Raw genomic sequence first — 57,671 nt, 5'->3', positions numbered from 1 at the left:
ACGGCATAGATTTTGAGAGCATAAACGCTGATTGCGAGAGTTATCTGCAGAACATAGGAAGAAATATGTTCTACACGGTGGCTGCAGGATATATAACGCTTTATCTGGCGGTGGTGTTCCTCATAATTGCAAATACCATAATCGGTGTTCAGTTCCTGATGGGACAGAGAAAGTCCGGCAGAAGGTACAGAACCCTTGTGAAGCTTGGCGCGACATACGAAATGCTCTGCAGCTCAGCAAACAGACAGGTGGGCTGGTATTTTGGAATCCCGGTTGCCGTGGCGGCGGTCAGCAGTATATTCGGTGTGCGTGCTCTGCTCACGGGAATCCTGTCAGAATTCATGCGCGGCAGAGTGAAACAGATACTTATCATAGCTGCGGTTATGATAATCCTGTTGTGTGTGGTAGAATATATCTATATGACAGCGGTGAAACGCTCAAGCAACAGATATCTCATGGCGATGATGACACCGGAAAGGGTTGAGTAAACGGTGAAGTGTGTGATGGTGGTTGAGGACGATGTCCTCATGTGCGATGAACTTCTGGATATGCTGACAAAGGCAGGATACAGGGCAGTTAAGCCAGATGGATTTGACAACATAATAGAACAGATACTGGACATGGCTCCGGATATTCTTCTGCTGGATATCAATCTTCCTGGCAGGAGCGGCTTTGACATATGCCGGGAGATCAAGAGGCGGAGCTCTGTCCCTGTGCTGGTTCTCACATCGAGGGACCAGCTAAAGGACGAGCTCCATGCGCTGGAGCTGGGCGCTGATGAATTCCTCACGAAGCCATGTCGCCGTGAGCGGCTTCTGGCCCGGGTGGCAAATGTGCTCAAGAGGTACGAGGGCAGACAGAACCTGATCGAAGGAGAAGGGTTTCTTCTGGACACTCAGACATACACTCTGTATATAGATGGGAGATCTGCGGTGCTTCCACAGAATCAGGGACGTATATTTGAAACACTTATGACAAACGGAGGAGATGTCGTGTCTAAGGAGAAGCTTTGTGAGGCAGTGTGGGGCACATCGGAGTATATAGATGAAAATGCCCTGCAGGTGAATCTTACAAGACTCAAAAAGACAATGGCGGGACTGGATATAAAGGCAAAGATCATAGCTGTAAGAGGCGTTGGATACAAGCTTGAGTAATTGAGAGAATATGAAAAGATTTGGACTTGTTATAAAACAGAATATTGTCTGGCTTGGTCTGCTGCTTCTGACAGACGTGGCGTTCTGCTTCTTCATGTGGCTTGTGGCACCAGAGGCATTTGTCAGAATAAGGGTGCTGGTTGGCGTGTTCACTGTGATACTGTTCGCGGCGGTGTGCTCGGTGCTGTGTATAAAGGACAGGAAGAAAATAGAGGCGTTCAGGAGATTTGTCGCTGCCCCGGATGAACAGGGCGAGATAGAAATGAGGAGCCTGTGCGGGGCTTCTGAACAGGAATATGTGAGCGTGCTGTCGGAGGAGCTTCACGATCTGAGAGATTCAGTGATGCAGAGTGGCAGACAGCTCAGGGACTATCAGGAGTATGTGGAGAACTGGGCACATGAGATCAAGACCCCCATCTCTCTGCTGACATTTGTGGTGGACAACAGGAGAGATGAGCTGCCTCATAATGTTGTGACGAAGATGGACAATGTGACCAGCCAGATGCAGAACTATGTGGATCAGATGCTCTACTACGCCAGACTGAAAAGCGATTCCAAGGATTATTTCATGGAGAGCATAGATGTGGAAGAATGCGTGGATGAGGTGATAGCTGACTACAGATCACTGCTTGAGGAGAGGGGCATACGGGTCAGAAAATGTCTTGAGAACGGAGCAGTGTACAGTGACCGCAGGGGATTGCAGTTTATACTCGGTCAGCTTGTGAGCAATTCCATGAAATACACAAATGAACAGCCGGAGATATCATTTGACTTCTGGACGGCGGGCAACAAAAGGCTGCTGTCCGTGAGTGACAATGGCATAGGTGTAAAGAGCTGTGACATGCCATACATATTCGAGAAGGGTGTTACGGGTGATTCGGGTGAGAACAGGAAGCATGCAACGGGCATGGGACTGTATCTTGTCAGTGAGATGGCGCATGATCTGGGTATCACAGTGACGGCAAATTCAAAGTGGCAGAATGGATTCGAGATAGTACTTGAATTCCCGGATGTGGAGACAAAGATATAAAAGTGAGGAGGCAGATACAGTGTTGTGCGTATCTGCCTCCTCACTTTTTACCGGGATATTTTATAATAAATTTATGAGTGGCGGTCTGTTAATAATCACTTTGATATTTTATAATGTAAGCATTGGCTGTAATTTAGTTGATGGTGCAAAGTCAGTTTAAGTGGGCTGAGGCTTGACATGCAGCGCCAGCCATTTGCCGAAGGCAAATTTTGCATGGCTGGTGTTCAATGGATGTGTCAAGTTTTCTGTGAAAACTTGACATGTAGCGCCAGCCATTTGCCGAAGGCAAATTTTGCATGGCTGGTGTTCAATGGAAAGGAGAATGTCATTATGGAGATCAGAAAAGCGGCAGCAGAGGATTTTGATATTGTATTTGATTTTATAGAAAAATTATGGACATATAATACATATGACAGGGAAGAAATACGCAAAGTATATATGGACGTTATAAATGACGAACGCAGCTTTGCGTTTTTATTATGGGATGAAGGCATTTGCAGAGGCATGTGCCATGGAGACTATTTCAATACATTCTGGATGTCGGGGCTCACATGCTATGTGTCAAGTCTCATAACAAGAGAGGAGGACCGTGGCAAGGGATACGGTGTGGCACTCCTGGATCATGCAAAGGAGCTTGCAAAGCAGAGGGGATGCAAGGCCATCACCCTTGATTCCGGACTTCCGAGGACAGGGGCACATGGCTTCTACGAACACTATGGATTTGAAAAGAGTTGTTATGGCTTCGAGATGATGATATAAATTATCTGCAGAGATTTGTAAGGAGGCAAAATATGTGTACAGCAGCGACATATAAGACAAAGGATTTCTATTTTGGAAGAACGCTGGATTATGAATTCTCGTACGGCGATGAGATTACCGTGACTCCGAGAAATTATCCGTTTGAATTCAGATATATGGGCAGGAAGGACAACCATTATGCCATGATAGGAATGGCACATGTGGCAGGCGGTTATCCTCTCTACTATGATGCTATAAATGAGAAGGGCCTTGGAATGGCAGGCCTGAATTTTGTCGGAAATGCAGTGTATCAGGAAGCGGATGAGAGTGATGAGAGGGACAATGTAGCCCAGTACGAGTTCATCCCGTGGATACTCGGAAGCTGTGCCAGCGTGGGTGAGGCAAGGGTAGCTCTGGACAGGATGAACCTGACCGGCACACCATTTTCTGAGCAGCTTCCTACAGCGCAGCTCCACTGGATCATTGCAGACAGAAATGGTGCAATAACAGTGGAGTGTATGGCAGATGGTCTGCATGTGTATGAGAATCCGGTTGGGGTTCTCACGAACAACCCGCCATTTCCTCAGCAGATGTTCCTGCTCAATCAGTATATGGGGCTGTCACCAAAGCAGCCGGTGAACACGTTTGCACCAGAGGTGGGACTTGTCACTTACAGCCGTGGCATGGGGGCCATAGGACTTCCGGGAGACCTGTCATCCACGTCGAGATTTGCAAGGGTGGCATTTGTTAAGCAGAACAGTCTGCCTGCGGATTCAGAGGCTGAGAGTGTAAGCCAGTTCTTCCACATACTTGGCTCTGTTGATCAGCAGAGGGGCTGCTGTGAGGTTGCGCCTGACAAATATGAGATAACCATATACACGTCCTGCTGCAATGCTGACAAGGGAATATACTATTACAATACCTACGAGGGTCATCAGATAAATGCAGTGGATATGAACAGAGAGGATCTGGATAGCAGTTCGCTTGCCAGATATCCGCTTATCCAGGGGGAGAATATCAATTGGCAGAACTGATGTATATGGCTTACAAGGGAGAAAGGATGCTGTATGAGTAAAAGCAAGGTTACGATAAAAGAAATAGCGGATATGGCCGGGGTGTCCATAGCCACTGTATCACATGTTATAAACAGGACAAGGTATGTAAGACCTGAGCTTGTGGATAAGATAGAGAAGATCATAGTAGAGACCGGATATCAGAATAAGATAGCAGATAAGGAGAGAAAACTGCTGGTTGGCCGGGAGTCCACGATAGTTGCAGTCATTCCAAACATTGAAAGTACGATATACAGAGATGTGGTAGCTTATGTGAAGCAGCTTGTCAGTGTACAAGGATATCAGTTCCTTGTGGCGATAACAGATAATGATCTCAAGGAGGAGGCGCAGGTGCTTGCCGGACTTCTGGTGAACAAGAAGGTTGCGGGTATCATACATGCGCCGGTGAGCGATGTGGCATCTAACTACACAAAGCTCATACAGTCGGGTGTTCCATTTGTCTGTGTGGAGAGAAATATACTCGGTGAGGGAATAGATTCCGTTGAGTTCAGGGATCGTGAGGCGATATTCAAAGGGGCGGATTATCTGTTGTCCAGCGGACACAAGAATGTATTGTTCTTCCGGGAGAGCACGGACAGCACGACGAAGGACGAGAGGACCAGGGGCTTTTTAAATGCGCTGGAGAAGTACAACATCAATACAAATGATGCAAATATAGTGGATGTGACCCTGGAAAATGGCGAGGATGACTGTATGCTCGTCATCCAGAAGGCGCTCCGCAGGTACAGGCCGACCGCGGTCCTTGCGGGAGGCAACAGAATAACGCTCTATCTCATGAAGACGCTGAGAGATATGGGAATCGACTGTCCGGGAGAGATATCTGTGGTTGGGTTTGGTGATGAGAGCTGGTCGGAACTTACATATCCTCCGCTTACCATAATCAGAAGAGATGTGAAGGGCTTAAGCGCCAAGGCAGTTGGAATGCTTTTTGAGAAGATCAACACAGGTGCGGCCATATCCCATGACTGCTATGCCGATGTGGAACTGGTTGTCAGGAAATCCACCAAGATGCTGGATAATGGACCATTTGGAGATAAGGCAGCTGCCCCGGATTCCGTGGTGCTGACGAAGGAGGAAAAACAGAGGCTGAAGGCAGGACATTTCAGAGTGGCCATATCATTTCATTATACCGGTACGTCCTGGGCGGAGCTCCATGAGAAGGGTATCCGAGAGGAGCTTGAGCAGTTTGGAATAGATGTGGTGTCGGTTATGGATGCGCACTTTGACTCGGAACTGCAGAATGCACAGCTCGATGGCATAAGACTTCAGAAACCGGATGCAGTTATAGCTATTCCAGCGGATGACAGCCGTACCAGAGAGAAGTTTCAGGAGCTTTCAAAGGTGTCAAAGCTGGTGTTCATAAGCAATGTTCCGGAGGGTATGTCCAAGAACAGCTATGTGTCCTGTGTATCAGTAAATGAGTCGGAGAATGGAACGAACACGGGAAGAATGTTGGGAGAATATTGTAAGGAAAATAAGAAAAAAAAGGCAGGTTTTATTATTCATGGCGCGGCATTCTATGGAACAAGAGTCAGGGATAATGCCGCCGAGAGAATAATCAAGGACAGTTACCCGGATATTGACATAGTGACGATCAGGAGCTTTGGAGAGATATCCAATGCATATCAGGTAGCCAAGGATGTGATAACTGCCAATCCTGAAATTGAGGCAATGTATGTGAGCTGGGATCGCCCGGCGCTTCTGGCTATAAAGGCGCTCAAGGAGCTTGGCAGGGAGGATGTGGCGGTGTTCACAACTGATCTTGACCATGGTATAGCCCGGTGTATGGAAGAAGGAATAGTCAAGGGACTCAGCACGCAGAGACCATACGAGCAGGGAAGGGCGGCCGCGGCAGTCGTTGCCAAGTCCCTGGTAAGTGAAGAACAGCTTCCAAAGTATGTGGGAGTTCAGCCGTATCAGGTCGAGCCAAAACAGCTCAGGCTTGCATGGAAGGAAATCTTTCATGAGTCCATGCCGGACAGATTGAGGTGATATGACATCTTTAGTTAGTCCGTGCCGGACAGAGTTAGAAACTGTATCTTTTATCTAAAAAAGAATCCGTTAGAGAGAAAATTGTATCTTTCTGGCGGATTTTTTGCGTTTATACACAAGACCTTGGAAGATTGTATCTTTTTCGCCTGAGAAGTTCCCAAGGATACAATTTTGTGTCCAAGTTGCTGTAACCACACCAAAAAGAGAAAATTCCCGGCGAAGTGGTACCGGATACAAAGGACAAGATTACAAGATACAAGGTGACAAGTAACGGGTGTCAATCATACACTACAAATCCCATAAGTATGACATATCGTAAAATATTTACGTAAAAAATAATAAAAGACCTGCGAACCCTATAATGCAATCGGGTGTTATTTGTACATAATGACGAATAAACAATAAATAAAACACTTGATATTGACAATAACCGACAAAGGTTATATCATCAAAACATGCAAGGGACGAAAAACAGTTTAAAATTTACGTAAATTAAACCGGTTGTAAACAGTTTTTCGACAACGAGTTAGCAAAATAAAACGCATGATATTGGAGGTAAAAATTATGAGAAAATTTAAAAAGTTATTAGCAGTTGGAGCATGCCTGTGCATGTCACTCAGTTTACTGGCAGGTTGTGGATCAGGATCAGGAAACGCTTCGGGCAGCGATTCATCTGATTCAGGTACAAAGCAGGAGAGCACAAAGTCATCTGACCTGTCATTTGCATTCTGTACAAACACACTCAACAACACATTCCAGAGTTCGATTGATGCAAAGCTCAAGGAGCTCTGCGATGCAAATGGAATTTCATACACTTGTCTTGACCCTGATTACGATCTGAACACACAGCTCAGCCAGTTATCAGATGTGGCAAACAGCGGATACGACGCAGTGTTCATCATCCCGGTTGATTCAGCAGGTATCACATCAGGTCTTGCAGAGATCAAGGATGCAGGAATCCCAATCTTCAATGTAGATACAGCAGTTATCGAGGATGACATAGAGAACTTCGTAACACAGTTCGTTGGAACAAATGCTTACATGGCAGGACAGCTTGTCGGTGAGCAGATGGCTAAGGATTATCCGGACGGAGCAGACATTGCGATCCTTGACTTCCCATCAAATGAGAGTTGTGTAGACCGTGTAAATGGTTTCCTTGACGGACTCGGTGATAACAAGGATAAGTTCAACATCGTAGCACAGCAGGATGGCGAGGCAGCACTTGATGCATCAATGAGCCTTGCAGAGGATATCATCACAGCAAACACAGATCTTCAGGCATTCTTCTGTATCAATGATCCTTCAGCACTTGGCGCTGCAGCAGCAGTTAAGGCGGCCAACAAGACAGGTCAGATTGGTGTATACAGTATCGATGCTTCACCAGATGGCAAGAAGGCACTCCTCGACGGCGAGTTCACAGCAGTTGCATGTCAGGTTCCTGTACAGATTGCAGAGTATGCATTCAACGCAGCACAGAAGTATGTAGGCGGAGACACAACCATCGACGAGAAGAAGGTATATCTTGATTCACACCTCGTACTCAAGGATGAGGCTGAAAAGACAGTTAACGACTGGCAGTAAGGCCGGATCGAAGCCGGCAGTAACAGCACGGGGCTGCCCCCGGCTGGACATACATGACACAACGTAGGTGTATATAATACGGGAGAGACCGGGGATCTTAGATCTCCGGCCGAGATCCCGAAAAAGCAGGATAACAAAAGATCTATTTTAGAAACTTGGAGGTTTAATATGGGACAGACAGTTCTGGAAATGATAGGGATAAAGAAAAGCTTCTCCGGAATATATGCTTTAAGTGGCATCGACTTTTCCCTTGAGCTGGGAGAGGTACACGCACTGCTCGGCGAGAATGGTGCAGGAAAGTCCACACTGATCAAAGTCCTTGGCGGAATTTACCAGCCCGACAGCGGAATCATCAAGGTAAATGGCAAGGAGGTAAAGATCAACGGAGTTCCGGCTGCCAGAGAGAATGGTATAGGAATAATACATCAGGAGATCGTACTTGTTCCATATCTTTCGGTGGCACAGAACCTGTTTCTCGGCAGAGAGATAAGGACAAAGCTTGGAACATTGGACTTTGTAGAGATGAACAGAAGAGCAGAGGAGATGATATCATCCCTCGGTGTGAATATAAAAGCAGACACTATAGTAGAAAATCTGACCATCGCACAGCAGCAGATGGTGGAGATCGTCAAGGCGGTCTCATTCAACGGTAAGATCATAGTTATGGATGAGCCTACCTCATCACTTTCAAATGAAGAGGTGGAGCAGTTATTTGAGATCATTGAGAATCTCAGAAAGAAACAGGTAAGTATAATCTACATCTCCCACAGAATGGAGGAGCTCTTCAGGATATCTGACAGAGTTACCGTCATCAGGGATGGTGCATACGTAGGAACAAAAAAGACATCAGAGACCAACCCGAATGAGCTGGTTGCGATGATGGTAGGAAGAGATCTGGAGAGCTTCTATGCAAGAGATTACCGCGACATGGACAAGGCAGAGGTTGCTCTGGAGGTAAAGAATCTTTCCCAGACAGGTGTCTTTGAAGATATAAGTTTTTCGGTACACAAGGGCGAGATCTTGGGCTTCTCAGGTCTGGTCGGTGCCGGACGAAGTGAGATCATGGAGGCGGTATTTGGTGCAACACGGCCTACATCAGGCGAGGTGATACTCGGAGGAAAGCCGGTACACTTCAAGAATCCGATGCAGGCTATCAAATCAGGCATAGCGCTGGTTCCTGAGGACAGAAAGAAGCAGGGACTGGTACTCGGCAACAGCGTGGCATTCAACCTCACACTCTCATCCCTCAGATTCTATATGAACGGAATCGCAATAAGCGAGAAGAAGCGCGGCGAGGTAATAGACCATTATTCACAGAGACTTAGGATAAAGGCGGCATCGCCAGAGATTGAGGCGGGCAGCCTGTCAGGTGGAAACCAGCAGAAGGTGGTTCTGGGCAAATGGCTTGCGACCAAGCCGGATGTACTTATTCTGGATGAGCCGACCAGAGGCGTGGATGTAAATGCAAAATTTGAGATATACACAGTAATCAATGAACTGGCAAAGGAAGGCATAGCGATAATCATGGTATCCAGTGAGCTTCCTGAGATCATCAACATGTGCGACAACGTATGTGTGGTCAGAGCCGGAAGACTCGTGAAGAAGCTGTCAAAGGACGAGCTCTCACAGGAAGAGATAATGAAATACGCTGCAGGAGGTATCGAATAATATGGGCGAGACAAAGAAGAATTCAAAAGCAACTTCTATATTAAAGAACAATCCCCTGACATCCATAGTCAAGGGCAACATAGGAATCATAGTGGTCCTGATAATCATGTGTGTGGCGGTAGCACTTGCCACGGACAAGTTTCTCACGACCAACAACATCATATCAGTGCTTAGACAGATTTCGATCAACACATACATAGCACTTGGAATGACACTGATAATTATACTTGGACACATCGACTTGTCAGTTGGATCGATAGTAGCCATGTCGGGAACACTGACCGTAGGATTTATAGTTAACCAGGGACTCCCTCTCGGCGTTGCCATAGTTGCAGGACTTCTGGTTGGTACAGCAGCGGGCTTTATAAGTGGTTTTATAGTTGCAAACTTCAAGGTGCCTGCATTCATCATCACAATGGCCATGATGAACATAGCAAGTGGTATAGCTTATGTCTACACAGGTGGACAGTCAACACGTATCACTAACAAGCTCTTCATCGAGATCGGAACAGGATACCTGTTCAATGTGATCCCACTTCCTGTAGTGTACATGGTAGTGCTCATCATACTGTTCAGCTTCATCCTCAGCAAGACAAAGTTTGGAACATATGTATATGCGATAGGTGGTAACCGCGAGGCTGCAAGACTTTCAGGTGTACCTATCAAGAAGATAGAGATCGTAGTATTTACAATATCTGGACTTCTCTCAGCATTTGCAGGACTTGTACTTTGTTCAAGAATGTACTCAGGCCAGCCTTCAGTTGGAAGCGGCTACGAGCTTGATGCCATCGCAGCCTGCGTACTTGGAGGAACTTCCATGACAGGTGGTAAGGGAAGAATCAGCGGAACAGTATTTGGTGCCATGGTTATCGGAATCATCTCAAATGGTCTTAACCTTATCGGAGTGTCGTCATACTGGCAGCTCATCATCAAGGGTCTTATCATCGCATGTGCGGTACTCCTTGATGGACAGAAGGGCAAGCTTGAGCTTCTCAAGAAGAAGAAACTGGCAGCAAACTAGTAGAAAGAGAGGACTGATAATATGGAGATTTTTAGAAAGATGTCCTTCGCGGATTCCACGGGAGATGCAATACCTTTCTACCACGAGGGCAAATATCATATATTCTCACTGACTTCCCCTCCGGGAACAACAGTGTACCCGGCAAGACTCAGAACAACATGGAGCCACAGTGTATCAGATGATCTGGTGCACTGGGAGGAGCTTCCTACAGCGCTCTATCCGGGCGAGGGCGACGAGCCGGATGCATCAGGAGTATGGACTGGATCAGTCATATACGGCGAGGGCAAATACCATGCATTCTATACAGGCTACTGCCTCACCGCAGAGTATCAGCAGACCATATGCCACGCTACAAGCGACGATGGAATCACGTGGGTGAAGGATGCAGCCAATCCGGTCATCACACCTATGATAGAGCTTTACGAGAAGCTTGACTGGAGAGATCCATATGTATTCTACAATGAGGAGGACAAATGTTACTGGATCCTCATATCAGCGAGAAGGTTGGATATGCCGATAACCAGAAGAGGATGTATAGTTCTCTACAGATCAAAGGATCTGGTCAACTGGGAATATTACGGACCGATATATTCACCGGGACACACCAACTGTCCTGAGTGCCCTGAGATGTACAAGATGGGAGACAATTGGTATCTCTCATACTCAAGATTCTCAGAATATGTAAATACAATATACAGAGTTGCAAAGTCACCATTTGGCCCATGGAGAAAGCCAAAGAAGGATGGCATAGGCGGAAGAAGATTCTACGCAGCCAAGTCCATGCAGGATGATGACGGCAGACGCTTCTACTTCGGTTGGGCTCACGACAGAGCAGACAGAAGCGACAGAGGTGAATGGTACTGGGGCGGAACCTTCTGCGTGCCGCATGAGGTAGTTGCCACAGCGGATGGAGGACTTGACGTAAAGCTTCCAAAGGAATATGAGCATGTATTTGAGAAGCCTGTGGCATGGGATTACATCCCTGTACTTGGAAATGCAGAGCTTCACGGAGACAGACTGGTTGAGATGGATTCAGTAAGCACATGTACATACGGATTCCTTGGACACAACGAGGAGAGCTACATGCTGAAGTGCAAGATCATGCCTAGAGAGGTGTATGACCATTTCGGTATACTGCTCAAGTCAGACAAGGAAGCAAGCGGATGCCTTCTCCTTGAGTTCGATGTGGCCATGCAGAGAGTGTCGCTGGTAAATCTTCCTATGGGAGTTGACCCGTTCTGGGTTCAGTCCTGTCAGGCTGTGCCTCCTGCAACGGAGCCGGGCCCTGATGGAGTCAGAGTGTGCGAGAAGACATTTGACATAACAGAGGGCAGCGAGATAGATGTGAAGATCATCGTTGACCATGATATGGTGGAGGTATTTGTCGGAGAACAGGTGGCGTTTACATACAGAATATATGCGAAGCCTGAGTTTGAGACGGGACTTCTGGCACAGGATGCAAGAGTAGAATTCTATGACATAGAGATCACAGGAAAGTAAAATTCACAAGGAGGATTCAACATGGAAAAGAAATATGATGTTGTGGCTCTTGGTGAGTTCCTGATAGACTTTACACCTGCCGGAAGCACTGATTCCGGGATGAAGCTCTTCGAGCAGAATCCCGGAGGGGCTCCAGTAAACATGCTCACGGCAGTCGGTAAAGCCGGGCTTAAAACTGCCTTCATTGGTAAGGTTGGAGATGACATGCACGGCAATTTCCTTGTTGAGACGGCAAAGCAGGCAGGAATAGATACCAGAGGTATAGTGGTTGACAATACGGTATTTACCACTTTGGCATTTGTCACTCTGGATGAGAACGGAGAACGTGAATTCTCATTTGCCAGAAAGCCTGGTGCGGATACAATGCTCTGCTATAAGGAGGTTGACGCCGAGCTGCTCAGAGATACAAAGGTGTTTCATATAGGTTCACTTTCACTCACGGATGAGCCGGCAAGGACCACCACGTTTCAGGCGGTGAAGGAGGCAAAAAAGAATGGCGCTTTGATATCCTATGACCCTAATTATCGGGCACCGCTGTGGGACAGCAGAGAAAATGCGATGGAGAGGATGAAGAGTATTCTTCCATTCGTAGATATAATGAAACTTTCGGATGAGGAGACAGCACTCCTCACACCATTTTCCGACCCTTCTGAGGCAGCAGAGTATCTTCTGGGAAGCAGCGTCAGACTTGTTGCGGTCACCCTGGGAAGTGAGGGTGTGCTGATATGCAGCAGGGATGGAAGCCGGAAAGTTCCCGGCTTCGTCAGCCATGTGGTAGATACGACGGGGGCTGGAGATTCATTCTGGGGAGCATTTGTATCACAGCTTGTCAGAGCGGACAAGAGCCTGGAGGAATTCAGTATAGACGAGCTTGAAGAATTTGCAAGATATGGAAATGCGGTTGCGAGCCTGTGTGTCGAGAAGCGCGGAGGACTCAGATCGATTCCTGAAGAGAGCGAGACATTTGAGAGACTCGCAGTAAAGTAAGTGTACTACAATTTTTCACATAAAATTTTCCCTTAACCCTGAAGGCCGGAGAGTTTCCGGCCTTCTTTTTTGTACAATCTAACATTTGGACAGTATAACCATTCAAAAGTGCATTGACTCATAATTCCATTTCCTATAATATGTGGCTGGTGAACAAAAAATAATCATATATACCACATATTATTAGGAAGAGGAATAAATATGAAGAGTAGATTGACGAGAAAAGAAATGCTTCCGCTTGTGGGAATGACCGTCTCGGCGTTCATATTCAACACATCGGAATTTATGCCAATTGGCTTGCTGACAGACATTGCAAAGTCGTTCAGCATATCGGAGTCGAAGGCGGGAATGCTTATCACAGTGTATTCGTGGATAGTCATGCTGTTGTCCCTGCCGCTCATACTTCTTGTGTCGAAGATAGATTTCAGGAAGCTGTTCATGGGAACAATCGCACTGTTTGGAATATGCCAGATCATGTCCGTGATCGCGCCGACATACGGAGTGCTCATGGCATCGCGTATAGGCGTTGCGTGTACCCATGCGATATTCTGGTCGATAGCTTCACCGGTTGCAATAAGACTGGTAAATGAAGAACACAGATCATTTGCACTGAGCATGGTCGTGACTGGAACATCCATAGCTACTATAGCCGGCCTTCCGCTTGGAAGACTTGTTGGACAGTATATGGGATGGAGAGTTACATTCCTCATCGTTGGAATCATAGCATTTGCGGTTCTGGTGTACATGGCATTTGTATTCCCTAAGATCGCAAGCGGAGAGCAGTTCCATGTGAAGGATCTCCCTGCTCTTCTGAAGAATCCGGTGCTCATCTGCCTGTATATTCAGACGATACTGTTCGTGCTTGGATACTACACGGTGTACAGTTATATAGAGCCGTTCATGCAGCAGGTTGCAAAGCTCCAGAACAATGTCATCACTGTAGTGCTCCTGATATTTGGAGCGATGGGACTTCTCGGAAGCTATCTGTTCTCAAAGCTTTATGACAAGCACAGATTTGCATTCATCGGTACAGTCATGGCAACTCTTCTTGTGTGGCTGCTGCTTCTGCTTCCGGCGTCAAAGACGTTGGCGACCATGGTACTCCTATGTGCATTCTGGGGAATAACAGCCATGGCGTTCAATGTGACCACGCAGTCGGAGGTCATCAGAAGTGTTGATGAGAAGAGCTCCGCAGTGGCGACTGCCATATATTCAGGACTTTTCAACCTCGGTATCGGAGGTGGAAGCTGGATCGGCGGAATTGTGTGCGACAAGGGCGCGATATCATATATCGGTTTTGTAGGTGCGGTGTTCGCGGTTATATCGGTGCTGTTCTTTGCATTTGTACTGCTCAGGAAATTGAAGCAGAGCGTGAACTGATAGTGTGTTGTATATAAAAAATATGATAGAAATATAAAGGCGCGGCATAGCTGACATGCGGGTTTCGTTTGGAACGTGGAATATCAGCTATGCCACTTTTTCTATTGAGTTTCAAATAATGGGTTGACATATTATCAAAATGATAATAACATATAAACAACTTGGAGATATTATCAAAATAATAATAACTGGAGGCGCGTGTGGATTTCTTTATGAAAGAAGGAGGAGAAGAATTATGGGTAATAACACGAAAAAGACACTTATAGTAGTTGACATGCAGAATGATTTCATCGATGGGGCACTCGGCACAAAGGAGGCTGCAGCCATCGTGGAGAATGTGAAAGCAAAGATCAGAGAGTATGCAGACCGCGGGGATGAGATCATCTTCACGAGGGATACGCATTATGAGGATTACATGGAGACGAACGAGGGAAAGCATCTCCCGGTTCCACACTGTATAGAGGAGACTGAGGGCTGGGAGATCGCAGCAGGTCTTGAAGTCCCGGGCGCTATATACATCAACAAGACCAGCTTTGGATATACAGGATGGGGAGACTTCGATCTTCAGGATGTTGAGATGGTAGGTCTTTGTACGGATATATGTGTCGTGTCGAATGCTTTGATCATCAAGGCTCTGTACCCGGAGATAAATGTCAAGGTGGATGCGAAGTGCTGTGCCGGAGTGTCTCCGGAGAGCCATGAGGCTGCGCTGACGACCATGGCGATGTGTCAGGTGGACATAATCAGATAACGGCGGAAATATAAAGGAGGATGAAGCATACGTATGAAGACATATGAGATGAGTGACGAAGAGAAGGAATTCCTTGCCGGATATGACCTGACAAAATATGACAGGCCATCTGTTGCCGCGGATGTGGTTGTATTTTCAGTTATGAAGGATGACGAGTGTGAGGATGTAAGAAGACTTCAGGAGAAGAAGCTCAAGATACTACTGATAAGAAGAGGTGGATTCCCATATAAAGGAAGCTGGGCTATGCCCGGTGGGTTCTGCAGAAAAGGTGAGGATGTCATAGATTCGGCCAGAAGAGAGCTTTGCGAAGAGACCGGTATAGGAGATGCATATGTAAAGCTTGTCGGAGTGTATGGCGAGCCGGGCAGAGACCCGAGAGGCTGGGTCATATCATCAACTTATATGGCACTTATGAACGCCGGAGCCTGTAGCCTTAAGGCAGGAGATGATGCACAGGATGCAAGATGGTTTACGGTTGAACTGACAGAGGTGTCAGGCACAGGCGAAGAAATTGCGAAAAATGAAGTTGAAGCTTCATATAAAGTCCAAAACGGGAAAAGATACAGGCTGGTTCTCAAGAATGCAGACTCTGGTATAAAACTTACGGCAGTGCTGCGAAAAACAGATATGAGCTCATGCGGACGAAGCTCGGACAGCTACGACATAGAGGAATGTGAAGGACTGGCATTTGACCATGCGAGGATCATAACTGAGGCGGTGCTAGGACTGCGGGAGGATGTCAGGAGAGATATGAAGCTGGCATTTGACCTGCTGCCGGATAGATTTACACTCACTGAGCTTCAGAATGTATATGAACAGATATGGGACATGGAACTTACCACACCTAACTTCAGAAGAAAGATTGTGGAATATGTTGAGGAGACTGATGCATATCAGTCCGGTGAGAGATACAGACCTGCCAAACTGTTCACACGAAGGAATGATGCAAGGAAGTAGAGACTATAGTGTAGTGGATTGATGTTTAAAAGGGAGGAATGAATAGATGACAATTAAGAAATTTATAAAAAATGAGATAGAGGGCTGGAAGAAGCTGGAGGTCACTTGGCTGTTTATCGCATGTGCAGTCATCGTGGGGCTGTCCATATATTGGGATGATACGGTTATGGGGATCATATCGTCCACCACAGGCGTGGTCTGTGTAGTGTGCACGGGAAAAGGAAAGTTGTCAGCGTACATATTCGGTCTTGTGAATACTGTGCTTTACGCGGTTATATCGTATAAGGCTGCACTGTACGGAGAGACGATGCTCAATGCGCTATATTATGTGCCTATGCAGTTTGTTGGATTCTATGTGTGGTCAAGGCATATGAATGATGAGACGCATGAGGTCAGAAAGAAACACATGAAGGCGGTGGGAAGGATATTCATGGTGCTGGCGGTGGCACTTGGCACATTTCTGTATGGGCTGCTGTTAAAGAGACTCGGGGATGCCATGCCATTTGTGGATGCGTTTACAACGGTTTCATCGGTTGTGGCGATGGTTGTATCTGTAAGAATGTTCGCGGAGCAGTGGTGGATATGGATTGCGGTAGATGTGTTTACAATATATATGTGGGCACAAAACTTTGTGAGTGGCAATGACAACATAGCAACGCTGCTCATGTGGATAGTGTACCTTGGAAATGCCGTTATTATGTGTGTCAGATGGGAACGTGAGGTCAGAAGAAATCGCCTGGACGAAGTACACGTTTTCGAAGACGGCACGGCAACAGAGTAAGGGAGGCTGACAAGTTATGTATAGATATAAGGTAGGAATGTATGGGGGTTCGTTTGATCCGCTTCACATAGGACACATCCACGACATCATACGTGCTGCGGCGATGTGTGAGGAACTGTATGTGATGATAAGCTGGTGTGAGGGCAGAGAGTCTGCCTCAAAGGAACTGAGATATCGCTGGATACTTAACAGTACAAGACATCTGCCAAATGTGAAGATAATCATGATAGAGGATAAGGCGGTCTCAAAAGAAGAATATAATACGGATTATTATTGGGAAAAGGGAGCACAGGATATCAAGGACACGATAGGAAAGCCTATAGATGCAGTGTTCTGTGGTTCGGATTATCTTGGAACCGGCAGGTTTGAGAGCCTGTACTGTCCGGAGAGTGAGGTCGTGTACTTTGACAGGGCGGAGGTTCCGGTATCCTCGACAGAGATCCGTGAGTGGGCGACGGCGCATTGGGAGTATATTCCAGAGGTGTGCAGGGATCACTACGTCAGAAAGATTCTGGTTGTCGGCGGTGAATCCACAGGAAAATCCACACTGGTTGAGAATCTTGCGCTGGCATATAACACGAATTTTGTACGGGAGATAGGACGTGACACCTGTGAGTACGCGGGTGGCGAGAATTTCATGGTTGAAGATGATCTGGTGGAGAACTTCATCAGACAGAAGGACGAGGTACGCAGGGCAGCCAGGCATAGCAACAGACTGTTGTTTGTGGATACCGATGCACTGACTACGGGATTTTATTGTGATCTGCTCATGGATGATGATGAACAAAAACGCAGGCTTACAGATATGGCGGGCGCGATAAATGCAACAAATAAGTGGGATCTTGTGTTGTTCCTTGATCCTGATGGAACGGATTTTGTCCAGGATGGGACCCGGAATGAGAAAATAATGCGGGAGAGAAGGCATTACAGCGATTTGCTCAAGGCGTGGTTTGACAAGTATGGGGCACACTGTGAGACGATATCGGGAGATTATCTTGACCGATTCAACACTGCGAAAAAACTGATTGAGGAACGACTTGCGATAACCACTGTATTTTAAATGACAATTGATCGTATATATTAACATCCACGACATGGTTTTTAAAACAACGTGTTGTGGATGTTTTTGTCTGTTTTTTATCGTATTTATGACTATGAATAAAAAGCCAATGATGATACAATAGTAGATAATATAACAATTATATAGTAGGAAAAGGCTGAAAAAGTAAATGAAATGCAAAATTAAAACGTACAGGTGAAGACAGAACCGTACAAATATATTGGAGAGGTGGACAAACATGGCAAAGTATATCTTGAGCTGCTGCTCAACAGCAGATCTTTCAAAGGAGCATTTTGACAAAATAGACGTAAAATATATATGCTTTCACTACGAGCTTGATGGTGTGGAGCATCCTGATGACCTGGGACAGACCATGCCATTTGAGGAATTTTACAGAAAGATGACAGAGGGTGCGGCTACGAAGACCTCGCAGGTGAATTCAGATGAATATTATGATTTCTGGAAACCTTATCTTGAACAGGGGTATGACATACTTCACCTGACATTGTCATCGGGAATAAGCGGGTCTATAAACTCTGCAAATATTGCCAGGGAGGATCTGGAGGAAGAATTCCCTGACAGGAAACTCTATGTGGTTGATTCCCTGGGGGCGTCCTCGGGCTATGGGCTGATCATGGACACGCTGGCAGGAATGAGAGATGAAGGCAAGTCCATAGACGAGCTGCATGACTGGATAGAACAGCATAAGCTGGACCTGAACCACTGGTTCTTCTCAACAGATCTCACGTTTTATATCAGAGGCGGAAGAATATCCAAGACTGCTGGAACGGTTGGCACAATACTTGGAATATGTCCACTTCTCAACATGGATGACGAGGGCAGGCTGATACCGAGATCAAAGATAAGAGGTAAAAAGAAGGTTATTCAGGAGATAGTAAAGCGCATGGAGGAGAATGCACAGGATGGGCTTGATTATTCCGGTAAGTGCTATATATCGCAGTCTGCATGTATGGATGATGCCGAGGCTGTGGCAAGGCTTGTTGAGGAGAGATTTCCAAAACTTGACGGCAAGGTGGAGATCAATTATATAGGAACTACCATAGGAAGTCATACAGGACCTGGCACAGTTGCCTTGTTTTTCTGGGGCAAAAGACGTCAGGGGTAGGATAATACATTGTGCATTCATTTTTCCACTGCTATAATATAGGAAGAGTTTATATTTATTAATTTTTGATGCGCTTGGGCCGATTTTGATATTTAAGACCGGACGATACGGGCTATGTGGCGAAGGCTGGAGGAGAGAGAATGGATAATACAATTGATAAAAGCATACAAATGGACAGTCAGATGAAAGAATTCTTCGAGTGCATAAGCGGGGACGCGGATACACAGCAACAGAGAATCCAGTGTATAAGGAATGGTCTTGCTGCTATTGCTGACAGGCTCAGGCTGGGAAAGGCGGAGATTACTGTTGATATTCCGAAAAACAGGTTTATGCCGCTTGGAGAAAGAAGCAGCGCGGTATTATACGAGAGAGAAGTGACTGAATTGGGTACCCCCGTTGATATAGAGATGAAGATCAGAACCGGTGGTACTGTGTTTATCAAGGATTATCCATATGGTCCGGGTTATTCAGAAGAGGAGATACAGACACACAGGTTTATATTTAGGGAGATATTTATTCAGTACAACCGGACATTGGCTCAGTGCATGCTTGAAAAGATCATGAATACAGATATAAACACGGGTGTTGCCAATCAGAATTCCCTGATGTATTATGCGGTGAATCTGATAAAAAACGGACGGATTGGTGATTATACAGGCATATTTTTTAATATCCACAATTTCAAGTATGTGAATAAGGTTTTTGATTATTCACAGGGAGATGTGATACTTAGAAATTATGCGCATATGGTGAAGTCATATCTTGACAGCGATGAGGAGATAGCAAGGCTTGGAGGAGATAATTTTGTTGTAATCTGTCGTAATGAGAATGCGTCTGATTTTATAAGCAAGATTAAAGATGTTCATATGAGTCATGAGTTCAGATCTGTCAAAAGAGAATTACAGCTGGGAGTTACAGCGGGTATAGCCTGCCTGGAAGGCGTTGATAAGCCGAGGGAAGTTATGGCCAGAACCAGCATTGCGTATCAGGCAGCAAGAAAAACCGGAGCGGGCTCTATAGTGGTATATACAAAAGAGATTCAGAAGCAACTTATGGATGATCAGGAGATTCTGGCTGCTTTTCCCCAGGCACTTGCTGCGGGCGAATTTGTAGTATATTATCAGCCAAAGGTGAGGATTGCGGACAAAAGTATATATGGTGCGGAGGCACTTGTCCGCTGGGTGAGAGATGGACAGGTGGTTACACCTGCGAGATTTATACCGCAGTTTGAGAGAGAGGGCAGTGTGTGCAGGCTTGACTACTATATGCTTGAGCAGGTATGCGGTTTTTTGAAAAGCAGACTGGATAAAGGTCTGAAGATTGTGCCTGTATCAGTCAATTTTTCCAGAAGACATCTGGAAGAAGGCGATCTGGTGGAACGAATAACCGGTACCATAGACAGATTTGGGATAGACAGAAGCTATATTGAGATAGAGCTCACAGAAAGTGAGGATTATCAGAATTATGAGATCATGTCCAGCGTGATAGGAAGACTCAAGGAACGAGGCATAAGTACATCCATAGATGATTTTGGTACAGGATTTTCTTCGCTCAACATGATCAAAAAGGTTGACCTTGATACCATCAAGATAGACAAATCGCTGATACCTTTTGACGATGTAAACAATAATAAGCATCAGGATATAGTAATGTTTTCAAGCATAATAGACCTCATAGGCCGGCTCGGGAAAAAGTCAGTTGCGGAGGGTGTTGAGACAACTCAGCAGCTTGACTATCTGGAAAAGCTTGGCTGTGATATAGTACAGGGATATGTGTTTGACAAGCCCCTGCCAAAGGATGAATTTGAGCAAAGGCTGGAATCGGGATATTAAAAAGCGGCAATGGAGCCATGTGAACTCCATTGCCGTTTTTTGTGTATGTAGTAAAACGGTAAAATATATATACATGGGGACTTGTTTCTTCACCGGGAAAATGATAAAACTGTTGAGAGGATTGATAAAGAAACACAGAAAAAACTGCTGCTTGAGATGGGGTTTGCCAGGGAAGTGGCTGACCGTGTTATATTTATGGCTAACGGGATCATAGTCGAGGATGGAACTCCGAAGCAGCTGTTCGGAAACCCGCAGAATGACAGGACAAAGGCGTTTCTCAGTTCAATTCTCAACACATAATAGAGTGCCTGTGTGTTGTATGCTGTGGCACGGACTAAAAAGAACGAGAGGTTTCACAGATGAAGAGTAGACAGGTAAGGAATTCACTGCTGCTAGTTTTGACAGCTTTTATATGGGGCGTAGCCTTTGTTGCGCAGAGACAGGGAGGAGATGCGGTTGGACCGTTCTCTTTCAACGGAATAAGGTCACTGATTGGCGGTGCTGTTCTTATACCGGTCATATTTATAATTGACAGGATAAAACCATCTGATAGGAAACCGAGTAATAGATCAGATAGAAAGAGACTTGTGATTGGCGGTATATGCTGTGGAACTGTTCTGTTCCTGGCAAGCTCTGCACAGCAGCTTGGACTTTATATGGGAACACCGGCGGGAAAAGCGGGATTCCTCACAGCGTGTTACATATTGCTGGTTCCAATTCTGAGTCTGTTTTTGAAGAAGAAATGTGGCTGGAATATATGGCTTGGAATAGTTATAGCTGTGGTGGGGCTTTATCTGCTTTGTATGAGCAGCTCACTGTCATTTCAGAGCAGTGATCTTATGGTGCTTGTATGTGCATTGCTTTTTGCAGTACATATACTTGTGATAGACCATTTCTCACCGCTTGTGGATGGAGTCAGAATGTCATGTATACAGTTTTGGGTATGCGGGATTCTCAGCATATTCCCGGCGTTTTTTTCGGAGATGCATCACAGTGTGGCTGGAATTGCGGCATGGGTGCAGCCTCTCGGTACATTGAGTGCGTGGATTCCGATACTTTATGCAGGAGTGTTGTCGTGTGGCGTGGCATATACACTTCAGATAGTTGGACAGAACGGACTAAATCCCACTGTCGCTTCAATGATCATGAGCCTTGAGTCGGTATTCTCTGTCATTGCCGGTTGGATCATCCTTGGAGAACGTATGGGGGTAAGACAGCTTGCAGGATGCGGGCTGATATTTGCCGCAATACTTCTGGCACAGATCCCGGTCGGACGAGGAAAGAAAGAGATGGCATGAACGTCTTGAGAGCCGATGATAAAAATACTTTGTTTTCACAAGAAAAAATATGCCGCAGGCGTACATATATCGTTGAAACACTTGAAAAAAATGCGAGTTTTTATTTACTTGCAAAAATGGGTTGACATTAAAATACTTCAGTGCTAGTTTAGGTACCGAACAAAGAGCAAATGCAAAGAACAGAATACGGTCGTCAAAGATCGCATACTTCAGAGAGCCGCCGGTTGGTGTGAGACGGTGTATGTCCTTGATGATTATCCTCTGCGAGCAGTGCACTGAATTCCCTGGTCATGAGATGCCAGAGACATTAGGTGTCACCGGTTTTCTACCGTTACATAGAAGCTTATTTCAATAGACAGTGAGTAGTGGTCAGGCGAGATAAGGTCAGAGAGGTCATCCTTTTATGATGGCAAATAAAGTGGTAACGCGGAAGTATACAGGCTTTCGTCTTTATGAGATTGCATAAAGACGAAAGCCTTTTTTAATTTACTCTTTGCAAAAATGAGATATCGCCATAAGGCGTGAGAAAGGAGAAAGATATGAATAGTTTGGTAATTGTTCTTATCGCAGTAGTAGTTTTAGGTGCTGGCTATCTGGGCTATGGAAGATGGCTTGCAAAGAAATGGGGTGTAGATCCAAATGCAAAGACACCAGCAGTTGCAAATGAGGATGGCAAGGATTATGTACCATCATCAAAGCTTACAGTATTTGCACATCAGTTTTCATCGATAGCAGGTGCCGGCCCTGTCCAGGGACCTATCATCGCAGCCATGTTCGGATGGGTACCAGTTTTACTCTGGCTGCTTGTCGGAGGCGTATTCTTTGGTGCAGTTCAGGATTTTGGTTCACTTTACGCATCAGTTAAAAATGGTGGTAAGTCAATAGGACTTGTCATCGAAAAGTACATAGGCAAGGCAGGAAGAAGATTCTTCTCACTGTTCTGCTGGCTCTTTACACTTCTTGTTATAGCAGCATTTACATCGATGGTTTCATCGACATTTAACGGTTTCACAGCAGGCGCTGACGGAGCTGTGACAAAGAACTTCAATGGTGCTGCAGCTGCTACAGTTTCAATGCTGTTCATAGTAGTAGCCATGGTATTCGGTGTGGTTATGAAGACATGCAAGAATATGAAGGAGTGGCTCAAAGCTATAGTAGCTATCGTCCTCATCGTTGCAATGTTTGCAGTAGGTATGAAATGTCCTTGGTACTTAAATGGTGACCAGTGGAATTACGTAATCATGGCTTACCTCTTCCTCGCATCAGTTCTTCCAATGTGGTTACTCATGCAGCCAAGAGATTACATGACAACATTCATGCTCATCGGTATGTTAGTTGGTGCATTTGTCGGAGTTCTGGTAGGACATCCTGATATGAACCTGAATGCATTCAATGGTTTCACAGTTGTATCATCAACAGGTGTTAAGAGTTATCTGTTTCCAACATTGTTTGTAACGATCGCCTGTGGTGCGGTTTCCGGTTTCCACAGCCTTGTTTCATCAGGAACATCATCTAAGACAGTAAAAAATGAAAAAGATATGCTTTTCGTAGGTTACGGCGCAATGATCCTTGAGACGCTCCTCGGAGTTATCTCACTTATAGTAGTTGGTGCTGTCGCAGTTGGCGGCAAGGCTCCAGAGGGTCTTACACCTTTCCAGATCTTCTCACAGGGTATCGCAGGATTCCTCGAGAAGTTCGGACTTCCAAACTCAGTTGCAAATGTATTCATGACAATGTGTGTATCAGCACTTGCTCTTACATCACTTGACTCAGTTGCACGTATCGGACGTATGTCATTCCAGGAGCTCTTCATGGGAGACACAACAGATACATCCAAGATGCCTGTATGGCAGAAGATACTTACAAACAAGTATTTTGCAACAGTTATAACACTGTTCTTTGGTTATCTTCTCTGCAAGGGTGGATATTCAAATGTATGGCCACTCTTCGGATCAGCAAACCAGATGCTTGCAGCCCTTGTACTTATAGGCGTAGCAGTATTCCTCAAGGCAACAAACAGAAAGCACGCAATGCTCTACCCACCTATGCTGATAATGCTTGCTGTTACATTTACAGCTATCGTGCTCAATGTAATAGGCAATGTACAGAAGTTCCAGGCTGGAACAGCAACATTCCTTGTAGAGGGACTTCAGCTTATAGTAGCAGTATTCCTTATCGTGCTTGGTATCATCGTGGCCATCACATGTATCAAGAAGCTCGTTCTTATGAAGAAGGAGAATGCTGAGAAGGCAGAGGCTTAATAGATGAGTGGGGGGAATCCCCGATAAAGATTTTAAATATAATACCTACCAAAAAATCAGGCAATTGGTGAAATACCGATTGTCTGATTTTTTATGTTTACATGGCATGGCTGTAACCAACATTAAGGATTGACAGGCTGAAGTCTTTGAAGGAAAATAATAGGGGAAATGAGGGATGTCATTCTCTTTGAGATCTTTGGACATCTGGAATAGTGGAGGAAATATAGGTATGATACAGGATATAGAACCACAGAGGTTTAATAATCAATATAGTAACAGGAGAGAACCAGAGGATCACGATATGGTTCTCTCTTTTTCTGAGAAAATGATATTTGCGAAAGTTATGGATGATGAGAACCTGCTTGGGTTTATGACGTATGGAGAACTGCAGAAAATAACCGGATGCGATAGGAAAATAGGGGATCTGGTTTATCTCTTTTCAATAGATGATACCGCATATTTTATGTGGAATGGAGATAACAGACTTGCTGCCCCGGGCTATGAATACCGAAGCATGTATAAGACAAGGGCTTGCTATCCGAAGACTGCGGTTCTTGCGGCGGCGACAGGCTGGCATCTGTCGCTTTGGTACAGGACCAACAGGTTCTGTGGTGCCTGTGGAGAGAGAACTGTTCATGATGAGAAAGAGAGGATGCTCAGATGTCCGTCATGCGGCAGGCTGATATTTCCAGTCATAGCTCCTGCTGTCATAGTGGGCGTGATCGACGGCGACAGGATCATACTTACCACATATGCGGGCAGGGAGTACAAGAGATATGCCCTGATAGCGGGATTTACCGAGATAGGGGAGAGCGCTGAGCAGACCGTCAGACGGGAGGTCATGGAGGAGGTCGGCATCAGCGTTAAGAATATCACTTATTACAAGTCACAGCCATGGGGCTATGACAGCAATCTTCTCATGGGTTATTTCTGTCAGGCAGACATACCGGAGGGCGGTGACGGACATCTGACCATAGACAGACAAGAGCTTGCAACCGGAGAGTGGGTGAACCGTGATGATATTCCAGACTATCCGGAGCACCTGAGTCTCACACATGAGATGATGGTATACTTTAAAGAGCACGGACAGGAAGTGTTTAAGTGACAAATAGAGCTAAGATGTAATATCCATTGAATATCCGGACGGGTGGTCATTGTCGTTTTCAAGTCACACACGGAGTTAAGATCGCTGTTTATTGCAGGACTCACTACAAATACCCTACGGGCAGAAAAAAGATTATTTAAGTTTTAAACGGTTGTGTAAATGTATGGAGTTATTGTATTATAGACAAATCAAGGATATGGATACTTGAGAAAAATATGGGAGAATGTTTCTTTATATAATAAGACATTAAAAATGGGCTTATATCGAGAAAAAAGGGGTAAATGGAATATGAAAAAGACAGGAATTGTGATATGTGTGCTTGCGGCACTGGTGGGACTTGCGGGATGTTCATCAGTGGTAAGCAGTGATAAAACAGATAGAACCAAATCGGGTATAGAGAGTCAAGGAAAGTTCAAGGTCAATACGCCGGATGAGGAGTGGTTCAAGGAGACTGCCCTAGATGTGGCGGCTTCGGTGAACGAACTTGCAAATGATGAAGCTTATATAAAGATAATGGGCGGAAGTGACGAGGTTGCTGAAGTCGCAAGTGACTGGGGGGATAATATAGCCGACACAAGTGGCAAGATTGCAGTTGTGATAATCTCGGATAAAGCAGCAAAATTCATTATGGGGCAGACTGATGGTGAAACGTCCCTGTCCGATACGGCCAGAGACCGTGTTGAAAAAAATGCATGCTTGGCATTTGGAAATTATGTGACCGCCAGCGCTGGGGGAGCGAGTGCATTGGCGGCCTCATCAATACTTAGGTATGATCAGGCGTATGTAGTAAGTGAACCGGTGCTGGATCAGGTGTGGGTGATCCCAGCTGGGGAGGAATGTGCACTGTGGATAGCCTATAGTAACTGTGGTGACGGAATAGTGAGCGTGAGTGGAAGTTACATGGCACTTCCTGATGGTCAGACTGTGGAGGAGGCTGCGGATTCACTGTTCAGCACGTGGGGGTTAGAAGTAGAGGTGCACGAGTGGTAAAGTCACTTTGATATATGTGTTTTAAATAAACGGCGGAGACAATGACTCCGCCGTTTATTTTGTTTATATTCCGGAGTGCTCCGGCATTTGCAAGAAAATAAAATATGATAAAAATAATAAGCAGCAATACGGAGTTGACTTTTAAGTTTACTTATATACAATAGAAATGCAGGTTATATGTGAAGTATTATTTTGACACCAACAGCGATGGCTATTTATCAAAGAAAGAGCGGAATAATGCAACATTAATAAGTGCGAAATATTGGAAGATCAGCAGTTTTAAGGGAATTAAGTATTTCCCGAATCTTAAGTATCTTGATTGTGGACACAATAATCTCACATCACTAGATCTTTCGGGAAACAAGAAACTGGAAAAGCTCAACTGTGATTATAATAAGCTTACAGCTCTGTCGACCGGAAACACACCGAAACTCAGAACATTGTATTGTGGTAATAATAGCTTAAAGACCTTGAATGTAAGCAAGAGCAGAAGTCTTCAAAAACTGTTCTGCAAGCCTAACAAACTGACTAAGCTGGATGTCAGAAAGAATAAAAAGCTTACAGCGAAGGGCGGCATTATTGATGCAGATAAGGGCGTAAAAATTATAAAAAAGTAAATAATATAGCTCTCATAGACGGATTCAGGATGATTTTATAGATATAAAATACAATTATCCATATCATTTTGTTAAATATAGTTGTAAAATAACAATAATGATGTACATGGTATATGGACGGCGATAATAAAGGGCGATAAGCCCTTTATTTCGTGTTATACGGGCTTGTTGTATGGTGGTGGTAATAGCGAAAAGAAAGATCTTTCGCCAAGTCACGTAAGGAGGAAAATGAAATGAAACTGAAAAAGATAAAGAGGATGGTTGTAGCGGGAACAGCCATTCTGATGACACTTTCCCTTGCCGGGTGTGGCATCGGCAGTGATTCCGTGAAGCTGGGAGCCGCGGGAGTTGGCGGCGGATACTATGCGTTCTCCAACGCATTTGCGCAGATAGCATCCTCGGAGGATGAGGATCTTGATTTTGAGGTAAAGGCTACTGCAGGCTCCACGGCGAATATCAGGCTTCTGTCCGACGGATATGTGGACATGGCGATAGCCCAGGCGGATCTGGTGGATGCGGCCTACAACGGAACAGGCGCCACGGACAAGAAGAGGTACAGAGGGTACTCGGCAGTTGCCAGCCTGTACACTGAGGCGTGTCAGATCGTGGTGAGATCTGACTCGGGAATAGACAGCTTGGATGATCTTCAGGGCAAGAAGATTTCTGTGGGTGAGGAGGAGTCCGGTACCCAGAGAAATGCAGAGCAGATACTTAAGATGACCGGCCTTGTGGAATCCCTTGTGGACACGGTTAATCTCGATTATGTGGATGCGGCAAATGAACTCAAATCAGGACAGATAGATGCATTCTTTTGTACAGCAGGTATACAGACCTCGGTGATCGAGGAGCTGTCTAAGGAATGTGACGTAAAGCTCATCGGAATAGATGACAAATGCAGGGACAGACTAAAATCCGTGTACGGCTTCTATACGGATTACACCATACCAGCGGGAACCTACGAGGGACAGACTCAGGATGTTGTGACACTCGGTGTCAGAGCAGTGCTCCTCGCCAGGGATGATATGGATGAGAAGATAGTGGAGGAGCTCACAGGACTTCTCTTTGAACATGCGCAGGATATCCAGTATTCAATAGCACTCACCTTCCAGATAGATGAGAGTGAGGCTGTGAAGAACGTGACCATTCCATTTCATGATGGTGCGAAAGCTTATTATCAGAAAAAAGGAATAGAGATCCCGGCTGAACAGTAGTTGTCAGCTGCTGATAATAAATATACTGAATGCGGAAAAGAATATATGCAGATGATATTGGATTAAGAAGGTATCTGATCACGGATGTCTGCATGTGTATATAATATAGATAAGAGAGGTCTTACATGGAGATACAGATAGATATGTATCAGACACTGGCGGTGTCAGTTCTGGTACTTATATTGGGACAGTTTTTGAAGAAAAGAATTAATTTCCTGGAGAAATTCTGCATACCGGCGCCGGTCATAGGAGGTCTGCTTTTCGCAGTCCTGACCTGTGTGTGTTACAGTCTTGGCATAGCAGAATTTACATTTGACGATACGCTGAGAGAGGTGTGCATGGTATTCTTCTTCACATCCGTTGGATTCCAGGCGAATCTCAAGGTTTTAAAGAGCGGAGGAAAGTCGTTGTTCATATTCCTTGGACTGGTTGTAGTGCTTATAGTGTCCCAGAATTTTCTGGCGCTCGGGGTGAGTAAGCTGCTGCATCTTGATCCGCTTGTTGGACTCTGCACGGGATCTATACCTATGGTAGGTGGTCATGGAACTGCAGGAGCGTTTGGCCCGGTGCTGGAGGATTTTGATGTCAAGGGGGCAACAACTATATGCACGGCTGCGGCAACATTTGGACTTATCGCAGGAAGTCTTATAGGTGGCCCTATTGGCAAGAGACTCATAGACAGGAAGAAGCTTCTGGACACTGCAGTTGCCGAGGACGACAGTATACTGGTTGAGGATGAGAAGAAACATGAGCGCCATACCAATATGTATGCGGCAGCTGTGTTCCAGCTCATCATAGCCGTAGGAATAGGAACCATCATATCGGAACTTCTCACAAAGACAGGACTTACATTTCCTATATATATAGGTGCGATGATCGCGGCTGCGGTCATCAGAAATATCGGAGAGTATTCCGGTAAGTTTGATATATACATGGGTGAGATCAACAACCTTGGTGGTATCTGCCTGTCACTGTTCCTTGGAATGGCGATGATCACACTGAAGCTGTGGCAGCTTGCAGAACTTGCACTTCCGCTGATCATACTGCTCTCGGCGCAGCTCATACTCATGATGCTATTCACATATTTTGTTGTGTTCAACGTGATGGGCAGGGATTACGATGCGGCGGTTCTGTCGGCGGGTACCTGTGGTTTCGGTATGGGAGCAACGCCAAATGCCATGGCGAACATGCAGGCTATATGCGACCGCTATGTTCCTTCGGTCAAGGCATATCTGATAATACCGCTTATAGGAAGTTTATTTGCTGACTTCCTGAACAGCCTGGTAATTACATTTTTCATAAACATACTTTAGGGGGTATAACCAACTATGAGAGAAAAAAATAAAGAACAGCATAAAAAGCATCACAGATTCAACATGTCATTTGACAATCTGGCTATTCCTGAGGTGAACACAAAGAGCCATGATGACAATGAGGATAATGTGGGTGAGGATGACTCGTCTGTGACATATGACACGGTGGCAATCCCGGAGATCCACATAAGGAAAAAGAAAGACAAATAGTGATTAAAATCGTCCGGTTGTGTTAGAATACAGTCGGGCGATTTTGTATTAAGATTATTTTATTACTGACAGGTTAATCGATATTGCTGCGAAATTGACTTGTTATTGGATATATGGGGGTTGTATATGGGTGACAGCAAGGTGAAAAATGAGAATATGATTTTGGATTTTACTCACGTATATCGTGATGAGGATATAAAGGATATAGATAGATTCAGATACATAGATTGCTCTGATATACAAGAGACAGATATGTATTGTTCAAAAAATGCGTATGAAAAAATATGGGGCAGGATAGAGCCGTACGGAATCCAGGGTATACATTATATAGATTCGGGAAATTATCATTATATAACGAAGATTATAACAGATCATATAACCGAACCGTTTGGGCTGGTTATGTATGATCATCATACAGACATGCAGATACCTATGGTTCCAGAAATGATGAGCTGCGGAGACTGGGCGGGACAGACTCTTATACAGAATGAAAATCTAAGACAGCTGGTGGTTGTAGGTCCGCCGGAGTCAGATATAGAGCAGACTTTGGAAAGTTATAAAGGTTCCAAGGGGAGACAAGAAAATGTGGAAAGCTATAAATGTGGGTATAATGTACAAGAAGCTGAGTACGATGATTCGTATGATATTTCCCGGGATATCTCAAGCGAAAGACTGTTGATATTTTCTGCCAAAGACCTGCATGGTGGACTGCCTGAGGATAAGCTGAAACATATCAGAACAGATCTGCCTTTGTACATATCTATAGACAAAGACGTCCTCGGAACAGAATACACGGAGACGAACTGGAGTCAGGGGGATATGTCAATCGATGGACTTGAACGTCTGCTCAGTGTCTTTCTTGGCGGTCAGGGTGAAGAAAAAAATACAGACGCTTGTCGTAATGATGAAAGATATGACGGTGGTATAAGACATTCAAGAATATTGGGCGTTGATGTATGCGGAGAGGTTCAGACAGATATTTCAGTGCCTGAATATCTTGTGGCGGAGGAGAAGAATGAGAAGGTCAATATCGAACTGTTTCGGTTTATATCGGAGCATGTGAAGAAATTCAGATAGTATTAGATATAATAGTTGTATACAATTATGAGTTAGAATAGAAAAATGTAGAAAATGGAAAACTAACAACGAGAAAATTAGAAAGCGTAAGGTGAAAATATGGAGGAGATTCAAAAGCATCTGTTTGAACTTCAGGATATAAAGTACAGAGATTTTCACAGCAGGCTTATGCCTGACACCGACAAGGAGACTGTCATAGGCATAAGAGTTCCCGTGCTCAGAAAATATGCGAAGAGTATAGCTGGAACAGAGCTGGAGGACAGATTTATTGATGAGCTCCCACACCAGTATTACGAGGAAAACAATCTTCACATGATGCTCGTAACCTGGATAAAGGACTATGATAAATGTCTATCAGAGGTAGAGAGATTTCTTCCGTATATAGACAACTGGGCAACCTGTGATTTCCCGGCACCGAAGTGTTTTGAAAAGCACAAGGAAGAACTGCTACCGGTCATCAAGTGCTGGATTGCCTCAAGCGAGACCTATACTATAAGGTACGGAATAGGAATGCTCATGAGACTTTATCTTGACGAGGATTTTGAGCCTGAGTATGTGAAGCTTGTGGCGGGAGTTGAGTCTGATGAGTATTATGTCAACATGATGATAGCGTGGTACATGGCTACAGCTCTGGCAAAGCAGTGGGATGCGGTAATTCCGTACATAGAAGAACACCGCATGTCCGACTGGGTTCACAGAAAGACAATACAGAAGGCTGTGGAGAGTTACCGCATAACTGATGAGCAGAAGAAATACCTCAAGGGATACAGGTAGTTTATCGCTTTTTAGCTGAAAAATGAAAAAAGATAAAAACGGTGCGTTATATAGCTGAGAGGCAAACTGTCAGCTATGACATAATCGCAACACAGGAAAGGAAAAATACAAATGACAACAAGAGAGGAAGCTTTGGCATACGGTCTGTCGTTTCCTGACACGTATCAGGAGGCGCCATTTCACGACCAGAATTGGCAGCTTGTGAGAGTCAAGGGAAGCAAGAAGGCATTCCTTTGGACTTATGAGAGGAATGGATATATCAATCTGAATGTGAAGGCTGATCCGGAAAGCCGGGATTTCTGGAGGCAGGCATTTGAGTCTGTCATACCGGGTTGGCATCAGAACAAAGAACACTGGAACACTATCATACTGGATGGAAGTGTGCCAGAGGATGCTGTGAAGCAGATGATAGCGGATAGCTATGACATAGTAACCTACAGTCCGACAAAGAGGATCTACGATGCGGTGAAGAAGATTCCGAAGGGATGTGTTGCAACATACGGCCAGGTTGCGAAGATGGCAGGTGACAGGAAGATGGCGAGAGCCGTGGGCAATGCACTTCATAAGAATCCTGATCCTGAGAATATACCGTGTTACCGAGTGGTGAATTCCAAGGGTGAGCTTGCGGGAGCATTTGCGTTCGGTGGAGCAAATGTCCAGGCGGACCGCCTGAGGGCAGACGGCATAGAGGTTGAAAATGACCGGGTAGACCTGAAGAAATATGGAATGAAAAACTGAGTCGCAATACAGACAGAAAGGCAATACAGAATCATGACATCTGATAACACAAAGACAAATGAAAATCAGAACAATCCCCTTGGATATGAGAATGAGGCACATCTGCTCACAACCTTTGCCATACCGTGTATCATATCCATGCTGGTGACAGCACTTTATAATATAGTTGACCAGATATTTATAGGACACGGAGTGGGAATGCTTGGAAATGCTGCGACAAATATAGCATTTCCTCTTTCAACGGCATGTACCGCGATATCGCTTCTTCTTGGCATAGGAAGTGCGACCAGCTTTTCATTGAAGCTTGGTGCCGGAGATGAGAAGAAGTCGGCTGAGGCAGCAGGAAATGGAATCTGTCTCATGGCGATATTTGGCGTGGCACTTTTCCTTGTGACGACAATATTCCTGACACCTATGCTAAAGGCATTCGGCGCAACTGACAAGGTTCTGCCATTTGCACAGGAGTACACAAGGATAACAGCGATAGGTTTCCCATTCCTGATAGCGAATACCGGAATGAGCAAGCTGATCATGGCTGATGGAAGTCCGAGGTATTCAATGATATCCATGCTGACAGGTGCCATCATCAACACTATACTTGATCCGATACTTATATTCGGGCTCGATATGGGTATGCGCGGTGCGGCGCTGGCAACTATCACAGGACAGATCATATCATTTGCCATAAGCCTCAGATATATGTTCCATTTCAAGACAATACATCTTACCAGGGAAAGTTTTGTTATGCGAGGAGAGCCCTGCGGCAATATATTCAGATTCGGTGCGTCGGCGTGTTTCAATCAGATAGCCATGGCGATAGTCCAGGTTGTCATGAACAATACTTTGTCAAGATACGGAGCACAGTCGGTGTATGGAGGCGACATACCACTTGCGTGTTCAGGAATAATAAGCAAGGTAAACATGATATTCATGGCGATCGTTATAGGAATATCACAGGGAACCCAGCCGATCATAGGCTTCAACTATGGCGCAGGAAAGTACAGGAGGGTGAGAAAGACTTATCTTCTGGCGCTGGCAGCAGCATCAGCTCTGTCGGTGGTGGCATTTGCAGCATTCCAGATATTCCCTAGACAGATCATAAGCGCATTTGGAGAGGGAAGCGAGCTGTACTTCCAGTTTTCAGAGAGATACTTCAGGATATATATGTTTCTTACCATCGTAAATGGAATCCAGCCGGTGACATCAAACTTCTTCAACTCTATAGGAAAGGCGAGACTTGGTGTGTTCATGTCACTCACAAGACAGATACTATTTCTGCTTCCTCTCATCATCATATTCCCTATATTCATGGGGATCGATGGTGTCATGTATGCGGGACCGATAGCGGACGGAATAACTGCGATTGTCTGCGGTGTGTTTACGGTGAGGGAACTTAAGGAACTGACTTCTATAGACAGAGATGCACATGAAAAAGCCGTGAAAATATAGACGATAATCAGGATCTATATATTGCGCATACAACGCATCGTGCTATAATTGAGAAAAAAAATCAATAAACATAAATAGACGGCATTCGACAGACGATTTTGTGGTACTGAAAGACTGCGTGGATGAATCTGGATGAATGATGAAAGAAGGATAATCAATTATGACACTGAGAGATTTGAAGGTAGGACAGAGTGCCAGAATAAAGGCAGTTGGCGGTGAAGGAGAGCTAAGACAGCATTTCCTTGACATGGGTGTTATACCCGGTGCGGAGCTCACCCTTGTGAAGCTTGCTCCGATGGGCGATCCTATGGAGTTTCAGATCCATGGATATGAACTTACACTCAGACTGGCTGATGCAGAGCAGATAGATGCAGAGCAGATAGAGACAAGATCCAGAGCTCACACCAGAGTTGAGATCATAGAGGAGAAGGAACATCCAGGACTTGGCGAGGAAGGAAAATATCACGTCAAAGGGGATGGTGATCCGCTTCCAGAAGGAACAAGACTTACATTTGCCTTGGTTGGCAACCAGAACTGTGGAAAGACGACTCTGTTCAATCAGCTTACAGGATCAAATCAGCATATAGGCAATTTCCCTGGAGTAACTGTCGACAGAAAAGATGGTCCGATAAGGGGCAGGGAGAATACTTCCGTGACGGATCTGCCTGGAATATATTCGATGTCTCCTTATAGCAGCGAGGAGATCGTGTCCAGAAACTTTGTGCTTGATGATCACCCAAAGGCTATCATCAATATAGTAGACGCTACTAATATAGAGCGAAATATGTATCTCACAATGCAGCTTCTTGAGATGGAGATACCGGTTGTCGTCGCACTCAACATGATGGATGAGGTCACAGGCAATTCGGGCTCCATAGATGTAAATGGGATGGAGGCAATGCTTGGAACCCCGGTTGTGCCTATATCTGCGGCAAAAAACGAGGGTGTGGATGAGCTTGTAAGACACGCCATACATATAGCCAAGTATCAGGAAAAGCCTGGAAGACAGGACTTCTGTGATGAGAATGAGTTTGGCGGAGCTGTTCACAGATGTATACATGCGGTGGCGCATCTTATAGAGGATCATGTAAAGGCGGCAGATCTGCCGCTTAGATTCGCTGCTACCAAGATCATAGAGGGAGATCATCTCATACTTGACAGGCTTGGACTTGATGAGAACGAGAAAGAGACGATAGAACATCTGATAATCCAGATGGAAAAAGAGCGAGGACTTGACCGGAGTGCAGCCATAGCTGATATGAGGTTTAATTTCATAGAAAAGGTATGTGAAAACTGTGTAGTCAAGCCAAAGGAGAGCAAGGAGAGGATCAGAAGCGAAAAGATAGATCGCATTCTTACGGGTAAGTATACCGCAATCCCATGCTTTATAGGTATCATGCTGGCGGTGTTTTATCTGACATTTAACGTGATCGGAGCAGGTCTGCAGAAACTATTAGAGATGGGGATAGATGCGCTCACGGTTCAGGTGGGAAAGCTTCTCACCGCAGCAAATGTAAATGTGGTCGTCAAGAGCCTTGTTATGGATGGAATATTTGCGGGTGTCGGAAGTGTGCTCAGTTTTCTTCCGATCATAGTGACTCTGTTCTTTTTCCTGTCGCTCATGGAAGACAGCGGATATATCGCCAGAGTTGCATTTGTCATGGATAAGCTGCTAAGGAAGATCGGACTTTCCGGCAAGAGCATAGTTCCGATGCTGATAGGCTTTGGCTGTACGGTTCCGGCCGTCATGGCAACCAGGACACTCCCGAGTGAGAGAGACCGAAAGATGACTATTCTGCTCACTCCATACATGAGCTGTTCAGCTAAGCTTCCTATATATGCGTTCTTTGTAAGCGCATTCTTCCCTGGAAAGGGCGGCCTTATTATGGCAGGGCTTTATTTCCTTGGAATTGCGATAGGAATAATTGTGGCTATGGTTTATCGGAGCACATTGTTTAAGGGCAATGCGGTTCCTTTTGTCATGGAGCTTCCAAATTACAGACTTCCGGGTGCGAAGAACGTAGGCCAGCTCCTGTGGGAGAAGGCAAAGGACTTTCTTCAGAAGGCGTTCACAGTTATATTTCTTGCAACTATATGTATCTGGTTCCTTCAGAGCTTTGATATGCACCTCAATATGGTGAAAGACTCGCAGGACAGCATACTTGCTGCGATAGCCGGACTTTTGGTGCCGATATTTAAGCCGCTTGGACTTGGCGACTGGAGAATATGTACGTCGCTCATAAGTGGTATCATGGCGAAGGAGAGTGTGGTATCCACACTTGAGATATTGTTTAACGGATCAGTGACCGCAGCTATCACAACCAGGGCTGCAGCATCGCTGCTCGTATTCAGCCTGCTTTACTCGCCTTGTATAGCAGCCATCGCCTCCATCAAGAGAGAGATGGGACATCGCTGGGCTGTCATGGTAGTGATCTGGCAGTGCGTTGTGGCGTGGCTTGCGGCATTTGTGGTGTATATGATAGGGGGAATACTGTGATAAATGCCTGGCGTATGTCTGGTCTGATACATTCTGGAATATGTCTGGTACTAGGGTATTATCACACCAGTTTCTTCTCCGTCCACTTTCCGCTTCGCCAGCGCAGGACCATACCAACTGCGCGCACACATTCGTCACAGGTAAGGCCTATGTAGGCGCCGGTTGCAAGGAGCCCAAGGTGCAGGCCGAACATCCATGTACCGCCGACAGCACACACGTACATAAAGACAGCTGCTATGACGGCCGGGAATACCGCATCTCCGCTGGTCTTTAAGGCCTGGCCGTAGACAAGGTTTGTAACTCTGCCAACCTCGAGGATGATGTCAATAGCAAGGAGCCTTGTGACAATATGTACCATGTCCGGGTTGTCGGTGAACAGTTTCATGGCCCATGGGGCTGTGACTGCAAATAAAGTTTCAAGACAGGTCGCCACGATCACACCGATGATGGCGGCCTTTTTGGTATCTCTTTTACATGCATCTATATCGCCGGAACCGATATGCCATCCTGTCATGATGGCATTTGCCTGGGCGAGCGCTGAGCCGACGCAGTAGGAGAAGTTGCTTATCTGGGTTGCGTAGGATCGTGCCGTGACATTTATTCCGTCAGTATCCATCTGGTTCAGGAACTTGACCACCAGCATCATGGCGACATTGTACAGAACGGATTCGAATGCAGATGGCAGTCCGACTCTGATGATCTGTGAAAGGACAGTTCTGTTAGAAAGCCTTTCGGGATTTTTCCCTGCTTTTACAAGGGTGCAGGAGAAAAAGATAACAATTGCAAGGTTGATAACCTTGGATATGACTGTCGCTGTAGCGACACCCTGCACCCCTTTATGCAGCGCAAAGAGAAAAACTGCATTTAAGGCGAAGTTTACAAGGTTGCCGATTATGGTAGCGATGAGAGGCTGCTTTGTGTGTCCAAATGCCCTTAGGTAGCTTGCAAAGATTGGAATCAGAGCATTCAGAAAACAGCCGCCACCCACGATCTCAAGATAGCTCATGGCAGGTTCTCTGAGGTTTCCGGCTATTCCTATCAGATCAAGAATATTTCCGGAGAAAATGAACAGGAATATAGACATTCCCATACCTATGACTGAGTTGAATATAAGACCAAGCTGGCGTGCCTGATAAGCAATCCCAGGTCTGCCTGCGCCGATATTCTGAGTCATGACCGTCATCATGCCGGATGATATGATGGAGAACATGATGATGAACATTCCGATATAACTGTTGGCGGTTCCGACAGCACCCACGGCATAGTCCCCAACTGATGATAGCATGAGTGTGTCAACCATACCGGACAACATATAGAAAAGTGTTTCAAAACATATAGTTATAAAAAGTGCGGATAATTTCTTCATATAATCAGTACTCCTTTGGTGATGGGTATAAAATCATGAGTTATAACTAAATTGTATAATATCGCATTGATACCGCATGAATCTTGTACTATTTCAATTAAAAGTTGCACATATTCTACATATGAGTTAATATGACGAAGTTGCATGATATAAAAGGCAACGCAATATATAATAAATCAATATCAGGGGATAACAATGTACGCAGAATTAAAGGAAAATCATCCACACGGGACAAGAGAATATCCATTTTGTGAGTATCATATGAGATACTGGCCACATGCATTCCAGATCCCGGTTCATTGGCATGATGAGGTGGAGATAATATATGTAAGGAAAGGTCCACTTATGGTTGAGATTGATGGACAGAAATTTATAGGGGATGACGGAGCTGTATATATAGTAAGTCCGGGAGTGCTGCATATGATGGCCGCCCCGGAAACACCGGTGGATTATTTTACATTTCTGTTTCCGATGGAATTCATATCATTTCAGACCAAGGATGAATTGGAGGATGAGATATTTTTTCCTCTTAGGAATCACACACGGGAATTCAGACCTGAAGTGACGAATCGGAATCTGCTTGAAAAACTTATACCTATTCTTGATGAGTTGTCAGAGGAAAATGGGAAATTTGGAACACACAGACAGATACAGGTGAGAATCAGACTGTTGCAGGTTGTAGATCTTTTAGTGGAATACGATCAGCTTGAAGCGAAGACAGGGAGAGCGTCAGGTGGACTGGAAAAGGAGATACTTATATATATACAGGATAATTATCATGAGCACATAAGTCTTGCTGAGCTTTCTGAACATTTTCATCTGTCGGAAAAGTACATGTCAAGATTCTTCAGTGAGAGATTTCACATGACGCTCACACAGTATGTGAACTATGTTAGACTTAAGTATGCAAGGCATCTTCTCGAGTCCACAGATCTGTCGGTTACCGAGATTGCCATGAAATCAGGTTACCCAAATGTAAGTTATTTTATCAGGAAATTTTCTGCGGCGGTGGGAGAACCACCGTTAAGATATAGAAATGGTAAAGCTGTGAAAGATCAAAAAAACAGAATATAAAATTCGAAAAACTTGATGGCTGTTGACGGAAATTGGAGATAACAATATAATGGTAATACAGTTTTATGACGTTATATTAAGAGCATCTGAGGAGACCGTGAATGAGAATCAGACAATTTAGAGAAGACCACTGGGATAGGCTTCCCACGATAAGACTGCAGAAAGCGGTGCTTGACAACTTCAAGAGTGTGGAGCATGGAGAGATAGTATTTGCCTGTGGAAAGAAGTTTGTTCCGTATGGAACAGAATCAGATATATTGGGACTTTATGGACAGAACGGCTCGGGTAAGACGAGTTTTATAGAGGCGCTTGCCATACTGAAGCTTCTGATGATTGGAGCTGAGGTTCCGGCGGTGTATGCAGAATGTGTGGCAAAGGGTCAGGAGATGGCCAGACTGGAGTTTACATTTGACCTTCAGTACGAGGACGGACGCATCCGAAAGGTTGTGTACGAATTCCTCATGTCCGCCGTGGAGAATGAGACAAATAACGGATTCAGACAGTACGGAGGAGAGGATCAGAACAGTGGCCAGCCGAGCTACAGAGTCCGCATATCGGGTGAGAAACTGAGTATGTCAGGTGATTTTGAGGGCAGGAAGATGATACTTCAGCCTGTGATTGACACATGCACTGACGACATGCCGTTCGGGCCTGTATCGAAGCAGAAATATTTCATAACAAATGACAGAAAGTTCGTGGATGAGCTGAATGTGGTGAGAAGACTGGCGCAGGAAAAGTCGGCGTCGTTTATCTTCTCGCTCGGAACTGCAAAGGTGTGCGATGAGTGCGGGTTATATTCTGAGTTTTATCAGGTTATACTGGAGCTGGCGTACTACAGTCAGCTCTATCTTCATGTGGTAGACACGAAATCAACAGGATATATAAGACTCAACTACGGACTTCCGCTATACACACAGAGCGGTAAATTCCTTCTGAAGACGGATGTGCCGAACATCATGCCGGAGATAGTCTTCAGCGAGATAAAGAGCCAGTTTGAGAATATAAACATAGTCCTCAGCCAGATAGTTCCGGGACTTAATGTTGATCTTCACGAGCTGTCGCCTGCCCTCATGAAGGATGGCAGTATGGGACATGTGGTGGAGATAGTGTCCAGCAGGAATGAGACGGACATGAGTGTGTTCCACAATCAGGAGGCTGCGCCTGACGGAAGAGTGCACATGCCATTCAGGTACGAGTCCGACGGTATCCGCAAGATCGTGTCGGTGCTCAGTCTGATAATAGATGCGTACAATGAGCAGTCGTGCACGATAGCCATAGATGAGCTGGATGCCGGTGTGTTTGAGTATCTTCTGGGAGAGGTGCTGCAGACGTTCCAGGAGTCTGGCAAGGGGCAGTTTATATTTACATCGCATAACCTCAGACCGCTGGAGGTCATAAGCAAGGATTATATATATTTCACCACGACAAATCCGAGAAATAGGTATATCCGTATGAAGGGAATCGGAAGCAGCAACAATCTCAGAAATACTTATTTCAGGGAGATCGTGGTTGGAGAACAGGACGAGGAGCTGTATAGGAATACGAAGAGGTTCAAGATTGTATCGGCATTCAGAAAGGCAGGTATGGATCATGGGGAAACGACCTAAGAAGAAGATCTTCCTGTTCCTTGTCGAGGGAGTGTCGGACCGGAATGCTCTTGAGGTGCCATTTGGACAGCTTCTTGAGGATATAGATCCTGATATTGTTCTGGAATTTGCCATGCTCATGCAGGATGACGGAAGCTTTGGCGGTGATATAACCTCAAAGAATGGCATACATCCTGACAACATAGAGCGGTTTATAGATGAGATAATGGTCAGTCCTCTGCTAAAGAGGACGGGCCTGTATCCGAAGGACATTGTGGAGATAATTCATTTTGTGGATATGGATGGTGCGTACATAGATGACAATCTGGTCGTGACTGATGGGGGAAATGAAGACAAGCCAGTATACTACCCGGATATCATTGTGACGGCAAATCCGGATCACGTGAAGGAGCGAAATCTCTGCAAGAGTGCGAATCTGGATGTGCTCACTTCGCTGTCATCAATAAAGATAGGAAGTAAAAAGATAAAATACTCCGTATACTATTTTTCGAGCAACCTGGATCATTTCCTGTATCGGGATGCAAATTCAGATGAGCACGGCAAGGTGCGGAGGGCGGCGGAGTTCTCGATGAAGCATGAGACGTCGGGATCGCTGGAGCGTTTTTTTGAGGAGAATGAGACTGTGACTACAGATATGACTTATGGGGAGTCATGGGATTTCATAAAGAGTGGGGAAAATTCTTTGAAGAGGCACACAAATGTGAATCTGCTCATAAAGAGGCTTAAGGCTATTGCGGAAAATCACATATAAAATAAACTCATAACAATAAAACAGGAGACAGAAAAGGCTATGAAGAAGAACAAAGAAGATGACGGAATCTACAGAAAACCCACCAAAGGTTTCAGCAAGAGAACAAATATGATAGTCGGCATAGCATTTGTCATATTTGTGCTGGTGTGCTGCATAATAAGACTGTTCGTGTAAGGTTTCAGTAAAGAAAAGTGGCAGGTGTTGATTTTTATATTTAGCATGCTATACTTGGCTTAGTTAATTGAAGGTAATCAAGGAGGATAAATCCGTGTTTGGTAGCAGATCAAGCAAGAAGACGGGATTGAAGATCATAATAGTGGGCTGTGGAAAGGTTGGCGTGGCCATACTCAAGCAGCTTGCAAATGAGGGGCATGATATAACTATCATAGACAAGGATCCCCAGAAGGTCGCAACATACGCAAATCAGTATGATGTTATGGGAATAGTTGGAAACGGAGCAAATCACAGCGTGCAGCTTGAGGCGGGAATACAGAACGCAGATTTGATAGCTGCAGTCACGTCGTCGGATGAGCTCAACATCCTGTGTTGTACCATAGCCAAGCAGGTCGGAGACTGCGCGACCATAGCGAGACTCAGAGACCCGGATTACAGCAAGGAGGCAAGCTATCTCAGGGAGAAGCTTGGACTTACCATGATCATAAACCCTGAGCTTGAGACTGCAATCGAGGTGTCGAGGGTACTGTATCTGCCAACGGCTCTTGAGATAAATTCATTTGCACACGGACAGGCGGAGATGACCAGGATAAAGATCCCGGAGAAGAACGTGCTGGACAACAAGAGCATAGCTGATCTCGGTAAGGATCTTGCAAATAAACAGAAGCCGATAAATATACTTATAGCGGCAGTTGAGAGAGCCGGGGAGTTCTATATCCCTTCCGGTGATTTTGTCCTCAAGGCCGGTGACATCATGTCATGTGTGGGAACACGGCCTATGTCCAGAAAATTCATGGAGCACATAGGCTTCAAGACTGCGAGAGTCAAAAACACCATGATAATCGGTGGAGGAAATGTCGCATATTATTTGGCTGGACAGCTCGTGAACATGGGAATATCCGTCAAGATCATAGAGGAGAACAAGAAGCGCTGTGAGGAGCTTTCAGTCCTTCTGCCGAGGGCGATAATCATAAATGGTGATGGAACGGATCAGGAGACTTTGAACGAGGAGGGCCTTGCGGAGACTGAATCATTTGTGTCCCTGACAGGAATCGACGAGGAGAATATACTTTTGACTCTCCACGCCCGCAAACATTCAAATGCCAAGACGATAACCAAGATAAACAGGAGCAATTTCAGAGAGGTCATAAACAGCCTCGATCTGGGAAGTGTTGTATATCCATGCAGTATAACTGCGGAGTCCATAGTCGCATATGTCCGTGCGAAGAAGAATTCCAACAGTAACAGCATAGAGACACTCTACCACATGTTTGACTCAAGAGCTGAGGCGATAGAGTTCCGTGTGGATGAGAAGTCGGAGGTGACGGATATACCGCTGAAGGATCTCAATCTCAAGAAGAACCTCCTCATAGCATTTATAAATCGAAATGGTTCGATCCTGCTTCCAACAGGTCAGGATTCTATACAGGTTGGAGATACGGCCATGATAGTCACCACTGAGACAGGATTTACGGATATAAGAGATATACTTGCTTAAGGCAGTTTGATTAGGAGAAGATTATGAATAATTCCATGATAGTATTTATACTTGGCCAGATCATAAGACTTGAGGGTCTGCTCATGATCATTCCATGCCTGACATCTCTCATATATCAGGAACATGAAATATTTGCGTTCCTTATAGTCATAATATCATGTCTTGTGATAGGAACGCTTATGACACTTAGAAAACCGGCAAATCAGACCATATATCTCAAAGAGGGATGTGTAGCCACGGCATTCAGTTGGATACTGCTCAGTATATTTGGCTGCATGCCATTTGTCATTTCAGGGGAGATCCCTTCATTCACAAATGCACTGTTTGAGACCATATCGGGATTCACCACAACGGGAGCCAGCATACTGAGCGATGTGGAGAGTATGTCACATGGCATGATGCTGTGGAGATGCTTTACCCACTGGATAGGCGGTATGGGAGTTCTGGTGTTCCTGCTTGCCATCATTCCGATGAACAGTGCGTCCGGTTCAAATATGAACCTGATGAAGGCGGAGAGCCCGGGGCCATCCGTTGGAAAGCTTGTTCCAAGACTCAAGCACACTGCCAGGATATTGTATGTTATCTACTTCGGAATGACGGTTCTGGAGGTCATTTTCCTTATGTTTGGACATATGTCATTGTTCGATGCTCTGTGTACGGCATTTGGAACAGCCGGAACAGGCGGTTTTGGAATAAAGAACGACAGCTTTGGAAGCTTCTCACCATATATACAGTGGGTTGTAACTGTGTTCATGATATTGTTTGGTGTGAATTTCAACTTTTATTATTTTGTGCTGTTCAGGAACATCCGAAAGGCACTTTCCATGGAGGAGGTCAGGACATATCTGCTGATAATACTCGGTGCAATAACGATAATAACTCTGAGCCTGATGCAGACTATGGCAAATATCGGAGATGCTATAAGACATGCGGCCTTCCAGGTGGCATCGATCATCACCACGACGGGTTATGCATCGGCGGATTTTGACCAGTGGTCACAGACCTGTAAGACGGTGCTGGTCATCCTGATGTTTGTCGGAGCTTGTGCGGGAAGCACCGGTGGCGGTATGAAGGTGTCGAGACTCGTGATAATGTTCAAGACCGTTGTCAAGGAGCTGAGTTCGTATTTCCATCCGAAGAATATCAAGAAGATAAACATGGATGGCAAACCGGTGGAGCACGAGGTAGTCAGGGCGGTAAATGTATACTTCATCACGCTGATGGGAATATTTACCCTGTCTGTATTTCTTGTGTCCCTTGAGGGCAGGGATCTGGTGACCAACTTCACTGCGGTGGCATCGTGTCTCAACAATATAGGACCGGGTCTTTCCGAGGTAGGACCTACCAGAAACTTTGGCGGGCTGACGGGATTTACCAAGTATGTTCTGATGTTTGACATGCTTGCGGGACGACTGGAGCTCTTCCCATTGCTGCTCATATTCAATCCTGGCGTGTACAGGGACATGATCATGGGGGCATGGAGAGGCATAAAGCGAAGAAGACAGGAGAGAAGAGCGAACTGATAAATGTTATCATTACAAATGGCGGGCAGGTTATTGACATATGCTGGCAATTTGGATATACTCAGAAACAGTTAGACACACCTAACTATAGCTCTTCCAATCATTTTATAAAGAAAAGGCGGGGACTTCTCACATAGTGAGGGTTCCCGTTTTTTTATGACTTAAATTTCCTTACAAAGAAGTTTAGAATGGAATAAAGATATGAGTATTTGTTATAATGTACATACATTTGGTGTGGATAAGGAGTAATGCGATATGGAGAACGAAAAAGAATCTGTAAAAGTACTTATAGTGGACGACGAGCAGGACATCAGAACGCTGCTCAATATATATCTCAAGAGACTTGGATACGATGTTGTGGAGGCTGCCGATGGAGTTGAGGCTGTCGAGACCGTGCGTGCGGACAAGGACATCGATCTCATAGTTATGGACATAATGATGCCAAAGCTTTCAGGTACTGAGGCATGCCAGCAGATCAGAGAGTTTTCATCTATCCCAGTCCTCTTCTTGACGGCGAAGACGAAGGAGCCGGATCAGAACGAGGCATACGATGTGGGTGGCGATGATTTCCTGGCAAAGCCATTCACCCAGAGCGAGTTTAACCGCAAGGTGAATGCTCTTATCAGAAGATACAAGGTGTACCGCGGAAAATCAGAGACCGATCCAAAGAATATCTCAGTCGGCAATATAAATATTGACTCATTTAAGAGGATTGTGATCAAGAACGGTGAGGTCATCAAGCTCACCGACAAGGAGTATGCACTTCTGTTCTTCCTGGTGGAGCACAGAGGAAAGCCATGGTCACTCGAGGCACTCTACGAGAATATATGGCAGGAGAAGTATCTTCCTTCATCTTCCAATACGGTCATGGTACACATACTCAGACTCAGACAGAAGATAGAGGACAACTCAGCGCAGCCTGAGATCATTAGGACCATATATGGAAAGGGATATCAGGTAGACTGATATGAAGATGCCATTTAAGCGGACACTCAGGGTAAAGCTGTTTGTGATCATACTGCTTGGGCTAATATTGTCCATATCGGCTTTTTTTGCAGGAACATTTGCACTGAACAGCTACATGAAAAATGTATACATGAGTGACACGAATACACAGAAGAGATCCGCCAGACAGATCCAGAGCTTTGCTTCATATGTGACCAGCCATTCCATAAAGGCTACGGATACGCAGGCACTCAGGGCATGGCAGGAGCAGCACGACAATGTGTACATACTGATTTATAACAACAATGATATAGTATTCGACTCTGACTGGATGATAGAGAAGAAGGGCGCATACAAATATGTCATAACGAATTCGGAGACTGGTGAGATAATCATTCTGTTACAGGACAACTATGGAAATATCAGAAAGATCAAGAGGAAGGCATCCTCGAGCAGCGAATCCCAGAAGAAATCCGATGCGGTGACCGCGGATGAGGGAGCTTACTACGGCAATTCCAGCATGCTGCGAGGAGACCTCAATGAATTTGACTACGATTTCTATCCTGTGCTATTCAAGGATGGAGTGTTTGATGTCTGCATAGTTGACTATTCGGATGATACGATCAAGGATGTCGGAGAGATAGCGATATTTGTCATATGCTGTATCCTGTTCATCGGTGTGATAATAGTCTATTTCGGAAGAGAGATAGGCAGAATGAGACGCCTCACAAATGAGGTCATGGATATCAAGGATGTGGATATCAATGGGCCGATAACAATACACGGTCAGGATGAGATTTGTATGCTGGCGGAGAATGTAGACACCATGAGGCAGACCATTATTGAGCAGCTCAGCAGGGAGCGTGAGGCATGGCAGGCGAACAGTGATCTGGTCACAGCCATGGCCCATGATATAAGAACTCCGCTCACAGTCATGGCGGGATATCTGGAGCTCATGCAGAACAAGGAGTATTCATCCCAGGAGGAGCTTGACGAATACATAAGGATAAGTGCTGAGAAGGCGGAGCAGCTCAGGACGATGTCGGACAAGATGTTCAGATACTTCTATGTATATTCAAAGGGCGGTGAGGATCTCAACATGGAGATGTTCCCGGCGGGGCCGTTCCTTGACCAGATGCTTGGAGAGTATGTTGTGCTCCTGGGCGAGAATGGATATCAGTTCGACATTGATATCTCGGACAAGAAAGCCGAAATTTACGTTGATCTTCAGGGTATGAAGAGGATAACCGACAATGTATTTACCAACATCAGAAAGTATTCGGACAAATCAAAAAGCATAGATATAAGGGTATATATAGATCGGAGAAAGGTAAGAATTTATTTCAGAAATTATATAAATCCGGAAAGCAGCAAGGCTGAGAGCACACATATAGGTACTTTGACATGTCAGAAGATGGCTGAGGAGATGAATGGATCATTTACGACCTGCAGAAAGGGCAAGGTGTATGAGGCGACACTCATACTGCCTAACATGTTGGATAACGATGACTCACATGTTCCGACTCAGGGACTTACAGCTATACTGTCACGCAAATAATAAACGGAGATCCTCTGTACACAGTTCAGAGAATCTCCGTTTTTGTACATAGAAAAAAGCAATGCTACACATTATACCGATAGAGGAAAAAACAGGAGGAACAGATATGAATATATTATTTTATGATACAAAGCGTTATGACATGGAGTCGTTCGATGCGATAAAAGATCAGTACGACAAGCTGACCATAGATTATGTGGACACAGATCTGTCGGTGAAGACCGCAAGACTTGCAAAGGGGTATGACGCCATATGTGCATTTGTCAGCTCGGATGTGAGTGCACCCGTTGTGAATGCGATGAGTGATGCGGGCGTGAAGCTTATACTGATGAGATGCGCGGGCTTCAACAACGTGGATATGGATGCGGCAAAAAAATGCGGTATAACTGTGATGAGGGTTCCGGGCTATTCGCCTGAGGCTGTGGCGGAGCATGCGATGGCACTTGCCATGGCGGTGAACAGGAGACTGCACAAGAGCTATATAAAGGTGAGGGAGAACAACTTCAGTCTGGTCGGACTTACAGGCATGAACTTCTACGGCAAGACAGCCGGTATCGTCGGAACCGGTAAGATCGGGGCTGCCATGGCGAGGATATGTCATGGATTTGGAATGGATGTGATCGCTTACGATATGTATAAGAATCCGGACCTTGATTTTGTCAGATATGTGGAGCTCCCTGAGCTTCTGGCGGGATCTGATCTTATATCGCTTCACTGTCCGCTGACCGACGAGACCTACCATATGATAAATGAAGAGACCATTGGCATGATGAAGGATCACGTGATCCTGGTGAATACCTCCAGAGGTGCACTCATCAAGACCGACGATCTCATAGCTGGGATCAGAAGCAGAAAATTCTTCGGAATCGGGCTGGATGTATACGAGGAGGAGACTCCAAATGTATTTGAGAACAGGGAGGATGACATACTGGAGTCCTCGATCACTGCGAGACTGTTATCATTTCCAAATGTGATAGTGACGTCTCATCAGGGATTCCTTACAGAGGAGGCACTGGAGGCGATAAGCAGGACCACTCTGGACAATGCCATGGATTTCCTTAATGGGTCTGTAAATGAATCGAATATTGTGTTATGATGTGATGACAGGATATTGTGAGAGAAATTGAGGTTGACTATATGAATATAAATGAGGTTTTTAGCGGGCTTGATAAGCTGTTCGCAGAGAACAGACTGCCGGAGGTGGAGAGATACCTTACCCAGGCACTCAGCGATGCTGAATATGAAAAGGATACTGATTCCATGCTTGCGATATACAATGAGCTTATCGGTTTTCACCGCACCACGGGAGAACACGACAAGGCACTGTATTTTTGCAGGCAGGTCATGAGGCTCGCTCATAAGATGGGGATTGAAGATACAGTTCCATATGGAACCGCTCTCATGAATATTGCAAATGAGAACAGGGCTGCAGGTAACCTGTTGGAAGCCCTGTCCTATTGCAGGAAGGTGTATGACATATATTCGGAGCAGCTCGGTCCATATGATATATTGCTGGCGGGTTATTATAACAACGTGGCGCTCATTTATCAGGAGCTTGGCGATTACGACAAGGCTGTTGATGCACTGGAGCACGCGCTCAGCATCATAGAAAGACATGAGAATGCCGGTACGGAGATTGTTGCCACATATGCCAATCTTGGCGAGAGCCTTCTCAGGGCAGGTCGGCTCAAGGAAGCTCAGGACAAGCTGACGGAGGCGGTGCGCAGATATCAGCTCAAGGGTGTCAGAGGATATCACTACAGTGCTGCGCTGTCTGCTGTTGCAGAGGTGTGGTACAGACAGGAGGACTACCAGCAGGCACTCAAATTTTATCAGCTTGCGGCAGAAGAACTCTACAGTGTCTATGGGGACAATGATACATACAGAGTTATAATGAATAATATAGAGACGGTAAAGGCGAAGCTTCAGCAGCAATGATAACAGGGAGGAAGTGGAAGAGCTTCCTCCCTGTTGCGTATGTAGACAGATAATCTGAAGGATGGGAGAACGAGATGAATTATAATGACAAGGTAATGGACGTTATAGATGAGGTGAAGAAGGTCGTCATAGGCAAGGACGTGTGTATTGCCAAGATAATGGCGGCGATAATCGCAGGCGGTAACATTCTCATGGACGATGTACCGGGAGTCGGCAAGACGACGATGGCTCTTGCATTTGCAAATGCAATGGGGCTCCAGAACAAGAGAGTCCAGTTTACACCGGATGTCCTTCCGGGAGATATAACGGGATTTACGATGTACGATAAGGCGACAAATCAGTTTGTGTACAGACCGGGTGCTGTTATGTGCAATCTGTTCCTCGCAGATGAGATAAACAGAACATCTCCAAAGACACAGTCGGCACTTCTCGAGGTTATGGAGGAGGGACATGTGACTGTGGATGGAGTGACATATCAGGTTCCGGATCCATTTATAGTAATTGCCACGGAGAACCCTATCGGCAGTGCCGGAACACAGCTTCTTCCTGATTCCCAGCTCGACAGATTTATGGTGTGCCTTAAGCTGGGATATCCATCCATAGAGAGCGAGCTGGATATAGTTAAGGGAAGAACCTCCGCTGATGGCTTTCAGGATGTACAGCCTGTAATAGGTGCGTCTGAGCTACGGCTTATCAGGGAGGAAGTAAAGCATGTCAAGGTCAGCGATGACGTGTATTCTTATATAGGCCAGCTTGTTGTTGGAACCAGAGAGAATCCAAGCCTTGAGCTAGGAGTGAGTCCAAGAGGAACGATAGCCCTCACCAAGATGGCGAAGAGCTGGGCATATATAAGCGGGAGAGATTTTGTCATACCTGAGGATGTGCAGATGGTGTGGACGGACGTCATAAGACACAGGATAGTCTTAAGTGCCAAGGCAAGGGTGAACCACATAACACAGGAGGCTGTGCTCAAGGACATAATGGAGAGGGTGTACAAACCGTCGGTTAGACGAAGAAGTTCGGCGAAAAAGTAGCATGAGATTTGGAAGCGTGTAGTGGTAGGATGTCGTATGAGACGAGGAATATTGTATATTGTCCTGATAGGGGCATGTGTATATATAGGAATAATCAATAAAGAAAAATCATACTTTTTCGCAGCGGTGATCATGACTGCTGTCATGCTGAGTCTTATAGCCGGGCTGATCGTGCGATACATAAGAACCAGTGTTAAGATGCAGATGAATATACCTGTGGTTGAGAAGAACAGTACATTTTGTCCGGAACTTGCGGTATCTGCCACCGGTGGTCAGGTACCCCATGTGGCAGCGGTGTTCAGTGTTCTTGCTCCGGGTATGAAGAAAAAGAAGAAGAGTACATTTGAACAGATAGATGACAGGTATGGAAAGTGCGTGGGAAAGATGAAGCTGGATGTCAGCGGAAGATACGAGATAAAGGCATCGGGCGTCAGGATATATGATGCTTTCCATATTTTCTCAATCAGGAAAAAGGTTGGTGGAACGGCGTACATTTACGTATTGCCTCAGTGCTATCTCGTTCCGGTGGAGGTCACGAAGAACACAAGAGATTTTGTGACGGACAGTGATGTATATTATTCGGATGTGAGAAGCGATGACTCGACCGAGGTGTATCAGGTGAGAGAGTACAGACCTGGAGACAGGATGACCCGTATCCACTGGAAGTTGTCGGCCAGACAGGATGAGATAATGGTCAGGGATACATCAAAGGCATTGTCGTGTCCGGTCATCATCTGTATGGATCTCGATGGAAGAAACTGCCGTCACTATGGACAGGCAATGTCTGTTGCGCTGGAATCCATGGTATCGGTGAGCTTTTCACTGATAGATGTTAAAGTCCCTCACTTTATAGCGTGGTATGATCCGGAGGAGATGTCCATAACGAGATACCGCATAGTCCGTGAGGAGGATGTGTACGATGCCGCTGCAAGGTTGTCGTATGTGGATGCCAGGACAAATGACAGCTACGATGTGATAGGAATGTACAGAGAGAGATACAGAGGTGAGGATTTCACAAGCTTCATCGACATAGACATGAATGGCAATATAGAGTGTGGAGATGAAAGTTTTCAGGTGGGATTTGAAACCATAAAGGAGGATCTTGCAAAATCCTATATCACGGTGTAGATTCTCCAGGCATCATCATAGAATTACAGAGGTGTGGAATTGAGAGTTGTTTTGGGACTGGCTGTATGGGCGTTGTCGCTTGGTATGACATACCTTGTGGGCGATATCGCATACAGCTCGGATATAAATAAATATATGGACTCCACCAATCTTGTGGGTGCGTATATCATAGGAAGTCTGGTGATAGCACTGGTTTATTCTCTGTGGTACATTTTGAGAAAAGAACAGAGGATACTGGATATTGTGGTTCCGGTTACTGTGTTGCTGGGTTGGGGGCTTGCCAGAAGAAAGCTGCTCTATGCCGGAGGAAAGGGCATGGTATACAGCATAGCATATGATCTGAAAAAGGTTTATGGGATAAAGACAGGACTCATAGATCTTGACTATGTCAGCGTGAGTGCTGTGACGGAATTTGTGCTTTTTATAGTGGCGGTGTCAATGTTCTTTGCCACTTATATGATATACAGGTGTAACAGTCTGATGATAGCTATCGGACTTGCATTTTTGGTTATGCTTGCTGGCGCAACACTCAGTGTACCTGTGAGTGCACCCGGAGTAGTGCTTACTGTATTGTCACTTATCGTGGCTAGATATGTTCTCATGAGAATGGGACAGCCGCTGTCGGTGGTGTGGAACATTGCAGTTCCTGTGACGGTATTTGCCGCGTGCCTTGTTGTCACCCTTCTTGTATATGACAGCGTATACGACAGAGGTGTGAAGGAACAAGGGAAACTGCTCGACATGGTGGACAATATGGAATATTTTCTGTCGGGGGAAAGTAACAAAGGATATTCAGGTTACTATAAGGTGGATGATTCTGAGGTCAATCCCGGTGATGAAGTTGTGGATGAGATAATCAGGGAGGATAAGCCTCAGGGAAATCTCTACGTCAAGTCGAGAAGCTATGTTACATATGAGAATGGGTCGTGGCACGGAAGGGCGGATGGACACAGCCCTGATGATGAGGTCATGGTGTATTATGATAAGGATACATTTGCAAGATACGAATCAGAGATACAGGGATATGCGCCAGATAAGAAGTTTTCCAATGAGGTCATGGACAAATTGGTGACATATATAAGACAGCATATGTCATATACCACAGCACCAAAGAAATTTACCGAGGGTGAGGATCCGGTCAACAGTGCGATGTATGACGTTCATGAGGGATATTGTGTTCACTTTGCTTCTGCGGCGGCGGTGGGCTTCAGGATACTGGGAATCTCCACCGTGTATAATACAGGTTATGTGGTGCCGTCGTCTGCGTGGATAAAGCAGTCGGATGGAACATACCGTGCGGTGGTTCTGGATAAATACAGTCATGCGTGGATTGAAGCGTACAGTGAGGATGCCGGTGACTGGGTGATCGTGGATGCCACACCGCTTGGAGACAGGGCGGATACTTTGGGGATACCGAAGGAACCGGATTACAGCGGTGATAATACTGCGGACAATTCATCGGATGATACAGAGGAGCCGGAGACTTCTGAGGAGACTTCAAGTCCGGATGTAACAACGGAGGCGACAACTGATTCGACAACCCAGATGTCAGAGAATACAGAAGTCACTACGGAGACGGATGGTGATTCTTCAAATGGCACAGGAGAAAATGGTAATCAGGTCGATGTCCCGAATGATGGCAGTGGAGATGCGCAGTCGGGATCACCAGGGGATGCCGGGGATGGTCTGTCGGAGCTTGTACAGAACAGAGTGTTCAGAACAGTCGTTGTTGTGCTTGCCGTGATACTGATATTGTGGGGCGCAGTCATCTTCAGAAGAAGGACGATAGTTGCGCGCAGGAGACGCAGGCTTGTGGGAAGAAACAGGATATCAGCTATATACGAGATGTCCACGGCGATGTATGATATGATGGTGTTTTCTGGTGCCATAGAGAACGTCAGTGAGAACGACACGGAGTATGCCGACACTGTCACGGAGTCGTGCAGCTTTATAAAGGGCGATGAGTTCACAGAGTTTATAAAATGGGTTCAGGCTGCTGTATACGGACGCGTTGAGCCGGATGACAGGCAGATCGCGGCTGCCAGAAAGCTGTATACAAAGGTAAGGGCATACACATATCTTGGCCTTGGGTTCAAGGACAGATTTGTGTGGAAGTATGTAAAGTGTTACGACTGCGGAGGACGCAGAAGGAAGAGATAACATAATTTGTCACGAAAGAAGTAGTATTTAAGATGGAATTTAGAAAAGGGTTAAAGGATGGAATACCGATAGCACTGGGGTATTTCGCAGTAAGTTTTAGTTTTGGTCTGCTGGCGGTAAAGGGCGGACTCACAAGTTTTCAGGCGGTCATCATAAGCCTGACAAATGTAACCAGTGCGGGACAGTTTGCAGGACTCAAGATTATCCTTGCAGGGGGAACGCTGGTTGAGATGATACTCACCCAGTTCATAATCAATCTGAGATATTCTCTCATGAGCCTGTCACTTTCACAGAAGCTTGGGGAGGCAGTTGGAATCAAGGAGAGACTCGTAATAGCATTTGCAAATACTGACGAGATATTTGCGGTGGCGATGGGCCATGTGAAGAAATTGACATTTGGGTATATGATAGGACTTCAGCTCCTTCCGATAGTCGGCTGGACGGGCGGAACGCTGTTCGGTGCGGTGGCATCCGGGATCCTTCCGAAGTCCATCAGCAGCGCATTAAGCTTGGCACTCTACGGAATGTTCGTTGCCATAGTCATGCCGGTCGCTAAGAAATCGAGACCGGTTGCCATAGTTGCGCTTGTGGCGGCAGTCATATCATGCGTGCTGTATTACGTTCCGATATTCAAATTCATATCGACGGGAATCGCCATAATCATAAGCACTGTGGCAGCGTCTGTGATCGGAGCTATATTCTTCCCTGTGGGAGCTGAGAAAGAGGAGGTGCAGTGATGAATATATACATATATATAATAACCATGGCGGTCGTCACCTACCTCATAAGAATGGTGCCGCTGGTGGCGTTCCGCAAGAAGATAGAGAACAGATTCGTCAATTCATTCCTCTATTATGTACCGTATTCATGTCTCACGGCGCTGACACTTCCGTCTATACTATACAGTACGGAGAGTGTCATAAGCGCTGTGTGTGGATTTGCGGTTGCACTCATACTTGGAATAAAGCAGAAGGGACTTATAGTTGTGGCTGCTGCGGCGTGTGTGACGGTGTTCGTGGTTGAGTGGATATTAAAACTGATGTAGAAATTTATGATGTCTGGAGATTTGGACCGGATGGCTGAATATGATAAAACGATAAGAAGGAGGTAAGCAGGAAATACCTGTGTATGATATATGAGATTTCCGAAATTTATAAAAAAGGGCGATGCTATAGGTTTCGTTGCGCCATCATTTGGCTGTGATACAGAGCCGTATAAGACTGCATTTGGCAGAGCGCAGGAGAACTTCAGGAATATGGGTTTTGGTATACAGATCGGGCCCAACTGTTATATTGGTGATGGCATAGGAATCAGCAACAAGCCGGAGCTGTGCGGTCAGGAGATAAATGACTATTACACATCGGAGAAGAACGATGCACTCATATCCTGCGGCGGCGGAGAGCTCATGTGCGAGATACTTAACTATGTTGATTTTGACAGACTGAGGGCAGCAGATCCGAAGTGGTTTATGGGATATTCGGACAACACAAATCTCACATTCCTGCTCACGACATTGTGCGATACGGCGTCCATATATGGTCCGTGTGCGGCGGCATTTGGACAAGAGCCGTGGCACCGATCAGTTGCGGATGCTATGGCGGTCCTTCAGGGACAGAAACTGTCATTTGCCGGATATGACGGATGGGAGAAGGAATCCCTCAGGGATGAGGAACATCCATTCTTGCCATACAACATCACAGAGCCAAGAGTGATAAAGGGCTATCCTGAGAAGTTCCAGGTGAGCGGGCGAATGATAGGCGGCTGCATGGACTGTCTGGTGAACCTTATAGGAACAAAGTTTGACCATGTTGGCGAATTCCTTGAGAGATATAAGGATGATGGATTTATCTGGTTCCTCGAGTCCTGTGATCTGAACGTCATGTCCATAAGACGAGCCATGTGGCAGATGGACAACGGCGGATGGTTCAGATACTGTAAGGGCTTTATGATCGGCAGACCGCTGCAGTTTGGACAGGAGATGATGGGCCTTGACCAGTATCAGGCTGTGCTGGGGATCATAGGAAAATACAATGTGCCTGTCGTGATGGATGTGGATCTCGGACATCTGTCACCGATGATGCCTGTGGTATGCGGCAGCATGGGAACTCTTATGGTGGACGGCCAGGATATGAGTCTTTCCATGGAAATGAGGTAGAGAGAAGTCTGTTGGCTGTTTGATTGGCTGAAAAAGGCTGAAAAAGGCTGAAAATGGTTGAAAAAATAAAGGCAAAAAAATAAAAAATACTATTGTGAAAAAAAATATATCGTGCTACACTAGGTGGCAGATAAGACAAAGGCATAGACGGAAAGAGTAGTGTGGTGGATGCATCCAGAGAGAGCTGCATATGTGAATCGGACTCAGATATGAATCAGACGTGAGCCAGAACATATGGTGGGAGCAGCTTATGATATATCACATGAAGACCACTCCCGAGCCGTGCGCGATATAAGCGTCACCGCGTAGCTGCGTTAAAGGCATAATTGAGTTAAAAGTTAAGGTGGAAACGTGCATACGCACCCTTAGATAGATTATATCTAAGGGTGCTTTTTTAGTTGTTACATGCAATTTATTTTCACTTTATAAGAAGTAAGAAGGAGAACTGACATGGTTAATTTCAAAGAAGACGAACAGCTTAAGACACTGAATCATTCCTGTGCACATCTTATGGCACAGGCTATCAAGCATCTGTACCCACAGGCAAAGTTCTGGGTAGGACCGGTAGTTGCAGAAGGATTCTACTACGATGTAGATCTCGGCGATGACGTTATCAGAGGCGAGGAAGATCTCGCAGCCATCGAGAAAGAGATGAAGAAGGTTGCCAAGAGCGGCAAGAAGATCATCCGCAAGGAGATATCCAAGGAAGAAGCTCTTGAGATGTTCAAGGATGACGAGTACAAGCTCGATCTTATAAATGGACTTGAGGATGGAACAATCACATGCTATGAGCAGGGTGATTTCACAGACCTCTGCCGTGGACCTCACGTAGACAATGTAAAGCTTTGCCGTAACTTTAAGCTCATCAGACATTCAGGAGCTTACTGGAAGGGCGACAGCAAGAACAAGGTTCTTCAGAGAATATATGGTGTGTGCTTCCCTACAAAGGAGGAGCTTGAGGAGCATCTTCAGTTACTTGAGGAGGCAAAGGAGAGAGACCACAGAAAGATCGGCAAGGACATGCAGCTCTTCATGGTCGATGACCTTGTAGGACGTGGACTTCCAATGTTCCTTCCAAAGGGATATACAGTATGGCAGGAGCTTGAGAACTACATCAAGCGCAAGGAGAGAAAGCTTGGCTACCTCCACGTTATGACACCTTGTGTAGGTACAGTAAACCTCTACAAGACATCAGGTCACTGGGATCACTACAAGGACAACATGTTCCCGGCAATGGAGATGGAGGGAGAGTCATTTGTACTTCGTCCAATGAACTGCCCGCACCACATGATGATATATGCAAACAAGATGCACTCATATAAGGATCTTCCTATCAGGATCGCTGAGATCGCACACGACTTCAGATTTGAGGCAAGTGGTACACTCAAGGGTATTGAGAGAGGAAGACACTTCTGTCAGAACGATTCACATATATTTGTGACACCAGACCAGATCGAGGAAGAGTTTGCAGGAGTTGTTAAGCTCATATTTGACACATACAAGGATTTCGGAATCACAGATTACAGATGCGTACTGTCACTCCGTGACCCAGAGGACAAGGTAAAGTATCACGATGACGATGAGATGTGGAACAAAGCAGAGAATGCACTTAGAAAAGTTCTTGATGATATAGGAATCGATTACACAGAGGAGATCGGTGAGGCTGCATTCTACGGACCAAAGCTTGATGTAAATGTTAAGCCGGCCGTAGGAAATGAGTATACACTCTCGACATGTCAGCTCGACTTCTGTCTGCCAGCTAAGTTCGATCTGAAGTATATCGACAAGGACGGCGAGAAGAAGACACCTGTAGTTCTCCACAGAGCTATCCTTGGATCTCTCGACAGATTCATGGCTTACATCCTTGAGGAGACAAAGGGCAATCTTCCAACATGGCTTGCACCTGTACAGGTAAGAGTTATGCCTGTAAAGACAGACAACGAGGATCTTATGGCTTATGCTCACAAGGTTGTTGATGCCCTTGATGCCATCGACGTTCGTGTAGAGCTTGATGACAGAGCAGAGAAGCTTGGTTATCGTATGCGTGAGGGTCAGGTTCAGAAGGTTCCATACCTTCTCGTAATCGGATTCAACGAGGCTGAGAACGGAACAGTATCATACAGACTCCACGGTGAGGCTGACACAACAGTTCTTCCACTTGACGAGTTCGTACAGAAGATCGACACAGAGATCAAGACAATGGCTCACAAGTAAGAGCGAAAATTTTACACCACAGGTTCACTTACCCTGTCCGCAAGGACAGGGTATTATTTTGTAAATAAATGCATAATTTGAGGGAGGTATATGATCTCTGTGAAAAATATGGTGAATAAATAGATAACAGGTATTATATGTACCGTGAGGAACACGGATTTGAGATGCCGGAAGATGTGTTCCCTGGGAATGGTGTAAAGCTGTATGTTGAGAAAGTTGTACGGATTTTGAAGTCAAAAATATAAAAATATAACAAAAGCATGTATATATGAATCCCAGCTGCCCTGCTGGAAATCATATATACATGCTTTTATGCTTTGATAGGGCAAATATGATTTAAATGCAATAGTTATCTGCCGCCTCAGGTCTTTCTGC

Annotated in this window: 50 protein-coding genes, 1 pseudogene and 1 other annotated feature (2 of these 52 cut by a window edge); of the genes and pseudogenes, 49 read left to right on the top strand and 2 right to left on the bottom strand. The window is 45.5% G+C overall.

Translation table 11 applies throughout. The features are described 5' to 3' along the window. The 32 genes and pseudogenes from DWW60_RS07620 to feoB form a co-directional block, all read left to right on the top strand. Positions 1-488 carry the end of an FtsX-like permease family protein gene (locus DWW60_RS07620; RefSeq protein WP_117874888.1) on the top strand. It extends 1,594 nt beyond the left edge of the window, so only the last 488 of its 2,082 coding nucleotides appear in the window; its start codon lies off the left edge, out of view; its stop codon occupies positions 486-488. 15 nt (positions 489-503) lie between these two features. Further along, on the top strand, positions 504-1,154 hold the full coding sequence (locus DWW60_RS07615; RefSeq protein ID WP_117874886.1) for a response regulator transcription factor: 651 nt from the start codon (positions 504-506) through the stop codon (positions 1,152-1,154). A gap of 10 nt (positions 1,155-1,164) precedes the next feature. Further along, entirely contained in the window at positions 1,165-2,184 is a 1,020-nt protein-coding gene (locus DWW60_RS07610; RefSeq protein ID WP_117874884.1) for a sensor histidine kinase, read from the top strand. 330 nt (positions 2,185-2,514) lie between these two features. Then, positions 2,515-2,943 (top strand): GNAT family N-acetyltransferase, encoded by a 429-nt coding sequence (locus DWW60_RS07605; protein ID WP_117874882.1) that lies wholly within the window; start codon positions 2,515-2,517, stop codon positions 2,941-2,943. A gap of 32 nt (positions 2,944-2,975) precedes the next feature. Then, positions 2,976-3,956, top strand: a complete 981-nt coding sequence (gene bsh / locus DWW60_RS07600; RefSeq protein WP_117874880.1) for a choloylglycine hydrolase — start codon at positions 2,976-2,978, stop codon at positions 3,954-3,956. Positions 3,957-3,989: 33 nt separating this feature from the next. Further along, positions 3,990-5,987, top strand: coding sequence for a LacI family DNA-binding transcriptional regulator (locus tag DWW60_RS07595; protein ID WP_117874878.1), 1,998 nt, complete (start codon positions 3,990-3,992; stop codon positions 5,985-5,987). 564 nt (positions 5,988-6,551) lie between these two features. Then, complete coding sequence (locus DWW60_RS07590) at positions 6,552-7,568, top strand: sugar ABC transporter substrate-binding protein (protein WP_117874876.1); 1,017 nt, start codon at positions 6,552-6,554, stop codon at positions 7,566-7,568. 168 nt (positions 7,569-7,736) lie between these two features. After that, positions 7,737-9,236 (top strand): sugar ABC transporter ATP-binding protein, encoded by a 1,500-nt coding sequence (locus DWW60_RS07585; RefSeq protein WP_117874874.1) that lies wholly within the window; start codon positions 7,737-7,739, stop codon positions 9,234-9,236. Between the two features lies 1 nt (position 9,237). Next, positions 9,238-10,257, top strand: coding sequence for an ABC transporter permease (locus DWW60_RS07580; RefSeq protein WP_117874872.1), 1,020 nt, complete (start codon positions 9,238-9,240; stop codon positions 10,255-10,257). 21 nt (positions 10,258-10,278) lie between these two features. Continuing rightward, entirely contained in the window at positions 10,279-11,757 is a 1,479-nt protein-coding gene (locus DWW60_RS07575) for a glycoside hydrolase family 32 protein (RefSeq protein WP_008402272.1), read from the top strand. Between the two features lie 21 nt (positions 11,758-11,778). Beyond that, positions 11,779-12,744, top strand: a complete 966-nt coding sequence (locus tag DWW60_RS07570; RefSeq protein ID WP_117874870.1) for a carbohydrate kinase family protein — start codon at positions 11,779-11,781, stop codon at positions 12,742-12,744. 201 nt (positions 12,745-12,945) lie between these two features. Beyond that, complete coding sequence (locus tag DWW60_RS07565; protein ID WP_117874868.1) at positions 12,946-14,124, top strand: sugar transporter; 1,179 nt, start codon at positions 12,946-12,948, stop codon at positions 14,122-14,124. Between the two features lie 235 nt (positions 14,125-14,359). Then, positions 14,360-14,875: a cysteine hydrolase family protein gene (locus DWW60_RS07560; protein ID WP_117874866.1), complete on the top strand. Its 516-nt coding sequence runs from the start codon at positions 14,360-14,362 to the stop codon at positions 14,873-14,875. Positions 14,876-14,908: 33 nt separating this feature from the next. Further along, positions 14,909-15,832, top strand: coding sequence for an NUDIX hydrolase (locus tag DWW60_RS07555; RefSeq protein ID WP_117874864.1), 924 nt, complete (start codon positions 14,909-14,911; stop codon positions 15,830-15,832). 46 nt (positions 15,833-15,878) lie between these two features. Further along, positions 15,879-16,613 carry a nicotinamide riboside transporter PnuC gene (gene pnuC / locus DWW60_RS07550; protein WP_117874862.1) on the top strand — a complete coding sequence of 245 codons (735 nt, stop codon included), beginning with the start codon at positions 15,879-15,881 and terminating at the stop codon, positions 16,611-16,613. A gap of 16 nt (positions 16,614-16,629) precedes the next feature. Then, the gene (locus DWW60_RS07545; protein WP_117874860.1) at positions 16,630-17,673 is read left to right on the top strand and encodes an AAA family ATPase; all 1,044 of its coding nucleotides are present in this window, start codon (positions 16,630-16,632) and stop codon (positions 17,671-17,673) included. Between the two features lie 238 nt (positions 17,674-17,911). Continuing rightward, the gene (locus DWW60_RS07540) at positions 17,912-18,799 is read left to right on the top strand and encodes a DegV family protein (protein WP_055272493.1); all 888 of its coding nucleotides are present in this window, start codon (positions 17,912-17,914) and stop codon (positions 18,797-18,799) included. Positions 18,800-18,939: 140 nt separating this feature from the next. Then, the gene (locus tag DWW60_RS07535) at positions 18,940-20,631 is read left to right on the top strand and encodes a putative bifunctional diguanylate cyclase/phosphodiesterase (protein WP_117874858.1); all 1,692 of its coding nucleotides are present in this window, start codon (positions 18,940-18,942) and stop codon (positions 20,629-20,631) included. Between the two features lie 153 nt (positions 20,632-20,784). Further along, positions 20,785-20,931, top strand: a pseudogene (locus DWW60_RS07530) (polar amino acid ABC transporter ATP-binding protein); the annotation flags it as partial. Positions 20,932-20,990: 59 nt separating this feature from the next. Continuing rightward, positions 20,991-21,929, top strand: coding sequence for a DMT family transporter (locus DWW60_RS07525; RefSeq protein ID WP_055223640.1), 939 nt, complete (start codon positions 20,991-20,993; stop codon positions 21,927-21,929). A gap of 166 nt (positions 21,930-22,095) precedes the next feature. Next, positions 22,096-22,384 (top strand) — a binding site (T-box leader). Between the two features lie 84 nt (positions 22,385-22,468). Next, positions 22,469-24,190: a carbon starvation CstA family protein gene (locus DWW60_RS07520; RefSeq protein WP_117874856.1), complete on the top strand. Its 1,722-nt coding sequence runs from the start codon at positions 22,469-22,471 to the stop codon at positions 24,188-24,190. Positions 24,191-24,419: 229 nt separating this feature from the next. Further along, positions 24,420-25,295, top strand: a complete 876-nt coding sequence (nudC, locus tag DWW60_RS07515; protein ID WP_055274084.1) for an NAD(+) diphosphatase — start codon at positions 24,420-24,422, stop codon at positions 25,293-25,295. A gap of 288 nt (positions 25,296-25,583) precedes the next feature. After that, positions 25,584-26,285, top strand: a complete 702-nt coding sequence (locus DWW60_RS07510; protein ID WP_015534046.1) for a hypothetical protein — start codon at positions 25,584-25,586, stop codon at positions 26,283-26,285. 179 nt (positions 26,286-26,464) lie between these two features. Continuing rightward, complete coding sequence (locus tag DWW60_RS07505) at positions 26,465-26,902, top strand: leucine-rich repeat domain-containing protein (RefSeq protein ID WP_117874924.1); 438 nt, start codon at positions 26,465-26,467, stop codon at positions 26,900-26,902. Positions 26,903-27,135: 233 nt separating this feature from the next. Next, the gene (locus tag DWW60_RS07500; protein ID WP_117874853.1) at positions 27,136-28,113 is read left to right on the top strand and encodes a TAXI family TRAP transporter solute-binding subunit; all 978 of its coding nucleotides are present in this window, start codon (positions 27,136-27,138) and stop codon (positions 28,111-28,113) included. A 125-nt stretch (positions 28,114-28,238) separates the two neighbouring features. After that, positions 28,239-29,426, top strand: a complete 1,188-nt coding sequence (gene gltS / locus DWW60_RS07495) for a sodium/glutamate symporter (protein WP_055273905.1) — start codon at positions 28,239-28,241, stop codon at positions 29,424-29,426. A gap of 15 nt (positions 29,427-29,441) precedes the next feature. After that, positions 29,442-29,636 (top strand): hypothetical protein, encoded by a 195-nt coding sequence (locus DWW60_RS07490; RefSeq protein WP_004851427.1) that lies wholly within the window; start codon positions 29,442-29,444, stop codon positions 29,634-29,636. A gap of 126 nt (positions 29,637-29,762) precedes the next feature. After that, a complete protein-coding gene (locus DWW60_RS07485; RefSeq protein WP_117874852.1) occupies positions 29,763-30,713 on the top strand; it encodes an arginase in 951 nt (316 codons plus the stop codon). A 99-nt stretch (positions 30,714-30,812) separates the two neighbouring features. Then, positions 30,813-31,487: a DNA alkylation repair protein gene (locus DWW60_RS07480; RefSeq protein WP_117874850.1), complete on the top strand. Its 675-nt coding sequence runs from the start codon at positions 30,813-30,815 to the stop codon at positions 31,485-31,487. A gap of 111 nt (positions 31,488-31,598) precedes the next feature. Beyond that, the gene (locus tag DWW60_RS07475) at positions 31,599-32,225 is read left to right on the top strand and encodes a methylated-DNA--[protein]-cysteine S-methyltransferase (protein WP_117874848.1); all 627 of its coding nucleotides are present in this window, start codon (positions 31,599-31,601) and stop codon (positions 32,223-32,225) included. A gap of 33 nt (positions 32,226-32,258) precedes the next feature. Next, a complete protein-coding gene (locus DWW60_RS07470) occupies positions 32,259-33,674 on the top strand; it encodes an MATE family efflux transporter (RefSeq protein ID WP_015534042.1) in 1,416 nt (471 codons plus the stop codon). Positions 33,675-33,834: 160 nt separating this feature from the next. Continuing rightward, on the top strand, positions 33,835-36,171 hold the full coding sequence (gene feoB, locus DWW60_RS07465; RefSeq protein ID WP_117874846.1) for a ferrous iron transport protein B: 2,337 nt from the start codon (positions 33,835-33,837) through the stop codon (positions 36,169-36,171). A gap of 61 nt (positions 36,172-36,232) precedes the next feature. Here the strand turns inward: feoB and DWW60_RS07460 are convergent, their stop codons facing one another. Then, on the bottom strand, positions 36,233-37,537 hold the full coding sequence (locus tag DWW60_RS07460; protein WP_117874844.1) for an MATE family efflux transporter: 1,305 nt from the start codon (positions 37,535-37,537) through the stop codon (positions 36,233-36,235). Between the two features lie 195 nt (positions 37,538-37,732). Between DWW60_RS07460 and DWW60_RS07455 the strand changes: the two genes are divergently transcribed. The 17 genes from DWW60_RS07455 to thrS all read left to right on the top strand — a co-directional run bounded on the left by DWW60_RS07455 (position 37,733) and on the right by thrS (position 57,296). After that, the gene (locus tag DWW60_RS07455) at positions 37,733-38,611 is read left to right on the top strand and encodes an AraC family transcriptional regulator (protein WP_015534040.1); all 879 of its coding nucleotides are present in this window, start codon (positions 37,733-37,735) and stop codon (positions 38,609-38,611) included. 101 nt (positions 38,612-38,712) lie between these two features. Next, positions 38,713-40,218: an AAA family ATPase gene (locus tag DWW60_RS07450; RefSeq protein ID WP_015534039.1), complete on the top strand. Its 1,506-nt coding sequence runs from the start codon at positions 38,713-38,715 to the stop codon at positions 40,216-40,218. Next, entirely contained in the window at positions 40,202-40,969 is a 768-nt protein-coding gene (locus tag DWW60_RS07445; protein WP_015534038.1) for a hypothetical protein, read from the top strand. Before DWW60_RS07450 ends, DWW60_RS07445 begins: the two co-directional genes overlap by 17 nt. Before the next feature lie 39 nt (positions 40,970-41,008). Next, complete coding sequence (locus DWW60_RS13785; RefSeq protein WP_015534037.1) at positions 41,009-41,143, top strand: hypothetical protein; 135 nt, start codon at positions 41,009-41,011, stop codon at positions 41,141-41,143. 94 nt (positions 41,144-41,237) lie between these two features. Beyond that, positions 41,238-42,641: a Trk system potassium transporter TrkA gene (trkA, locus tag DWW60_RS07440; RefSeq protein WP_055147099.1), complete on the top strand. Its 1,404-nt coding sequence runs from the start codon at positions 41,238-41,240 to the stop codon at positions 42,639-42,641. 23 nt (positions 42,642-42,664) lie between these two features. Next, positions 42,665-44,164, top strand: coding sequence for a TrkH family potassium uptake protein (locus tag DWW60_RS07435; protein WP_117874842.1), 1,500 nt, complete (start codon positions 42,665-42,667; stop codon positions 44,162-44,164). A gap of 255 nt (positions 44,165-44,419) precedes the next feature. Continuing rightward, entirely contained in the window at positions 44,420-45,130 is a 711-nt protein-coding gene (locus tag DWW60_RS07430) for a response regulator transcription factor (protein WP_015534035.1), read from the top strand. Position 45,131: 1 nt separating this feature from the next. After that, positions 45,132-46,667, top strand: a complete 1,536-nt coding sequence (locus DWW60_RS07425; RefSeq protein WP_117874840.1) for a HAMP domain-containing sensor histidine kinase — start codon at positions 45,132-45,134, stop codon at positions 46,665-46,667. Between the two features lie 106 nt (positions 46,668-46,773). Continuing rightward, positions 46,774-47,763, top strand: coding sequence for a 2-hydroxyacid dehydrogenase (locus DWW60_RS07420; protein ID WP_117874838.1), 990 nt, complete (start codon positions 46,774-46,776; stop codon positions 47,761-47,763). Between the two features lie 41 nt (positions 47,764-47,804). Then, entirely contained in the window at positions 47,805-48,605 is an 801-nt protein-coding gene (locus DWW60_RS07415) for a tetratricopeptide repeat protein (RefSeq protein WP_015534032.1), read from the top strand. Between the two features lie 74 nt (positions 48,606-48,679). Further along, entirely contained in the window at positions 48,680-49,639 is a 960-nt protein-coding gene (locus tag DWW60_RS07410; RefSeq protein WP_015534031.1) for an AAA family ATPase, read from the top strand. Positions 49,640-49,675: 36 nt separating this feature from the next. Then, positions 49,676-50,767, top strand: a complete 1,092-nt coding sequence (locus DWW60_RS07405) for a DUF58 domain-containing protein (protein WP_015534030.1) — start codon at positions 49,676-49,678, stop codon at positions 50,765-50,767. Positions 50,768-50,806: 39 nt separating this feature from the next. Continuing rightward, positions 50,807-52,927 (top strand): transglutaminase-like domain-containing protein, encoded by a 2,121-nt coding sequence (locus tag DWW60_RS07400; RefSeq protein ID WP_117874836.1) that lies wholly within the window; start codon positions 50,807-50,809, stop codon positions 52,925-52,927. Positions 52,928-52,959: 32 nt separating this feature from the next. After that, positions 52,960-53,664: an AzlC family ABC transporter permease gene (locus DWW60_RS07395; protein ID WP_117874835.1), complete on the top strand. Its 705-nt coding sequence runs from the start codon at positions 52,960-52,962 to the stop codon at positions 53,662-53,664. Continuing rightward, the gene (locus tag DWW60_RS07390) at positions 53,664-53,972 is read left to right on the top strand and encodes an AzlD domain-containing protein (protein ID WP_117874832.1); all 309 of its coding nucleotides are present in this window, start codon (positions 53,664-53,666) and stop codon (positions 53,970-53,972) included. Before DWW60_RS07395 ends, DWW60_RS07390 begins: the two co-directional genes overlap by 1 nt. A 90-nt stretch (positions 53,973-54,062) precedes the next feature. Continuing rightward, entirely contained in the window at positions 54,063-55,082 is a 1,020-nt protein-coding gene (locus tag DWW60_RS07385) for a S66 family peptidase (protein WP_117874830.1), read from the top strand. Between the two features lie 450 nt (positions 55,083-55,532). Further along, entirely contained in the window at positions 55,533-57,296 is a 1,764-nt protein-coding gene (gene thrS, locus DWW60_RS07380; RefSeq protein ID WP_022216928.1) for a threonine--tRNA ligase, read from the top strand. A gap of 336 nt (positions 57,297-57,632) precedes the next feature. Here the strand turns inward: thrS and DWW60_RS07375 are convergent, their stop codons facing one another. Continuing rightward, on the bottom strand, positions 57,633-57,671 hold the 3' end of the coding sequence (locus tag DWW60_RS07375; protein WP_015534027.1) for an RrF2 family transcriptional regulator. 396 nt of this gene lie beyond the right edge of the window; the window shows 39 of its 435 coding nt (coding positions 397-435); its start codon lies off the right edge, out of view; its stop codon occupies positions 57,633-57,635.

Source organism: Coprococcus sp. AF16-22 (assembly GCF_003461545.1).
Classification (GTDB): domain Bacteria; phylum Bacillota; class Clostridia; order Lachnospirales; family Lachnospiraceae; genus Coprococcus; species Coprococcus aceti.
This window is presented reverse-complemented; position numbering and strand designations above follow the sequence as displayed.

What these genes read in the sequence shown, in the direction of transcription:
- DWW60_RS07615 (WP_117874886.1), top strand. Translation starts at nt 504, where the DNA reads ATGGTGGTTGAGGACGATGTCCTCATGTGCGATGAACTTCTGGATATG.
- DWW60_RS07610 (WP_117874884.1), top strand. Translation starts at nt 1,165, where the DNA reads ATGAAAAGATTTGGACTTGTTATAAAACAGAATATTGTCTGGCTTGGT.
- DWW60_RS07605 (WP_117874882.1), top strand. Translation starts at nt 2,515, where the DNA reads ATGGAGATCAGAAAAGCGGCAGCAGAGGATTTTGATATTGTATTTGAT.
- bsh (WP_117874880.1), top strand. Translation starts at nt 2,976, where the DNA reads ATGTGTACAGCAGCGACATATAAGACAAAGGATTTCTATTTTGGAAGA.
- DWW60_RS07595 (WP_117874878.1), top strand. Translation starts at nt 3,990, where the DNA reads ATGAGTAAAAGCAAGGTTACGATAAAAGAAATAGCGGATATGGCCGGG.
- DWW60_RS07590 (WP_117874876.1), top strand. Translation starts at nt 6,552, where the DNA reads ATGAGAAAATTTAAAAAGTTATTAGCAGTTGGAGCATGCCTGTGCATG.
- DWW60_RS07585 (WP_117874874.1), top strand. Translation starts at nt 7,737, where the DNA reads ATGGGACAGACAGTTCTGGAAATGATAGGGATAAAGAAAAGCTTCTCC.
- DWW60_RS07580 (WP_117874872.1), top strand. Translation starts at nt 9,238, where the DNA reads ATGGGCGAGACAAAGAAGAATTCAAAAGCAACTTCTATATTAAAGAAC.
- DWW60_RS07575 (WP_008402272.1), top strand. Translation starts at nt 10,279, where the DNA reads ATGGAGATTTTTAGAAAGATGTCCTTCGCGGATTCCACGGGAGATGCA.
- DWW60_RS07570 (WP_117874870.1), top strand. Translation starts at nt 11,779, where the DNA reads ATGGAAAAGAAATATGATGTTGTGGCTCTTGGTGAGTTCCTGATAGAC.
- DWW60_RS07565 (WP_117874868.1), top strand. Translation starts at nt 12,946, where the DNA reads ATGAAGAGTAGATTGACGAGAAAAGAAATGCTTCCGCTTGTGGGAATG.
- DWW60_RS07560 (WP_117874866.1), top strand. Translation starts at nt 14,360, where the DNA reads ATGGGTAATAACACGAAAAAGACACTTATAGTAGTTGACATGCAGAAT.
- DWW60_RS07555 (WP_117874864.1), top strand. Translation starts at nt 14,909, where the DNA reads ATGAAGACATATGAGATGAGTGACGAAGAGAAGGAATTCCTTGCCGGA.
- pnuC (WP_117874862.1), top strand. Translation starts at nt 15,879, where the DNA reads ATGACAATTAAGAAATTTATAAAAAATGAGATAGAGGGCTGGAAGAAG.
- DWW60_RS07545 (WP_117874860.1), top strand. Translation starts at nt 16,630, where the DNA reads ATGTATAGATATAAGGTAGGAATGTATGGGGGTTCGTTTGATCCGCTT.
- DWW60_RS07540 (WP_055272493.1), top strand. Translation starts at nt 17,912, where the DNA reads ATGGCAAAGTATATCTTGAGCTGCTGCTCAACAGCAGATCTTTCAAAG.
- DWW60_RS07535 (WP_117874858.1), top strand. Translation starts at nt 18,940, where the DNA reads ATGGATAATACAATTGATAAAAGCATACAAATGGACAGTCAGATGAAA.
- DWW60_RS07525 (WP_055223640.1), top strand. Translation starts at nt 20,991, where the DNA reads ATGAAGAGTAGACAGGTAAGGAATTCACTGCTGCTAGTTTTGACAGCT.
- DWW60_RS07520 (WP_117874856.1), top strand. Translation starts at nt 22,469, where the DNA reads ATGAATAGTTTGGTAATTGTTCTTATCGCAGTAGTAGTTTTAGGTGCT.
- nudC (WP_055274084.1), top strand. Translation starts at nt 24,420, where the DNA reads ATGATACAGGATATAGAACCACAGAGGTTTAATAATCAATATAGTAAC.
- DWW60_RS07510 (WP_015534046.1), top strand. Translation starts at nt 25,584, where the DNA reads ATGAAAAAGACAGGAATTGTGATATGTGTGCTTGCGGCACTGGTGGGA.
- DWW60_RS07500 (WP_117874853.1), top strand. Translation starts at nt 27,136, where the DNA reads ATGAAACTGAAAAAGATAAAGAGGATGGTTGTAGCGGGAACAGCCATT.
- gltS (WP_055273905.1), top strand. Translation starts at nt 28,239, where the DNA reads ATGGAGATACAGATAGATATGTATCAGACACTGGCGGTGTCAGTTCTG.
- DWW60_RS07490 (WP_004851427.1), top strand. Translation starts at nt 29,442, where the DNA reads ATGAGAGAAAAAAATAAAGAACAGCATAAAAAGCATCACAGATTCAAC.
- DWW60_RS07485 (WP_117874852.1), top strand. Translation starts at nt 29,763, where the DNA reads ATGGGTGACAGCAAGGTGAAAAATGAGAATATGATTTTGGATTTTACT.
- DWW60_RS07480 (WP_117874850.1), top strand. Translation starts at nt 30,813, where the DNA reads ATGGAGGAGATTCAAAAGCATCTGTTTGAACTTCAGGATATAAAGTAC.
- DWW60_RS07475 (WP_117874848.1), top strand. Translation starts at nt 31,599, where the DNA reads ATGACAACAAGAGAGGAAGCTTTGGCATACGGTCTGTCGTTTCCTGAC.
- DWW60_RS07470 (WP_015534042.1), top strand. Translation starts at nt 32,259, where the DNA reads ATGACATCTGATAACACAAAGACAAATGAAAATCAGAACAATCCCCTT.
- feoB (WP_117874846.1), top strand. Translation starts at nt 33,835, where the DNA reads ATGACACTGAGAGATTTGAAGGTAGGACAGAGTGCCAGAATAAAGGCA.
- DWW60_RS07460 (WP_117874844.1), bottom strand. Translation starts at nt 37,537, where the DNA reads ATGAAGAAATTATCCGCACTTTTTATAACTATATGTTTTGAAACACTT.
- DWW60_RS07455 (WP_015534040.1), top strand. Translation starts at nt 37,733, where the DNA reads ATGTACGCAGAATTAAAGGAAAATCATCCACACGGGACAAGAGAATAT.
- DWW60_RS07450 (WP_015534039.1), top strand. Translation starts at nt 38,713, where the DNA reads ATGAGAATCAGACAATTTAGAGAAGACCACTGGGATAGGCTTCCCACG.
- DWW60_RS07445 (WP_015534038.1), top strand. Translation starts at nt 40,202, where the DNA reads ATGGGGAAACGACCTAAGAAGAAGATCTTCCTGTTCCTTGTCGAGGGA.
- DWW60_RS13785 (WP_015534037.1), top strand. Translation starts at nt 41,009, where the DNA reads ATGAAGAAGAACAAAGAAGATGACGGAATCTACAGAAAACCCACCAAA.
- DWW60_RS07435 (WP_117874842.1), top strand. Translation starts at nt 42,665, where the DNA reads ATGAATAATTCCATGATAGTATTTATACTTGGCCAGATCATAAGACTT.
- DWW60_RS07430 (WP_015534035.1), top strand. Translation starts at nt 44,420, where the DNA reads ATGGAGAACGAAAAAGAATCTGTAAAAGTACTTATAGTGGACGACGAG.
- DWW60_RS07425 (WP_117874840.1), top strand. Translation starts at nt 45,132, where the DNA reads ATGAAGATGCCATTTAAGCGGACACTCAGGGTAAAGCTGTTTGTGATC.
- DWW60_RS07420 (WP_117874838.1), top strand. Translation starts at nt 46,774, where the DNA reads ATGAATATATTATTTTATGATACAAAGCGTTATGACATGGAGTCGTTC.
- DWW60_RS07415 (WP_015534032.1), top strand. Translation starts at nt 47,805, where the DNA reads ATGAATATAAATGAGGTTTTTAGCGGGCTTGATAAGCTGTTCGCAGAG.
- DWW60_RS07410 (WP_015534031.1), top strand. Translation starts at nt 48,680, where the DNA reads ATGAATTATAATGACAAGGTAATGGACGTTATAGATGAGGTGAAGAAG.
- DWW60_RS07405 (WP_015534030.1), top strand. Translation starts at nt 49,676, where the DNA reads ATGAGACGAGGAATATTGTATATTGTCCTGATAGGGGCATGTGTATAT.
- DWW60_RS07395 (WP_117874835.1), top strand. Translation starts at nt 52,960, where the DNA reads ATGGAATTTAGAAAAGGGTTAAAGGATGGAATACCGATAGCACTGGGG.
- DWW60_RS07390 (WP_117874832.1), top strand. Translation starts at nt 53,664, where the DNA reads ATGAATATATACATATATATAATAACCATGGCGGTCGTCACCTACCTC.
- DWW60_RS07385 (WP_117874830.1), top strand. Translation starts at nt 54,063, where the DNA reads ATGAGATTTCCGAAATTTATAAAAAAGGGCGATGCTATAGGTTTCGTT.
- thrS (WP_022216928.1), top strand. Translation starts at nt 55,533, where the DNA reads ATGGTTAATTTCAAAGAAGACGAACAGCTTAAGACACTGAATCATTCC.